Source organism: Streptomyces sp. NPDC005151, from assembly GCF_053599875.1.
On record NZ_JBSFYR010000010.1, the window covers coordinates 1 to 57400 of the forward strand.

Below are 57400 nucleotides of genomic sequence, written 5' to 3' on the forward strand. Positions count from 1 at the left end.
GCCCACGTCAGAGCGGACAGAAGCACCCCCGGCGCACTCCACGGGATTTACCACGCCCCCGGCGCGCACCGAAGGTGCGCTGGATCGCTGACCTGTCATGATGGGTGTGTCATCACTTCCCTCAGGGTATTGGTAACCCCGGCTAACACAACGTGCTGAATGGCCCTCCATCTGGTGCAGATTCGCGGTGGTCACCGATCCCGGTAGAGGTCCTCATCCGGTTCCCAGTTCGCGTAGAAGTCGTCTGGTGACTCATCCAGCTTGACCTCGTCGCCGAGGCCCTCTAGCTCTTCAAGCTCCTCGTGCTCGACGCGCGGGTCGCAGGCCTGGCAGGTGAAGACGAACGGGGTGAACATGACCGCCCACGCTTCTTCGTCGACGTGGGTGTCACCGCTGACCCAGCCCTGTGACTCGCATGCCGGACAGGTGGCGGGCTCGTCGTGTTCGATGTAGCCGGGAGGAGAGACCCGTGCAATCGTGGCGAGGACGAGTTCGCGCTCCTTCCGGGGCAAGTGGCCGTAGCGTTCTGAGAAGACGTCTTTGGCTCGTGCGAGTTTGCCCTCCAGCCGGACACGGACTGCTTGCACGCTGTCTTCAAGAAGCTTGTCGTGCAGGGATTCGTAGCGGCCCCAGTAGGAACTGTTGATCTTGAGCTCAACGAGCAAGGGGTCGATCAGCCTGAGACACGTGGTGAAGACGGCATCGACTTCCGAGCGGTCGTATATGCCGCTGTGAGCGACGCCGTTGAACGGCGGCGCCTCCCGATGACTGCCGACCTCGTAGCGCACCGGGCTGGAGCGGTTCCCCGCCGGCGGTCGGCGCGGCTCATGACCCGCTGAACCAGACCACCAACCACGGCCCCATCGGGCCCCGCCCCATGCCTGCGGGGCGGCCGTCGACACCCCTCCGTCTTGCATGTGCGCCACGGACGCTCTCTTCCAACGCGGCCACGAGCGGGGTCGATTTCTTGCGCTCCCGTCGTCTCACTGAACACGAGGTGAGGTCAGCCGTGGCCCGGGCACGCCGCGGAGCTGCCACGCCGTGACCGTCCAGCACACGCCCCAGAGCATGAAGAACGGCGACCACAGCAGCAGATCCCAGCGCGCCAACTCGCGTGCGAGCGCGGCGTGCTCGACCGGCACCGTATGCATACCGGTCAACACCAGCGTGTCACCCACAAATCCGAAGCCCACGACACCGACCGACCTGAGGATCATGGCTATCCCGAGAACCACGCTGATCCCCAACAGCAGCCATCGCGGTGCTTTGGCACCCCACGAGCGAACGGTGGCGAGGGCGACGACTGTGCCGAGCACCGCCGCCGTGGCCAGCACCCAGTGGCTGACCACGAACAGCGGGTCACGGGCGAGCAGCCGCTCACGCATCTGCGGGGGCAGCGGATCCTTATCGGCCAGCACAGTGCCGCCCAGCGCCTGCGCGAGCTTCATCGCGCCGTACGCAGCGGAGCACATGGCCGCCCCGTAGGCGGCCAATCCGGCCCGCTCAGGCCGCGACATGCTTTGTCGCCCGGGCGTAAGACCGGATCGTCGCCATCAGCAGCCCCAGCACAACGATCCCGAGGGCGCCGTGATACCACTGCCAGCCCACGCCGAGGCCGACGAACCCGTCCGCGGCCATGACCACCATGCCCGCGCCGACGCCGACCGACGCGACGGCGAGGGCCGGCAGCATCAGCACGCGGGGCACCCGGCGTCCCACGCCGGTCACCGTCGCCATGACGAGCATGGCGCCCAGCAGGCCGTTCGAAGCCGCGAGCCATTGCGCCGTGGCCACGTCCATCATGTCGCGGACGTAGCGTTCGTACTCTTCAGGGGGTACCACCGGACCACCGGGAAAGCCCAGCTTGCCCTGCGCGGCGAAGACGGCCTTGCCGGCGGCGTAACCGAGGAACAGCACCGCCATCGCATACGCGGGCCAACGCACTTGGCGTTCGGATTCGACTCTCATGCCTAGAACCGTAGGTACCGTGGACGCGGCAACCATCCTCCGGCGGAGCGAGCCCACTCCCCCGTCAGGGGGAGACGTTCCTCAGCGGCGAAGGCCCAAAACGCCTCCTCTTCCTCAGAGGTGAGGTTCCTCCGTCGCCCGCTATTCGTCTCCTCGGCCCAGGTGAGGTGCCCCGCGGCCTTGGGCGCGATGGCGCTGCGCAACGAACCGCCCCTGGGTCGGCGAGGCTGAGGACCCGGACGCCATCAGCGACGTGATCGGTGCCTTCGAGCGCGGCACGGCCGCTGGCGACACGTGACGGAGGCGACGGAGTACGCCCAGACGCCCGGTGCCCGGGAAGCGGCATCAGGCCCCCGCCCCACCCGGGTCCACACCGGGAGGAAAGCGTCCGGCGGGGCGGCACCCCACGCACCCGACCCACCGCACCCAGCGGCGACGAAGGCAGCAGGAACCGACCACGATCGGCACCCCCACCCGGCACCAGCCGGACGGGGCACGACTCGGGGCAGGCTTCCACCGCCACGCCCACACCACCCCCACCCGGGCACAACCGAGTCATCTCCCGGGCGATCCCGCAACACCAGGATCACCCAGGAGACCCAAGCCAATCTGAGACGCTTCAGTGCACGTGCGGCCCGCCCGTCGTCTCCGGCTTGCCCCGCGGCACCAGTCCCACCGCGACGACCGCACCGGCCCCGGCCGCCGCCGCGCAGACCGTGAACGCGTCGGCGAACCCGCCCACCGCACCGCCTTCGATCCCGGCTGCCGCGACCGTGGAGACGACCGCCACCCCGATCGCCCCGCCCACCTCGTGGAACGTGTTGACCACCCCGGACGCGAGCCCCGCCTCGTGGTGCCCGACCATGCCCAGCGCCGTCGTGGTCGCGGTGACGAAGACCGCGCCGAGCCCGAGCGCGGCGACGGAGAGACCGGGCAGCAGCGCCCCGTACACGCTGCTGTCCGCTCCCAGCCGGGTCAGCGGTACGGAACCGGCGGCGGCGATCACCATCCCGGCGACCGCTGTCCCGCGGCTGCCGGCCGTCCCGACCAGCCGCGACCCCAGGTGCGCGCCGAGCCCGACCGCGACGGCCACCGGCAGGAACACCAGCCCGGTCCGCATCGGGGTGAACCCTCGCGCATGCTGCAGATAGACCGACCCGAGGAAGAAGAAGGCGATCAGCAGCGCCGTCGCGACCAGCATCAGGAACGCGCCCGCGAGCACCGGCCGCCGGGTGAACATCCGCAGGTCCATCAGCGGCTGCTCGGCCGCCCGTTCGACGCCCGCGAACGCCCCGTACAGGAGCACGGCCCCCGCGACCGGCACGAGGACGGCGGCCGATCCCCACCCGGCGTCCCCCGCCTTGACCAGTCCGTAGATGAGCGCTCCGGTCCCGGCCGTGACCAGCAGCGCGCCGGGCAGATCGAGCCGGGCGGAGGGCTGGGGGGCGCGCGCCGGGACGAGGGCGGGTACGGCGGCGAGCAGGGCGATCCCGACGGGCACATTGATGTAGAAGACCCATTGCCACCCGGGGCCGCCGGTCAGCGCACCACCGAGCAGCACCCCGATCGCCGACCCGGTTCCGCCGATCGCCGCCCACACCCCGAGCGCCTTGTTGCGCTCCGCGCCGTGGAACGAGGTGGTGACGAGGGACAGGGCGGCGGGCGACAGCAGCGCCGCCCCCACCCCTTGGGCGATCCGGCCCCCGATCAGCACCGGGGCGCTGTCGGCGAGCCCGGTGCCCAGCGAGGCGACGGTGAAGAGGGCCAGCCCCGCAAGGAGGGTGCGGCGCGCGCCGAGGGCGTCGGCGAGCCGGCCGCCGAGCAGCATCAGCCCGCCGAAGCAGAGGGTGTAGGCGGTGACGACCCAGGTCAGGGCGGTGCGCCCGAGGTGCAGGTCGGCGGCCATGTCGGGCAGTGCGACGTTCACGACGGTGATGTCGAGGACGAGCATGAACTGCGCGACGCAGACGAGGGCGAGTGTCGCCCAGCGACGCGGGTGGGCGGGCGGATGCCCGGCCTGATGCTCGGCCGGATGCTGTACGTGCGTCTGATGCGGACTCATGAACTGAACTGTACGGATCAGTTCATATGAACTCAACTGTTCAGTTCAACTGACTGTTAGCCTTGCCCCATGACCATGCAGAGCAGCCGCCGGGGGAACGCCAAGCAGCCCCCCGGCGGACCGCGCGCCGAGGCCAAGCGGCGGGCCATCGTCAAGGCCGCCCGTGAGGCGTTCCTGCGGGAGGGGTTCGGCGTCGGGATGGACGCCATCGCCGCCGAGGCGGGCGTGTCGAAGGTGACCGTCTACAACCACTTCGGCAGCAAGGAAGCGCTGTTCACGGCCGTCATCGCGGGCGCACTGGACGAGCCCCTGGGCGGCCCTTCGGCCACCGCGCTGGCCGGACTCGCCGACGCCGACGACCTGCGCACCGCCTTCGTCGAGGCGGCCCGCACCTGGGTGGCCGCCGTCCGCGACAACGCCGACGTCATCGCCCTGCGCAACCTCGTCGCCGGCGAACTGCACCGCTTCCCGGAGCTGGCGAACGCCTGGCAGGGCCACGGCCCCGAGGGCCACCACCCCGCCGTCGCCGACGCCCTGCGCACCCTCGCCGACCGGGGCCGCCTGACCATCCCGGACCTGGAGACGGCGATCATCCAGCTGTACGCGCTGCTGGTCTTCCCGCACCTGGTCTTCAGCTCGTACGGCACGGCCATCGACGACCCGGTCACGGACCGCCTGATCACCAGCGGCGTCGACATGTTCCTGGGCCACTACGCCCCGGCGGGGCCCACCGGCTGAACGCCCCCGCCGTCTCGGTTTCGCCGAACGCCGCACATCCGTCGCACATCCGTCGCACACAAGGGACCTGCCATGGGATCGTCACCACAAGTCGGCCAGCCCGTCCAGGACTTCACACTGCCGGGCGGAACGCTCGCCGGAGGCACGTTCGAACGCCGCGACTACACGCTGTCGGACGCCCGCGGCCGTACCGTCGTCCTCGCCTTCTACCCCGGCGACAACACGGCCGTCTGCACCAAGCAGCTCTGCTCGTACTCCTCCGGCATGGAGACCTTCACCGGTCTCGACGCGGAGGTCTGGGGAATCAGTCCACAGGGTGTGGACAGTCACGAGTCGTTCGCCCGCACGTACGGTCTGCGGATGCCGCTGCTCGCGGACACCGGGCGGGAGGTCGCCCGGGCGTACGGGATCACGGCGCCCGGGATCGGGGTGCGCCGCGCCGTGTTCCTGATCGGGCCGGACGGCGTGCTGCGGTGGAAGCATGTCGCGGTCCTCGGCGCCACCTTCCAGTCGCTGGACACGCTCGCCGACCACATCTCCGGCACCAAGAACGAGTAAAAGATTGCCGGACCCCGGCAATGTCACAGCCCGAGTGTGTATGGCATCATCCAGCCAGCTCGACGGAAACATTCGGGGGATTTCGCAGATCGGGAAAGGTGACCACATGACCTTGTTTCTCGGTCTGGGCATTGCGGGGGTCGTGCTCCTCGCCCTCTCCCTGATCTTCGACGGAATCCTCGAAGGGCTCTTCGGGGGCGTACTCGACGGGCTTTTCGACGGCCTCCTGTCCCTCCCCGTCATTGCCGGATTCCTCTCGATGCTCGGCTTCGGCGGCGCGATCGTGCTCGGCACCACCGGTGCCGGTACGGTCGCCGCGACCGCAGCCGGACTGGTCGCCGGACTGGTCGCGGCCTGGCTGACCTGGAAGTTCAGCCGCGCCCTGATGCGCGATCAGACCGCCGCCACACCGCGGGGCGGCGATCTCGTCGGCACGACCGGGTCCGTCGTCACGGCCATCCCGGCCGACGGCTACGGCGAGGTCCTGCTGCGGCTCGCGGGCCAGCCCGTGAAACTCGCGGCGAAGAGCCCGGTGCCGGTCAAGCGCGGCACCGAGATCTGGGTGGAGGCCACGCTTTCGACCACCTCGGTCGCGGTCCGCCCCGTCGAGCGCTGACCACCCACTGAACCGAGCTGCCGTCCCCGATCGGGAGGCAGGGGGGACCCCTTATGAGCCCAGTTGTGACCGCCGTCGTCGGAGTCGTCGTACTCCTCGTACTCCTCGGCCTCGTGGTGATCACCCGCTACAAGGTCGCCGGGCCCAGCGAGGCCTTCATCATCACCGGCCGGCGTGGCAAGAAGTCGACCGACCCGGTGACCGGACGCACCAGCATCGACAACAGCGGGCAGAAGGTCGTCGTCGGTGGCGGCGTCTTCGTCGTCCCGTTCGTGCAGCAGAAGTTCACCCTGGACCTCTCCAGCCGGCACATCCCGGTCGCCGTGCGCGGAGCCGTCACCCTGCGCGGTGTGAAGTCCCACCTCGAAGGCGTCGCGATCGTCAAGGTCGGGGGCAACGAGGACGCGATCCGGGCCGCCGCCCAGCGGTTCCTGCAGCAGCAGGACGGCATCGTCGGCTTCACCCAGGAGGTACTCTCCGGCGCGCTGCGCGCCATCGTCGGCCGGATGTCGGTCGAGGACATCATCCGCGACCGCGCCGCGTTCGCCGGCCAGGTCGCCGAGGAGGCCGAGGCCAGCCTCTCCGGCCAGGGCCTGATCCTGGACGCCTTCCAGATCCAGGACATCACCACCGAGGGCTCCTACCTCGAAGACCTCGGCCGCCCCGAGGCCGCCCGCGCCAAGCAGGAGGCGGACATCGCCGAGGCGATCGCCAAGCGCGCGTCCGAGCAGGCCCGCCTGAAGGCCGCCGAGGAAATCGCCATCGCCGAGCGGACGTTCTACCTCAAGCAGGCCGAGATCAAGGCCGAGACGGAAGCGGCGGCGGCCAAGGCCAACGCCGCCGGCCCGCTCGCCGAGGCCGCCCGCCAGCAGGAAGTCCTGGAGGAGCAGGAGAAGGTCGCCCAGCGCCAGGCGGCCCTGACCGACCGCGAGCTCGACACCAAGGTCCGCAAGCCCGCCGACGCCGCCCGCTACCAGGCCGAGCAGGAGGCCGAGGCCCGCCGCATCGCCCAGGTCAAGGAAGCCGAGGCGGACGCGGAACGCTCCCGCCTCACCGGTCAGGGCGAGAAGCTCCACCGCTCGGCGCTCGCCGACGCCGTGCGCATCGAGGGCGAGGCGGAAGCCGCCGCCATCGCCGCGAAGGGCGCGGCCGAGGCCGAGGCCATGCGGAAGAAGGCGGACGCGTTCGCCCAGTACGGTGACGCGGCGGTGCTCCAGATGCTGGTCGAGGTACTCCCGCACGTCGTCGCCAAGGCCGCCGAACCGCTCAGCGCCATCGACAAGATGACGGTCATCTCGACGGACGGCGCGAGCCAGCTGTCGCGCACGGTCGCGGACAACGTCGCGCAGGGCATGGAACTGCTCACCGCCACGACGGGCGTCGACCTGGCGGCACTGCTGAAGAACCTGAAGGGCGGGTCGGCTTCGGACACCGCAGCGGAGATCCCGGCGCAGGCCCCGGCCACGGCATCGGCATCGGCCAACGGCAAGATCGAGATCACCGACTGACGCCGTTCCCGATCCCCACGTGCCCGGCGGTGAGCAGCGGACCGCCGGGCACGGCTGCGTCCGGACCTCGGCCGCCTCCCGGGGGCCGCGCACCGATCACGCCGTATCCGCAGGTGAGCAGGGTCTCCGTGCGCGCGGACACCAGGCGGCGGAAGCCTCCGGTTAAGGTAATGGAAGGTTAAAGAAATCACCAAGTGCGTCGCCCTGTCGCCGCGCGCCTCGGGAGGAAGCCATGGGAACCCACCGGACCACGCTGCCCGGAGTCGGTGTGCAGTACGACTACATCACCGAGTCGGGCCAGCACATCTCCGTCGTCGTCCACCACGACGGGCGCCGGTTCATCGGGTTCTACGAGCGCGACGATCCCGACTCGTGTCAGCTCTCCGTGGCCCTGACTCCACAGGAGGCGACCGGACTCGCCCACCTCATCGACGCCGCGCCCATCGACGCCGCACGGACCGAGGGCATCGATCTCGTCACCGAGCACATACCGCTCGGGTCGCGCTCCCCGTACGGGGGCCGGCTGCTCGGGGACACCCGGGCCCGGACACGGACCGGGGCGTCGATCGTGGCCGTGCTGCGGACGCACAGTGCGCATCCGTCGCCCGGGCCGGACTTCCGGCTGGCCATCGGGGACACGCTGGTCGTCGTCGGTACGCGTGAGGGCGTCGACGCGCTCTCCGAGATCATTGCGGAGGGCTGACCGTGCACGACACGACCGCACTGCTGGTGGAGCTCGGCTCCGTCATATTGGGGCTCGGGATCATCGGACGGCTCGCCGGGCGGATAGGGCTTTCGCCGATTCCGCTCTATCTGCTGGCCGGGCTGGCGTTCGGGGACGGGGGGCTGCTGCCGCTCGGGGCCAGTGAGGAGTTCACCGCCGTCGGCGCCGAGATCGGCGTCATTCTGCTGCTGCTCCTGCTGGGGCTGGAGTACAGCGCATCCGAGCTGGTGACCAGCCTGAAGACGCAATACCCGTCCGGGGCCGTCGACTTCGCGCTCAATGCGACGCCCGGCGCGGTGGCTGCGCTGCTGCTCGGATGGGGGCCCGTGGGGGCCGTCGCGCTGGCCGGGGTCACCTGGATCTCCTCGTCCGGCGTCATCGCGAAGGTGCTCACCGATCTGGGGCGGCTCGGAAACCGGGAGACGCCCGTCATTCTCGGGGTTCTCGTCATCGAGGACCTGTCGATGGCCGTCTATCTGCCGCTGCTCACCGCGATGGTCGCCGGCGCCGGCCTGGCCGGGGGCAGCATCGCCCTGCTGGTCGCCCTCGGTACCGTCGGTCTGGTTCTCTACGTGGCGCTGCGGCACGGCCGGCTCATCAGCCGGGCAGTGTCCTCCGACAATCCGGAGATGCTGCTCCTCGTCGTGCTCGGGCTGACCGTCCTGGTGGCCGGTGTGGCACAGCAGTTGCAGGTGTCCGCGGCGGTGGGGGCGTTTCTCGTCGGGATCGCGCTCTCGGGAGAGGTCGCGGAAGGGGCCCGTAAGCTGCTGACGCCGTTGCGCGATCTGTTCGCCGCCGTCTTCTTCGTGTTCTTCGGTCTCTCCACCGATCCGTCCGACATTCCGCCCGTGCTGCTGCCCGCGCTGCTGCTGGCCGTCGTCACCGTCTTCACCAAGATCGGCACCGGGTGGTACGCCGCCCGGCGCGCCGGGATCGGCTCGCGCGGACGGTGGCGGGCGGGTGGGACGCTGGTCGCGCGTGGCGAGTTCTCCATCGTCATCGCCGGTCTGGCCGTGGCGACCGAGCCCCGCATCGGGCCGATCGCCACGGCGTACGTCCTGATTCTCGTCATCGTCGGTCCGCTCACCGCCCGTTGGACGCAGCCCGTCGTGGCCAGAATCCAGACGTGGCGGGACGGCGGGGGCGGCGCCTCCGGAGGCAGTGTGCCTGTCGCCCGCGAGGAGATGCCCGTCGTCGAGCGCGCCTCGGCCGCCGACTGAGACCGACCGGCAATGGGGGGTGGGTGAAGGAGCGGGGCTGGGGTGCGTGCATCGCAAGGCGGAGGATTGAGCCATGACGGAGCCATGGTGATGGACGACAACGCCGCGAGGTGCGTGCCCCGGCCCCGTGACGCCGCCCCCCATTGCCGGCCGGTCTGAACCGCTCTCAGAGCGGGGTCGCCTCGTGCAGGATCCGCACCAGCGCCACCGCCGCGTTCAGCGACGACAGCGCCGACACCGTGGTTCCGACGGTGGCCACCAGTCCCGCCAAGGCGACATGCGCGGACGACGGGGGCCACAGCCGGGTCGGCGGGACCGGCTCCAGGAGCGCTGCGACCCGGCGCGGGATCGGGCCCACCGCCGCGAACGCGGCGAACGCGGGCGGGCCGGTCGGCGAACGGTGCGCGAAGAGCGCCGCCTTGCCGACCGCGCCCGCCACCGCCCGCCGGTCACCGATCACCTGCGCCGCCTCCTCGTCCGCCCACCGTTCCGTGCTGTACGCCACCGCGGTACGCAGCGGCAGCAGGAACGGGTTGGCACGCGCGGCAAGTTGGGTGGCCAGGAGGTAGCGGTGGTGACGGGCGGCCAGATGGGCCTGCTCGTGGGCGACGAGCGCCCGGCGTTCGCGGGCGGTCAGGCACTCCATCATCGCCGTCGACACGACCACCCGGCCGGGGGCGCCGGGAAGTGCGTACGCGTACGGCTCCGGGTCCGGCAGCACGGCGACCGCGGACGGCTGCTCCGGGAGGGACTGCAGGGCCCGTGTGGCGCGGATGCGTTGGCGTACGTGGCGGTGGACTGCCGACCCGCAGGCCACAACCACCGCCGCCAGCACCCCGATCGCGACGATGCCCGCCTTCTCCTCGTACGGCACCGCCGCACGCACTTCGGGGTCCGACCAGCCGTCCGGCAGCGGGTTGCCCGGGAGTTGGGCCGTGCCCACCACCATCAGCAGCGCCAGGCACACCGTGCTGCACAGGGCGAGCGTCGTGCCGACGGCCGCCAGCAGGCGGGTGGCGCTGCGCGGGTGCAGATGCTGTTCGGCGAGGCGCGCGATCGGCAGCGCGGTCAGCGGCAGTACGAGGGGCAGGTAGACAAAGACGCCCATGGGTCAGTCCTCGTCCTTCTCCGTCGTCTGCGCCAGCAGCGCGCGCAGGCGTTCCTCGTCGCCCGGGGACAGCGCCGAGACGAACCGGGCGAGTACGGCCTCGCGGTCCCGTTCGCCGTCCAGGACCCGCCGCATCCGCAGCGCGGCGAGACCGGCCTCGTCGGAGGCGGACGTCCAGGTGTAGGAGCGGCCCTGGCGGGCACGGGTCACGCACTTCTTCGCGTACAGACGGGACAGGATCGTGATGACGGTGGTGTACGCGAGGTCGCCGTCGAGGTGTTCCTGCACCCAGCCCGCCGTCGCGGAGCCGTTCGCCGAGCGCAGAACGGCGAGGACCTGGGCCTCCAGCTCGCCCTGTCCGCGCTTGCGGGGGCGCCGGCCGTCGGAGGCGGGGCCCGCCGGGGGCACGTTGTCGTCGGGCAGTTCGTTGTGCGGGTGGTGGCTGGCCCCGGCCGTGTCCATCGTGGTGACTGCCCTTCGTGCGATGCCGCGTCGGCCACGGCGTCGCAGCATCGTACTGAAGGCCGGTTCCCGGACACAGCGGGCGACCATCCTGCTAACTTCTACACGCCTGTAGAGTTGGATCTCGTTCCGGCAACGCAACGCAAGCAACGTATGGAGACGTCATGGCACTGTGGGATCGGATCAAGGAATCCGCGACGACGATGCAGTCACAGCTCGAGGCGAAGAAGAACGACCTGAAGAGCGGTGCGTTCCGCGACGCGAGCATGGCCATGTGCGCCCTGGTCGCCGCCGCCGACGGTTCCATCGACCCGTCCGAGCGCCAGCGCGTCGCCTCGCTCATCGCCTCCAACGAGGTGCTCCAGAACTTCCCTGCGGACGACCTGCAGCGGCGTTTCAACGAGTACGTGAACAAGCTCACCGCTGACTTCGCCTTCGGCAAGGTCAGCGTGCTCCAGGAGATCGGCAAGGCGAAGAAGAAGCCGGCCGAGGCGCGTGCCGTCATCCAGATCGGCATCGTCATCGGCGGCGCCGACGGCGACTTCGACAAGTCGGAGCAGGCCGTCGTCCGGGAGGCGTGCTTCGCGCTCGACCTTCCGCCGCACGAGTTCGACCTCTAGTGCCCCTCCCGGCAGGCTTTGCCCCGTCGCGCCGCCCAGCACGCCCGCTGTGGGGCAGACATTGCCGGTCGCGGCACTAGAACCTCCAGGGCCTCAACGGCCCCACCGACCGCCGGGAGCACCCCGCGGCCCGACTGACCATCGGACCGCACCCGGCCAGGCCGGGGAACGCAACTCCCCCGTGCGATTCCCCGGCCGCCCACCCCCAGGACCCCGCCTCCGTGTTTCGTATGCATCGCGTCACGGAGGCGGGGTCTTGCGTCAAGTCGGCGTCAGACGGGACCGCGCGGATCCTCGTACGGCGTGAGAGCCTGTCGGGTGACCTTCGATCGGAAAGCGGACGCGGTCTGGTGCGTACGATTCCAAGGCGCCGGAAGGCCCTCGGATGGGGTCTCCCCTGCTCGAACGAAGCTGAGAGCTTGGGGAAGGAGCTACTAGGGCGTTTCGGCAACGCGGGAAGCGTGCGTGCCAGGGCGTGGCCGCCCGATCAGAGGTCACCCGACAGGCTCTGAGTCGCTGGGGGCATGAGGCGGCGGGACGTCGGCGTGCAGGGCGAGGTCCGGGGCAGCCGGCCCGGTCGTCAGGCGCGGACCGGGGCCGACTCCTCCACCACCTGGGTCCGGGGTGCGCCCCTGGGGTACAGGACCGCCGTCACCACCAGCCCGATGAGGAAGAAGCCCGCCGACCACCAGTACGCGGTGGAGTAGCTCTGCAGCTGGGCCCGGGCGACATTGTCAGGAGTCACCGGGCGGTCGGACAGGTAGTCCATGGCAGCGCTGGTGGCGAGGGTGTTCAGCAGCGCCGTGCCGATCGAACCGCCCACCTGCTGGCTGGTGCTGACCATCGCCGAGGCCACACCGGCGTCGCGGGCGGCCACCCCGTACGTGGCCAGGTTCATCACCGTGGCGAAGATCGCGCCGAGGCCCAGGCCGAGGACGAGCAGGGCGGGCAGCACATAGGTGGGGTAGCTGCTCGTCAGGTCCAGGCCGGTCATCCACACCATGGCGGCCGCGGCGATGCCCATGCCGAGCGGCACGATCGGTTTCGCGCCGAAGCGCGGCACCAGCACATTGGTCGTCGTCATCGATGTCGCGATCATCAAGCAGACCATCGGGATGAAGGCGAGACCGGTGGTCACCGGCGAGTAGTACAGAGTCCTCTGCAGGTAGTACGTGAGGAACAGGAAGACGCCGAACATGCCGCCGCCGGCGATGAACATCGCCAGGTACGACGCCCCGCGGTTCCTGTCCAGCACCACCCGCAGCGGCAGCAGTGGATGCGCGGCCCGCGTCAGCCACCAGGCGAACGCCGCCAGGAGCACACCGCCCGCCAGCAGGAAGCCCCAGGTGTCCGGTGAACCCCAGGGGTGCGACTCGGCGTTGGAGAAGCCGTACACGATGCAGAAGAGCCCCGCCGAGACCAGGACGGTGCCCCGGACGTCGAGCTTGGGGCGGTCGGCCGGGGCACCGGCGGCGAGCAGCCGGATGCCGCCGAGGAAGGCGACCAGGGCGAACAGCAGATTCACATACAGGCACCAGCGCCAGTTCAGGTACTGGGTGAGGACCCCGCCGAGCAGCAGCCCCACCGCGCCGCCCGTCCCCGCGATCGCGCCGTAGATCCCGAACGCCTTGGCGCGCTCCTTCGGGACGGTGAACGTCGTGGTGAGGAGGGAGAGCGCGGCCGGGGCGAGGAGCGCGCCGAACATGCCCTGGAGTGCGCGGGCGAAGACCAGGACCTCGAAGCTCGGGGCGGCGCCGCCGATCGCCGACGCGACCGCGAAGCCGACCAGACCGGTCAGGAAGGCGATCCTGCGGCCCACCAGGTCGGCCATCCGGCCGCCGAGCAGCAGCAGCGAGCCGAAGGCCAGGGCATACGCGGTCACGATCCACTGGCGATTGCCGTCGGAGAAGCCGAGGTCCTGCTGGGCCGAGGGCAGGGCGATGTTCACGATGGTGGCGTCCAGCACCACCATCAACTGGGCCAGACCGATCACTGCCAGCACCCACCACCGGCGCGACGGGCCGCGCTCACGGTCGGATGCGGGGCGGGACGGCGGGGAGGTGGCGGTCCCTCTCTCGCCGCTCGCGGAGGGCTCCCCCTCGACAGGCTCCCGCGCATGACGTGAGTGACGAGCCATGGTCCGGGTTCTCCCTCGGTGCGCACCCCCGAAATCCCCCGGACCCACGCTAAAGGCAGGTCCGCATCCCCGCATGCGGGGAGGGGCGCCGGGGCCAAGGGCTGTCCCGTCATCCCCGGTGGCGGATCAGCGCGCGGCGTCGGATGCGGTGCATCGCAAGGCGCAGCGGCGTCCTCGTACGGGGCTGTCCGGGCGCTCCGACAACGCGGCGAGGTGCCGCAACTGTCGTCGTGCGCACGCCAGGGATGGCAGGAACAGCCCTGAGGAGCCGCCTGGTCCCGGCTGGGCCGTCAGAGTTCCTTGGCGGGCCAGTCCAGCAGCCGGGCGCCGATCACCGCGGTCTGCAGCGTGTAGCGGTGCATCGGATCGGACGGGTCGGAGCCGGTCAGCTGATGGATGCGCTCCAGCCGGTAGGTGAGCGCCCGCACGCTCAACGCCAGCCGGCGGGCCGTCTCGGCGGCGACACAGCCCGCGTCGAAGTAGGCGGCGAGCGTCTTCAGCAGGGGCTCCGCGCCGCCTCGCGCCTTCTGGAGCGGGCCGAGCTCACTGCGCACCAGATCGGCCATCGCCTGCCGGTCCCGGGTCAGCACCGGATAGACCAGCAGGTCGGCGGCGTACAGCACCGGATCCTCCAGGTCCATCCGGTCCGCCAGATCGAGCGCGTCGAGCGCCTCGTCGTACGACTGGACGACGCCGCCCGGGCCCCGGTGCGGGCGGCCGACCGCGACCATGCCGCCGTCCGTCGCCGCATGCGCCTGCTCGGTGAAATAGCGCAGGACGTCCAGCTGGGCGCCCGGGGCGATGCAGACCAGGCGCCCGTCCTTGGTCGTGAGAAGGATCTTCCGGCCGTCGAAGCGGGCGAGCAGCGCCGCCTCCACCATGCGGGGCACCGCATCCGACTCGGTGTACGCCTCCGGGCCCGTCGCCACCGCGACCGCGTGGGCGCGCGACAGCCGCAGCCCGAAGCGGGTGGCCCGCTCGGCGAGCCGGCCCAGGTCGCTGCGCCCGTACAGCAGGTCGTCGATGAACTCGCGGCGCGCCGCCTCCTCCCGCCGCACGGTGAGCCGCTGGGCGCGCTCGAACCCCTCGGCGAACGCGTCGACGGCCTGCTCGACCGCGGCCAGCACGCAGTCGGTGGACGCGGGGTGCGCGGCTGTGGCGCGCGGCCAGGCGGTGCGGGTCGCCGCCAGATGGAGACCGACCAGGGCGCGCAGCTGGAATCCCGCCTCGGCCGCCTCCCGGCCCAGGGTGCGGCGGGCGTCCAGCTCGTCGCGGGTCAGCCGGCGGCCGGTCGCCGCGACCTTCTCCAGGATGTGGGCGTACTCCCCCAGATACTCGTCGGGAATCTCCGGCTCCGGCACGCCCATGCCTCCAGTTTTGATGCGTCACTGACACCCACTCAACGCATATGAGCACCTGTCGGTGCCCGGCATCAAAGACGTACAAAGATTGCCGGATTCCGGCAGTGCGATACGACGGCGTCGGCTGTCATGATCAGGCCCAGCACCAACCGGGGGAACACGGGGGAATACGGGGGATACGGGGACGGGGGGACGACCCGGTAGCCGCGGCGCCGCATGTCGGCGGCGCCGCGGCACCGGAGTCACCACCGGACGCCCCATCCACCGCACCCCCACCGACAGGCAGGGGAAGTGGACCGATGCAGGAATTCCTGAGAGCCGCATCCTCCTTCCCCGCCGTCCTCTTCGGCGCCGCTCTGATCGTCGTCATCTGCTTCTGGCTGCTGGTCCTGGCGGGTGCGGCCGACCCTCACTCCTTCGACGCCGACCTCGACACCGGCCTGGCCGGGATCGGCGGTGTGCCGGTCGCCGTCTCGGTGTCCGTGATGGTCGTCGTCGCCTGGTTCACCAGCCTGACCGGTTCCGTCCTGCTGCTCCGCAGCGCGGTCACCGGCACCACCCGGGCCACGCTCGCCTGTGCCGTGCTCGCCGGGGCGCTGCTGATCTCCTGGGCCGTGGTCCGGGTCCTCGTCAGCCGTTACCGGCGCCACTTCCCGGCCGAACTCCCGCCGTCCCGGCAGGACTTCCTCGGCCGGGTCTGCACCGTCCGTACCGGCTCGGTCAGCTCCGACTTCGGCCAGGCCGAGGTCGCGGCGGCCGACGGTTCGACCGCGATGGTGCAGGTCAGGCTGTTGCGGCAGACCGATGAAGCGGCATTCACGGCGGGCAGTGCGGGGCTCCTGTACGCGTACGACGACGAGGGTGAGTTCTTCTGGGTCTCGCCGTACGACGTGACGCTCGACCCGGGACCGCCGAAGCCCCCACGGCAGCTGCCGCGCACCCGACGCCGTACCCGCTGAGCCGCCCGCACCGCCGGGCACCCCGCACTTCTCACCTTCCTCACCAGCCGCCAAGGACTGTCATGGATGCCATCTCCCTGGGCTTCGGTGTGCTCGTCGCCGTGGTCCTGCTCATCACGATCGCCCTGCTCCTCGTCATCAGCCGGCTCTTCCGCAAGGTCGAACAGGGCAAGGCCCTGATCATCTCCAAGACCAAGAAGGTCGACGTGACCTTCACCGGAGCCGTCGTCCTGCCGGTGCTCCACAAGGCCGAGTACATGGACATCTCGGTGAAGACGATCGAGCTGCGCCGCACCGGGCGCGAGGGCCTGATCTGCCAGGACAACATCCGCGCCGACATCCACATCAACTTCTTCGTACGGGTGAACAAGACCGTCGAGGACGTCATCAAGGTCGCCCAGTCCATCGGCACCGAGCGGGCCAGCGACAAGGCCGCCATCCAGGAGTTCTTCGCCGTGAAGTTCGCCGAGGCGCTCAAGACGGTCGGCAAGCAGCTGGACTTCGTCGATCTCTACACCAAGCGCGAGGAGTTCCGGGACCGCATCATCCGGGTCATCGGCACCGACCTGAACGGCTACCACCTCGACGACGCGGCGATCGACCACCTGGAGCAGACGCCGATGGCGCAGCTCGACGGCGCCAACATCCTCGACGCGCAAGGCATTCGTAAGATCACCGAGCTGACGGCGATCGAGCACGTGCGCACCAACGAGTACCAGCGCACCGAGCAGAAGGAGATGACCCGGCAGAACGTCGACGCCCGCGAGACCATCCTGGAGCTGGAGCGCCGGCAGGCCGAGGCCGAGATCAAGCAGCGGCGCGAGGTCGAGACGCTGCGGGCCCGCGAGGAGGCGGCCACCGCCCGGGTCCAGGAGGAGGAACGGCTCGGCGCGCAGACCGCGTTCATCCGTACCGAGGAGCAGCTCGGCATCCAGCGCGAGAACCAGGCGCGGGAGATCGCCGTTGCGCAGAAGAACCGTGAGCGGGTCATCGCGGTGGAGAACGAGCGCATCGAGAAGGACCGGCTGATCGAGGTCATCGGACGCGAACGGCAGACCGAGCTGAACCGGATCGCCGCGACGAAGGAGGTCGAGGCCGAGCGCCGCGAGGTCGCCGATGTGATCCGGGAGCGGATCGCGGTGGACCGTACGGTCGCCGAGCAGGAGGAGTCCATCAAGACGCTGCGGGCGGTCGAGGAGTCGGAGCGCACCCGCAAGTCGGTGATCATCGCAGCCGAGGCGGAGGCCCAGGAGAAGCTGGTCAAGGACATCAAGGCGGCGGAGGCGGCCGAGGCGGCGGCCACGCACCGGGCGGCGGAGCAGTTGACACTCGCCGAGGCCCGGCTGAAGAGCGCGGACCTCGACGCCCGGGCCAAACTGCGGCTCGCCGAAGGCGTCCAGGCGGAGTCCGCGGCGCCCGGACTTGCCGAGGTGCAGGTACGGGAGGCGGCGGCCGATGTCATCGAGAAGACCGGTCTCGCCGAGGCCGGGGCCACGTCCGCCCGGCTCAAGGCCGAGGCCGAGGGTGCGCGGCTGAAGGCTCTCGCCACGGCCGAGGGCACGCAGGCGCAGGCCACGGCGGACGCGGCGATGATCGGCGAGAAGCTGAAGGCGGAGGCGGCCGGGCTCACGGAGAAGGCGGCCGCGATGGCGGCGCTGGACGACGCGTCGCGCGGGCACGAGGAGTACCGGCTGCGGCTCGCCGCCGAGAAGGAGATCCGGCTGGCCGGACTCGATGTGCAGCGGCAGGTCGCCGAGGCGCAGGCGACGGTCCTGGCCACCGGTCTGGAGAACGCGGACATCGACATCGTCGGCGGGGATTCGGTCTTCTTCGACCGGCTCGTCTCGTCGATCTCGCTCGGCAAGAGCGTGGACGGGTTCGTGGAGAACTCGGACACCGCGAAGGCACTCGCAGGCCCGTGGCTGAACGGGTCGTCGTCGTTCACGGACGACCTGACGCGGGTGCTCGGGTCGGTCTCGACGGGCGATGTGCAGAACCTGACGGTGTCGGCGCTGCTGATGCGGATGCTGGCGGCGCCGGGAGTGGGTGCGGATGCCGGACAGGTCCGCCAGCTCCTGGAATCGGCGCGGAATCTCGGTCTGGCGGACCTGCCGGTCGGGGCACTGGCGGATGCCCCTGACGTACCCGCGTCGCGCAATGGGACGCCGGTGGCGTAGGGGCGTCAGGTCGAGCCCCGGCGCCGGGGTGGCCGCTCTGTCCTCGGAGGCCGGACGGGCTTGATGGGACGGCCACCTCCTGACCGCCCATCAGCGCCTCGGGACCGACCGGCCCGGTTCCGCCCCAGTCGCCGGACGGGCTCGAGTGGGCGGCCACTTCAAGCCCGTCCGGCGTTCGAGGACACAGCGCGGCCGGCGGCCGCGCCACCCGACACACATCTCGCAGGGAGCCGTACGCATGGACACCGACCCCACCTCCACCGTGGACGGCGGCACCTACGACGTACTGCGGCGCCGCCTCACCGCACAGGCCACCGAGCTCACCCACCGCGCCGAAGCACTCAACACCCGCCGCACCGAGGAGTTCGGTTCGACGCGGCTGAGTCTCCTGGCCACCGAGCGGGTCCGTACGGAGCGCCCTTCCGTGCCCCGCGATCTCGTCGCCGTGGGCGGGCAGTTGCTGTTCGGCTTCGAACGAGGACCGGGCGCACGCGGCGACGCCGAGGCCGGGGACGTACTCACCCTCTACGGGCCCGATCTGTCACCTGGCCGGGACGCTCTCCTCGCCGACGAGGCCTTCGTACGCGAATTCACCACCCTGCACCGCTACTACCGCGACGCCCGCCTGCTCCGTCTCCGCCGCGTCGACGGGCGGCTCCTCGCCGTGTTCCGTACCGGCGAGACCGCCGACGACATCCGCGTACTGCGCTGGGCGCTCGCCCCGGACGGTTCCCCCGGCGCGTTCCTCGACGCGCGAGGCGACCGCGACCACGTCTTCCCACCGTCGCACGACTTCACCTGGACCGCGGCGGGCCGCGAGTCGCACATCCCCGGCCGCCACCCGCACGTCGCGATCGGCGGCAGCGGCGCGCTCTTCGTCGACACGCTCGGCGGCACCCTGACCGTCAAGACGGCCGACGACACCGACACACCGCACGGGATCTACGAGGAGCCGGTCACCGAACCCCTCCAGTCCCTCGCCGACGCCGACGTCGAGTACGCCGAGGCCGGCCCCCTGATCCTGCTGCGGATCCGCCCGTACAACGAGGACGCCTGGCGCCACCTGGTCTTCAACACGCTGCTCTCCACCGTGCAGCGTCTCGACGCCATCGGGCCCGCCTGCCACCGGCTGCCGGAGGACCAGGGGATCATCTTCCCCGGCGGCACGTACCTCACCACCGGCGCCGCCAAGACCTTCGACCTCGCCGAGCCGCTCGCCGACCCGGTCTTCGAGGGGGCCGTCCGCTCCCCCAACGGCGAGGACGTCCTCTACCTCTTCCGCTCCCGGGACGGCGGCCGCGGCCTGCTCCTCCCCTACAACCTGATCCGCCAGGAGGTCGCCACCCCGCTGCTCTGCCGCGGCCACGCGCTGCTCGACGACGGCACCCTCGTCCTCCTCAAGGACGCCGCGTCGGCCGAGCCGGCCCGTGTGCACGCGGTGCAGCGCTGGCAGACCCCGTACGTCTCCGACACCCATGCCGCCTCCCGCCCGGCCGGGACGGGTCCGCTCGCCCGGGTCGGCAACGCCGATCTGGTACGCGGCGTCTCCGACTGTCTCGCGCTGGCGAACAGCGCGGCGCGGACCACGCCGACCACGGCCGTGTACGCCCTGCTGGTCGCCGACTGCATCCGCATCACCGACCGCTACCACTGGCTCACCGACCCCGAACTCGGCTCACTCAGCGGCCCGTTGACTGCCCTCCACGACACCGCGCAGCAGGTCCTCGCCGAGTTCGAGACGGTGCAGAAGCTGACCCGGCAGGCCGCCGAGGCACTCACCGGCGCGGCGGACCACCTCACCGCGCTCGTCCGCCGCATCCGCGGCGAAGCCCCGCGCTCGGCCGCCGCCTGGGTCTCCCAGCTCACCGAACTGCGCCGCGCGCACGGCCGCTTGGCGACGCTCGGCGAGATGCGGTACGCGGACACCGACCGGATCACCGAGCTGACGGCGGCCACCGCCGCCGATCTCACCTCCGCCGCCCAGCGCGCGGTCGCGTTCCTGAGCCGGGACGACGCGTTCACGGGCTACCACCACGACATCGAGCAGCTCACCGCCGACGCGTCCGCGCTCGCCACCGTCGCGGACGCGACCGCGCTCGGCGACCGGCTGACCGAGATGACGGACGGCCTGGCGACGGTCACCGATGTCGTCGCCGGGCTCGACATCGGGGACGCGACCGTCCGCACATCGATCCTGGAACGGATCGCCGAGGTCCTCGGCGGTGTGAACCGGGCCCGTGCCACGCTCGACGCGCGCCGTCGCGAGCTCCTCGATCATGAGGGGCGGGCAGAGTTCGCCGCCGAGTTCGCCCTGCTCGGGCAGGCGGTCACAGGAGCGCTGGCCGCCGCGGACTCCCCCGACGCGTGCGACGAACAGCTGGCCCGGCTCTTGCTTCAGCTGGAGAACCTGGAGTCCCGGTTCGCCGAGTACGACGACTTCCTCGCCGAGCTGGCCGCGCGGCGGACCGAGGTGTACGAGGCGTTCTCGGCCCGTAAGCAGACGCTGCAGGATGACCGCGCCCGCCGCGCCGAACGGCTGGCGGACTCGGCGGCCCGGGTCCTGGAGACCGTCTCCCGGCGGCTGTCCGCCCTCCCGGACCTGGACGCCGTCCACACGTACTTCGCCTCCGACCCGATGGTCGCCAAGGTCCGGCGCACGGCGGACGAACTGCGCGGGCTCGGCGACCCGGTGCGGGCCGAGGAGCTCGACGGACGGCTGAAGGCGGCCCGCCAGGAGGCGGGGCGGGCTCTGCGCGACCGCAGCGAGCTGTACGCGGACGGCGGGGCGACGATCCGGCTCGGCCGGCACCGGTTCGCCGTGAACACCCAGCCGTTCGACCTGACGCTCGTGCCCTCCGGGGACCGGCTCGCGTTCGCCGTCACCGGAACCGACTACCGGGCTCCGGTCACCGACCCGGCGTTCGAGGCGACCCGCCCGTACTGGGACCGGCTGCTGCCCTCGGAGTCCCCGTCCGTCTACCGCGCCGAACACCTCGCGGCCCGCCTCCTGGACGAGCACGGCGCGGATGCGCTGGCCGCCCGCGAACCGGCCGAACTCGCCCTGCTCGTCAGGGAGTCGGCTGCGTCCGCGTACGACGAGGGATATCAGCGCGGCGTCCACGACGAGGACGCCACCGCCATCCTGACCACACTGCTGCGACTGCACGCCGGCGCCGGCCTGCTGCGCGTCCCGCCCTCCGTACGGGCGGCGGCGCAGCTCTTCTGGACGCACGAAACGGACGACGCCCTCCGCGCCTCCTGGACGCGCCGGGCCGCCTCCCTGGCCCGGGCCCGCGAGACGTTCGGCCTGGCGCCCGCGATCACCGCGCTCCAGGAGGAGTGGGCAACCAGGATCGGTACCGATGACGGGCACGCCACCGCCGCGTACCTCTTCGAGGAGCTGACCTCGGGCCCCGCCGGGTTCGTCACGAGCGCGACCGCCCGCACCTTCCTGGACAAGTTCCGCCGCACGACCGGCACTTCGGCGTACGACGAGGATCTGGAGGCCCTCCGCGACGACCTCCCCGCGCGCCGCCAGCTCGTCGAGGGCTGGCTGACCTCGTACGCCTCCGCGAGCGGAACGGACCTCGCGAGCGGTGATCTCGCCGAGGCGGTCGCCGTCGAACTCTGCCCGGAGCCGGAGCTCACCCGCTACGACTGCGAGGCATCGCTCTCCGCGACCGTGGACGGCCTGCTGGGCACCCATCCGCGCATCGACCGTGGCCGCCTGACCGTCCGCCTCGATGAACTCCTTGCCCGCACCGATCAGTTCCGTGCGAGCGCCGTCCCCGGCTTCCGCGCCTACCAGCGCACCCGCACCGCCCTCGTCACCGCCGAACGCGCCCGGCTGCGGCTCGACGGCCACCGGCCGCGCGTGATGTCCGCGTTCGTCCGCAATCAGCTCCTCGACGAGGTGTACCTGCCGCTGATCGGCGACAGCCTCGCCAAGCAGCTCGGCACGGCCGACGCCGACCGGCGCACCGACTCTCAGGGCCTCCTGCTGCTCGTCTCGCCGCCCGGCTACGGCAAGACGACACTCATGGAGTACGTCGCCGACCGGCTCGGCCTGGTCCTCGTCAAGATCAGCGGCCCGTCGCTCGGCCGCGACGTGACCTCCCTCGACCCCGCGCAGGCACGCAGCGCGACCGCCCGCCGGGAAATCGAAAAGATCAACTTCGCACTGGAGGCGGGCAACAACACACTCCTCTACCTGGACGACATCCAGCACACGTCCCCCGAACTGCTCCAGAAGTTCATCCCCCTCTGTGACGCCACCCGCCGTATCGAGGGCGTCCGGGACGGCGAGCCGCGCAGCTACGACCTGCGGGGCAAGCGATTCGCGGTGTGCATGGCAGGCAACCCGTACACCGAGTCCGGCGAACAGTTCCGGATCCCGGACATGCTCGCGAACCGGGCCGACGTGTGGAACCTGGGCGAGGTGCTGAGCGGCCGCGACGACGTCTTCGCGCTGAGCTTCATCGAGAACGCGTTGACCGCCAACCCGGTGCTGGCTCCCCTCGCCGGCCGCTCCCGCGAGGACCTCGCGCTGCTCGTCCGCCTGGCCTCCGGCACGGACCCTTCCCCAAGCTCTCAACTCCGTTCGAGCAGGGGAGACCCCATCGCGCGCGCGGACCGCCTCGACCACCCGTACACCCCCGCCGAGCTGGACAGGATCACCTCGGTCCTGCGTCACCTCGTGACCGCCCGCGACACCGTTCTCGCCGTGAACGCCGCGTACATCGCCTCGGCCGCGCGGACCGACGCGACGCGCACCGAGCCGCCCTTCCGGCTGCAGGGCTCGTACCGCAACATGAACAAGATCGCCGAGCGGATCGTGCCCGTGATGAACGACGCCGAACTGGCCGCCGTCATCGACGACCACTACGCGGGCGAGGCCCAGACCCTCACCACGGGCGCCGAGTCCAACCTGCTGAAACTGGCGGCTCTGCGCGGCACCCTCACCGCCGAACAGGCGGACCGATGGGCGGCGATCACCGCCTCGTACGTGCGCACCCAGGCGCTCGGCGGCCCGGACGGCGCTTCCCCGACCTCTCGGCCCCATCCGAGCAGCGCAGACAACGTCTCGCGGGCGGTCGCGGCGCTGGGCCTGCTCTCCGACCGGATCGCGGCGGTCGAGGCGGCGATCGTCCGGGCGTCGGACCCACGTCATCTGCTCGCGGGCCCGGAGCAGTCCGCCCGGCACGCGGCTCCACGCACCCGAACGACACACGAAGATCACTGACCGGCCGGAATGAGTCGAACACCCGGAGGTGCGCAAGGCATGCTGGGATTCGTGTCCACACTTCCCCAGCAACCCCAACGCTCCCCCCTCAGCGGCCACATGGTCATCTGCGGCGACGACGCACTCGCCCGGCGGCTGGCGGTGGAGCTGCGGTACGTCTACGGAGAGCGGGTAACACTCCTTCTCCCGCCGGGGCGCGATCCGCGCCGACCTGAGCTGCCGCTGACCCAGCGCGGCCGTGCGGCAACGCTGTTCGGCCGGATGTCGGCGGCGATGAACCGCAACCTGGGCAACGGTGGCAACGGGACCACCGGCAGCCCCGGAGGCTCCGACAACGACACCAACGCCGGCGTCGAGGCGGTCCGTATCCTGGAGGCTGCGGAGCCGTCCGACGAGGCCTTCGAGGAAGCGGGCGTGGACACCGCCGCCGCGCTCGCACTCGTCTACGACGACGACGAGCGCAACATCCGCGCCGCGCTGACCGCCCGTCGCCTCAACCCCCGCGTCCGGCTGGTCATCCGGCTCTACAACCGCAAGCTCGGGCAGTACCTGGAGACCCTTCTCGACCAGGCCGCCGCGGTCGCCGTCCCCGGACTCGACCCGACGGCGCTGGACGCGTCCACCACCGTCCTCTCCGACGCGGACACCGCCGCCCCGGCACTCGCCGCGACCGCGCTCACCGGTTCCAGCAAGGTCGTTCAGGCGGAGGGCCTGCTCCTGCGGGCCGTCGAACGCACCCCGCCCCGGCAGGGCGAGGTCGCCGACCCCGGACTCTGCACACTCGCCCTGCTCTCCTCCACCACCCACGACCCGGCGGGCGCCGAAGGATCCGACAGCAGCGGCGCCGAAGGACCCCAACTCCTGCCCGATCACGAGCAGGTGGCCGCGGCGACCGGGCGCGGCACGGTGGTCCTGGAAGCCATCCGCGAGGCCGCACCGGACGGTCCGAAGCTGCGCATGGGGGGCCGCAGCGCCCCGCTGAGCCAGATCTTCTCCCGCCGTCTGCGCTGGTCGGCGCTGGGGGTCGGCTCAGCCGTCCTGGCCCTCGCCGTCGCCTCCACCCTCACCACGGGCGACCACCCCCTGCACGCCGCGTACCTGACCCTGCTCGACCTCTTCGGGATGGGTGACCCGGCGATCGGCGACCCCACCGCGCGGCAGATCATCCAACTGCTCTCCGGAATCGCCGGCCTGATGCTGCTGCCGCTGCTGGTGGCGGGCGTCCTCGAAGCGTTCGGCTCCCTGCGTACGGCGTCGTCCCTGCGACGGCCACCGCGCGGACTCTCCGGCCATGTGGTGCTGCTGGGGCTCGGCAAGATCGGTACGAGGGTGCTGGTCCGGCTCCGCGAGCTCGACATCCCCGTGGTGTGCGTGGAGGACGACCCGGACGCGCGCGGCATCCCGGTGGCCCGGAGGCTGCACGTACCCGTCGTCCTCGGGGATGTCACCCAGGAGGGCGTCCTGGAAGCCGCGAAGATCCAGCGGTCCCGCGCCCTTCTCGCCCTGACCAGCATCGACACCACCAATCTGGAGGCGGCGCTCTACGCCCGCTCGGTCAAGCCCGATCTGCGGGTGGCACTGCGCCTCTTCGACGACGAGTTCGCCACCGCCGTCTACCGCACCCTGCGCGCCGCCCACCCGCAGGCCCTGACCCGCTCCCGGTCCGTCTCCCATCTGGCCGCCCCGTCCTTCGCCGTCGCGATGATGGGACGGCAGATCCTGGGCGCGATCCCGGTCGAGCGGAAGGTGATGCTGTTCGCCGCGATCGAGGTGGCGGGCCACCCGCAGCTGGAGGGCCGGACGGTCGAGCAGGCGTTCCGGGCGGGGGCATGGAGGGTGCTGGCCCTGGACGCGGCCCCACGTGAGGACCGACACCCCGGCCTGACGACCGTCGCACCCGCCTCCCCGGACCGCCCGTCGGGCCTGATCTGGAACCTGCACCCGGGGTACGTGCTGCGCGCCGAGGACCGTGTGGTGATCGCGGCGACCCGGCGCGGACTTGCGGAACTGCTCCGCAGACGACGGGCCGTGACGCCGCGTTAGTCCCGCACTTTCACGAGGTGCGTTGTCCGAGGCGTGACCGGAAGAGAGAGGAGTGCACCTGACCTGCTTCGCCACCAAGAGAGGGCAACGGGTGAACGTGCCGGACGCGGGCCGGGGGGACGTTGGCCCAGACGGTGCGTTACCGCCCTGCCACGCTGCCGGTACCCGCGAGCACGGTCTCGACGGCTCGGTGACGGGCCGCTTCGCCCGCAGAGGCGACGAGTCTGCGGGCCGGGGCGGTACCCACGTACGCGAAGTACGTCAACGACCCGCCAGGGCAGAGCAGTTCGATGTATCTGTCCATCAGTGAAGTCACCATGTCCGGGACGAAATTGGTGAAGGGCAGGCCGGAGACGATGACGTCGTAGGACTGCCGTGTGTTCAGGTACTCGATCCGCGTTTCATGGATCCTGACCCGGACACCGCCCTCGCTCGGCACTGGCGCGAACGCCTCGCCGTGGTGGTTTTCCCGCACCTTCGTATGCGTCGTGTGGCAGTCCCGCGTCCCCGCGTGCGCCGCGTGTTCGTCCCGGCCCGGTCGGTATTCACGGACGACGTTCCGCAGGACGGTGGCGAAGCGCGGGTTCGCCTCGACCACGTCCAGAGTGCTTCCCGGGGCGAGCAGCGACAGCAGACGGCGGGTGACGGGGCCGGTTCCTGCGCCCACCTCCAGTACATCCAGGGGTTGTCCGGCCCGCTCGGTGACCGGTGCGGCGAGGGCGGCGGCGAGTCGGCGGCTGCTGGGCGCGATCGCACCGGTGATACGGAAGCCACGCGCGGCCTCGGTGACGAAGAGCCGGGTGTCGGCGAAACGGGGCCATGAAGTCATGCCAGTGACGCTAGGTAGCGGGCGCTCTTCGGGAATCGGCCGTTGTGTTCGGGTGAACCGGTACGGACGTCATCACCGAGGCGTACGCGACCCCGACGAAAGTAGGGGGTGGCAGCGACCCAAGTCCGATGGGCCCCGGCCCCCACAACTGCCTACGATCGGTCGGTGGAACACAAATACCGTTCCTAACCAGTGTGCGTAAGTGAGTCTTGGACCCACTGCTGCGTACTGGGCGCATCCCGAACGGTTTTGGATGCGCTGGGTTCCCGCTTTCGCTTCCCGCTCGGCGCCGGCCCTCCAGGGGGCCGGTCCGTTGTGGGTGGGCGGGTTCCCTCACGCCCCCGGTCACCTGATTCGGCCTGGACGGTCCGATGCCCCGCACGATCTCTAGCGGCGCGGGCTCCTCGCGCTGGACCTCGGCGCCGCGCACCGCAAGCCGCCCGGCTACCTGGGAGTGGACCAGCACCCGAGGGACGGCGTCGACATCGTCGCGACGATGCCCGGGCCGCTGGACCTCCCTGACGACTCGGTCGGCCTGGTCCGGGCGGTGGACTTCCTGGAGCACGTGCCTGCGAAGATTCCACTGATCAACGAGCTGTACCGGCTGCTGGCACCGGGCGGCATGCTCCTCAGCCAGACCCCCAGCTCCGACGGCCGGGGCGCCTACCAGGACCCGACACATGTCGCCTATTACAACGAGAACTCGTTCTGGTACTACACCGACGACCAGTACCGCGCCTTCGTACCGGAAATCCGGGCCCGGTTCCAGCGTTCACGGTTGGTCACCTACTTCCCGACCGACTGGCACTCCAGGAACAACATCTCCTACGTGCAGGCCAATCTGATCGCGATGAAGGACGGCGCCGAACGGTGCGGCGGTCTCCTGCTGGTGTGATGTCTTCCACCGGAGGCGTGGACGCCCTCCATGCGGCGGAAGCCGGCGCAGCCGGCCTCCGCCGCATGGGTGTGGAAGCGAGGCGCGGCCGTCGGACGCCTCAAGGCGGCCTTCGGGGAGTTCTTCGCGGCGGTCGGGCCGCCGGCCACCGCCCGGGGCGACGATCCGGAGACCTTCACCGAGGTGATGTGGGGCGCCCTGCACGGGCCGGCCGCCCTCGCCGGGGGACACAGGCTGCGTCCCGCGGCGCACCGCGCGCGGCCCGGTGGCGGGCGTCCCCTGGAGGGCCGCCACCACAGCGGCGCCGACGACGCCTGGAACATCGCGGCACTGATCCTGGACGTGTCGGCACGGAACGCCCGGCCCGAAGCCGACCCGGTCCGGCCCGACCCGACCTGGCTGCCCCGACCTGGCCGGATTCCGCTACAGCACGCCCCCCATCACCCCCCGCACCTCCGCCAGCGTGGCCTCGGCGACGGCATTGGCTCGCTCGTTGCCGGTCCGCAGGACCGACCGTACGTACGCCATGTCCTGCGCGTACTCCGCCCGCCGCGCACGCACCGGCGCCAGCTGCTCGTTGACGGCGTCCGTCACGGTCCGCTTGAGCACGGCGCCACCGCCGTCTCCGATCTCCTCGGCAACCTCGTACGGGTCGCGGTCGAGGCAGAGCGCGGCGAGGAGTACGAGCCCCGACACTTCGGGCCGGGTCTCCGGTTCGTACGTGATGTGCCGGTCGGTGTCCGTCTTCGCCCCGCGGATCAGCCGGGCGGTCTCGTCGGCGGTGGCGCCGAGCGCGATCGAGTTGCCCCGGCTCTTGCTCATCTTGCCGCCGTCGGTGCCGAGCAGGAGGGGAGCGGCGGAGAGCAGGGCGTCCGGCTCCGGGAAGACCGTCCCGTACCGCTCGTTGAAGCGGCGGGCGACGCTCCGGGTCACTTCGAGGTGCGGCAGCTGGTCCAGGCCGACGGGGACGAGGTTGCCCTTGCAGAACAGGATGTCGGCGGCCTGATGCACGGGATACGTGAACATCAGCCCGCTGACGGCGGACTGCCGGGAGTGCGCGATCTCGTCCTTGACCGTGGGATTACGGCTCAGCTCGGCAACGGAGACGAGGCTGAGGAACGGCAGCATCAGCTGGTTCAGCGCGGGCACGGCGCTGTGGTTGAAGATCGTGGTGCGGGCCGGGTCGATACCGATGGCCAGGTAGTCCAGCAGCATCCCCTCCATGTGCTCGCTGAGCCGGTCGGCGACGTCCCGGTCGGTGAGCACCTGGTAGTCGGCGATGATCACGAAGACGTCCACGCCGAGGTCCTGGAGCCGGACACGGTTGTGGAGGGTCCCGAAGTAGTGCCCGAGGTGCAGCGCCCCGGTGGGCCGGTCCCCGGTCATCACCCGGAACCGCCCGGGATCCTGCTGGATCTGCTGCTCCAGCTCGGCACTGCGGCGCTGGGCGGGGGTGATGACGGGTGCCGTGACGGGTGTGGCAGCGGTGGTCATGGTCTCTCCTCGCGGGTGCTGGTTGCGTGGAGGACGGCCCGCCGGGAGTGGCATCCGTACCCGTGCGAGGGCAGAGAAGAGGGCCGTCCATATCGAACGGCCCTGGTTCCGTGCAGATGAGGCGGCCGCTCCTAAGTGGAGCGCCACCAGTTTCGGCACGGTACGGAGGTCATGGGCCGAGTGTAACGCGGTCAAGCTCCGCACACCCGGCCTTGACTGTCCCGTACCGCTTCCCGTACGGGACTGAACCGTTCTGGACGCGGTGCGGCAGTCGCAGCGCGACCCGTCCCTGTGGGCGCAGGTCAATACACCCGGGCGGCATACGGGTTGGTGATCGTGTGGTGTCGCCGGGCGGTGGCCGGTACCCGCTCCGGGAACCGGGGCCCCGCCGGGCATGCCGGGCGACCCGGCTGCCTTTTCCCGGGCTCACCGCCCCGCGTGTCGCGAGGGGAACCGTCACATCCCGAGCCCACGGCGGCGGGGGTTCCTGCCTCAATCACGGCGAGGACCCTCGCGGCCGTCGGCGTTCCGCCCTGCGGGCAGCTCACTTGTGGGCGTGCCCGCCCACGTAGAACAGCAGGTAGACGAAGCCCGCGAAGAGATGCGTGGCGAAGACGTAGACGAAGACGCGCAGCGCGACGCCGCGCTCCTTCCAGCTCTCGCTCTCGCTCACGGGCCCTGCCTCCTTCGTGCCGGCGCGTTCCCCGCCCGTCTCGCCGTCCAGAGTACGCACCGCCGGGATCCCCGCTCCGGCGGCGGAATAGGCAGAAGGGGTGCCCCGTTGTAGGGTGTGACCAAGTAGTTCAAGGTTCAACCATTACCCAACGGAGGCGGCGCCATGGAGTTCGGGATCTTCACCGTCGGAGACGTCACCACCGACCCCACCACCGGCAGGACGCCGACCGAGCACGAGCGGATCAAGGCGACCCTCGCGATCGCCCTGAAGGCCGAGGAAGTGGGCCTGGACGTCTTCGCGACCGGCGAGCACCACAACCCGCCGTTCGTCCCGTCCTCGCCGACGACCACGCTCGGCTACATCGCCGCCCGCACCGAGAACCTGATCCTGTCGACGTCCACGACGCTGATCACCACCAATGACCCGGTGAAGATCGCCGAGGACTACGCGACGCTGCAGCACCTCGCGGACGGCCGCGTCGACCTGATGATGGGGCGCGGCAACACGGGGCCGGTCTACCCGTGGTTCGGCAAGGACATCCGCCAGGGCATCCCGCTCGCCATCGAGAACTACGCCCTGCTGCACAAGCTGTGGCGTGAGGACGTCGTCGACTGGGAGGGCAAGTTCCGTACGCCGCTGCAGTCCTTCACCGCGACCCCGCGCCCGCTGGACGGCGTCCCGCCGTTCGTCTGGCACGGTTCCATCCGCTCCCCGGAGATCGCGGAGCAGGCCGCGTACTACGGCGACGGGTTCTTCCACAACAACATCTTCTGGCCCATCGAGCACACCAAGAAGATGGTGGACCTCTACCGGCAGCGGTACGCGCACTACGGGCACGGCACCGCCGAGCAGGCCATCGTCGGCCTCGGCGGCCAGGTGTTCATGCGGAAGAACTCGCAGGACGCGGTACGGGAGTTCCGCCCGTACTTCGACAACGCGCCGGTCTACGGGCACGGGCCCTCCCTGGAGGACTTCTCGCAGCAGACGCCGCTGACCGTCGGCTCCCCGCAGGAGGTCATCGAACGGACCCTGTCGTTCCGTGACGCCGTCGGCGACTACCAGCGCCAGCTTTTCCTGATGGACCACGCGGGACTCCCGCTGAAGACGGTCCTGGAGCAGCTCGACATCCTCGGCGAGGAGGTCGTCCCGGTGCTGCGCAAGGAGTTCGCCAACATGCGGCCGGCCGGAGTGCCGGAATCCGCCCCCGTCCACCCGGCCGTCGCCGCCCGCACGAAGGAGATCTGACCCACCATGCAGAACGAGGCTCTGAAGATCGTCGCCGTGTCCGCAGGGCTGAGCCAGCCGTCGTCGACCCGGCTGCTGGCCGACCGGCTGGCGGCCGCCGCCCGGGAGCGGCTGGCCGCCGAGCAGGACCGGCCGGTGGAGGTCCGGGTGATCGAGCTGCGCGATCTGGCCGTCGGCATCGCGAACCACCTGGTGACGGGGTTCCCGCCGCGGGCGCTGAGCGAGGCGATCGACGCGGTGACGGCGGCGGACGGCCTGATAGCCGTGTCGCCGGTCTTCACCGCCTCGTACAGCGGACTGTTCAAGTCGTTCTTCGACCTGATCGACCACACGGCGCTGACCGGCAAGCCCGTCCTCATCGCGGCGACCGGCGGCACCGGCCGGCACTCGCTCGTCCTGGAGCACGCGATGCGGCCCCTCTTCGCCTACCTGCGAGCCACCGTCGTACCGACGTCCGTGTACGCCGCGTCGGAGGACTGGGGCTCGTCCGGTGACGAGTACACCGAGGGGCTGCCGTCCCGGATCCGGCGCGCGGGCGGCGAACTCGCGGGGATGATCGCGGGCGGCCGGGCGGTCTCCGGGGCGTCCAGGGCACCGGGGCTCGACGACGAGGTGGTGCCGTTCGAGCAGCAACTCGCCGACCTGCGGCTGGACTGACCTGCCGCTGCCCGAGCGAGGTGGACCCACCCGGAGAGCTTCCGTCCGGTTTGATTACAGTTACCCGTAAAGATGCACCGTGAGGTGTATCACGCAGATGTGAGCTGAACCGAGCTGGAGGCAGAGATGGGCAGGATCGTGGTGGGCGTGGACGGCTCCGAGTCGTCGATCAAGGCGCTGCACTGGGCCGTACGCCAGGCCGAGCTGACCGGTGACTCGGTGGAGGCCGTCAACAGCTGGGAGTACCCCGCGACCAGCTGGGCGTCCATGATGCCGGGCATGCCGGAGGACTTCGATCCGCAGGCCCTGGCGATCGTCTCGCTCACCGAGGCGCTGGAGGAGGCCCTCGGCGCCGAGGGCGCGGCCGCGGTCAGCAAGATCGTGGTGATCGGCAACCCGGCGCAGGCCCTGCTGGACCGCGCGAAAGGCGCGAACCTGCTGGTCGTCGGGGCACGCGGATACAGCGGCTTCAAGGCGACCCTGCTCGGCTCGGTCAGCCTGACCGTCACCCAGCACGCGCCGTGCCCGGTGACGGTCGTCCGCGACTGACCGAGTGAACTCGACGAACGAAAAGGAGGGGCGGTCCCGTTCGGGGCCGCCCCTCCTTGAATCCGCGGCGTCATTCGTGCGCGCCTCGCGTTCCACCGCTGACCTCCTCGTACCGGACGGTCCCGCCGATGCCGGGGCTTCCCCCGCGGAGACGGTCAAGGATGAAGGAGGAGACGGGGCGCGGAGTCAGTCCTCCGTCACGTGGAACGCGTAGAAGGCGCACACCCACATTGCGGCTCCGGTCACCAGGGCCAGGACGGTGGACGCGAGCACGCTCTTGTCGGACAGGCTGTACAGGAACCCGACCGAACCGCCGAACAGCACGCCGTACGCGGTGGCCTTGGTTCCCGTCGGCAGTCGCTTCTGTACCCGGCCGAGGCCGTAGCAGAGCGCCGCCAGCACGGCGCCGGTGATCAGACCGAGCGCGAGCTGCGTGCCGGTGAGCACACCGCCGCCGCGCACGATCGACGTCGCCCACCAGCCCCCGATCACGCCCAGGGCGACGGGCATGGCCCAGCTGAGTGTGCTGGGGCGGTGGGTGCGCGCCCGCGCGCGCCGGCGCGTCGGCATCGAAGCGTGTGTCGTCATGGCCGAAAGCTCCTTCCGTCACCCCGTTCCCTCCAGAGCACACCCGGCCGTGGGGCCCGGCAACTCGAATGGGGTACCGCCCGGAGCGCACCGCTGCCGTCCGCGATTCCCTTGAGGGGTGCGGACCTCTCTCTCGGTGGCGTTGTCGACGGTACTGGTTGTGCTGCTCGCCGTCCTCGTCCCGCTGAGTGCGCTGGCCGCCTGGGTCGATCTGGAGATCGACAACACGGACCGGTACGTCGCCGCGGTGGAGCCGCTCGCCTCCGACCCCGATGTGCAGGCCATCGTGGCCGGTCTGATCACCGACGAGGCGATGAAGCAGATCGACGCCGGGCCGCTCCAGGACACCGTGCGGGGCTTCCTGTACGAAGCGGTGCAGTCGTTCACCACCACCGATGCCTTCCGTACCGCTTGGGACGCCGCCAACCGCACCGCCCACAAGGCGGTCACCGCCGCGCTGAACGGGGACACCGGCGAGGCAGTGACCATCGATCTGGCGGCGGTGTCGGAGCAGGTCAAACAGAATCTGCTGGACAACGGGGTGCCGCTCGCCGACCGGATCCCGGTCCAGCACACCGAGATCACTCTGATCTCCGCCGACCGCGCCGACCAGCTGCGCCACACCTTCCGCCTGCTCCGGACCGGCAGCATCTGGCCCGCCGTCGGGACCGTGCTGTTCGCTCTCGCGGCCGTGGCCGTCGCGGCGGTGCGCGGCCGGCCGGGACGCCGGGGCGCCGCCCTCGCCGCACTGACGGCCACGGCGCTCGTCGGGCTCGGATTCGCCCTCGGTGCGCTGGTGCTGCGCGCACTGATCGCGATTGCCCGGAACCGGGTGCTGGCCGGGGTGCCGGGCAGCGACCACGACGCGGCGGCAGCGGTGTACGACGCGCTGACGGCTTCGCTCCGTACGGCGGTGTGGATCGTCCTCGGTACGGGGCTGGCGGTGGCGCTGTGTGCGGTGGTCGCGCGGGTGTGGGTGGGGCGGGGATCCGCCGTACGGGTGTGATCCGGCCCGCCCCGACCGGGCCCGGCTCGCCAACGCCTCCTACGTACTCCTGGCCCGTGGACCGCTCCACTCCACTGCGCACTCAGATCGACCATGTGCTGGTCAGCGATGACTTCTCGGTACGGTCCGCCCGCTTCCTGCACCTCGACGGCACCGACCACCGGGCGCTCCTCGTCGGGCTCGACCTGCACGCCGGCTGAGAGCCTGTCGGGTGACCTTCGATCGGAAAGCGGACGCGGTCTGGTGCGTGCGATTCCAAGGCGCCGGAAGGCCTTCGGATGGAGTCTCCCCTGCTCGAACGAAGCTGAGAGCTCGGGGAAGGAGCTACTAGGGCATTTCGGCAACGCGGGAAGCGTGCGTGCCAGGGCGTGGCCGCCCGATCAGAGGTCACCCGACAGGCTCTGAGACGCCGGGCGCCGCACCCGGTTCGACGTGCGGCGGCGCGCGGGCCGGGCAAGAGTGGAGTCCAGGACTGCGTGACCGTCAGGGTCGACTGAGAGGTCTTCCGTATGCGAGCCATAGCCGTCAGCGCGTTCCGGGCCGATCCTTCACTGATCGAGCTTCCCAAGCCGGATCCCCGGGCCGGCGAGGTGCGGGTGAAGATCGCGTACGCCGCGCTCAACCCGTGCGACTGGCAGATCGCGGACAACGCCCCGGAAGGGGCTGCGGAGCCGGTTTTCCCGCTGGTCGTCGGCGTGGACTACGCGGGCCGGGTGGACATGATCGGCAGCGGCAAGAACCGCTTCCGGGTCGGCGACGAGGTCTTCGGCCGGGTGAGCGGATCGCCGGCCGGCCCGGGCACGTACTGCGACTACGTGTCCGTCCCGCAGGACTCCGCGATCGCCCTGGTCCCGGACGGTCTCCCGCTCCGGACCGCTGCGGCGCTGCCGTCCGCCGGTATGGCCGCGGCGCAACTCCTGGAGACCGCGGTGCTCCGCGGCCACGAGAGTCTGCTCATCATCGGGGCGGCGGGCGGCGTCGGCAGCTACCTGACCCAGCTCGCGTCCGCCCGGGACCTGCGCGTCATCGCCGCCGTGCGCGGCGACGAGCGCGGGCGGATGAGGGCGCTCGGCGCCGCGGTCACGATCGACACGACGGCCCGTCCGCTCGAAGCGGCGGTACGGGAGGCGTGCCCGGAAGGCATCGATGCGCTCGTCGACCTGGTGTCCACCACCCCGGACGGCTTCGTGGCGCATGCGGCGCTGGTGCGGGCCGGGGGTGTGGCCGTCTCCACGCGGGGCGTCGCCGGGCGGGCCGCCCTTCCCACCGGTGTCAGCGGTATCGACTTCCGCCTGGAGCCGACACCCGTGCTGCTCGACGTCCTGGCGACGGGCGCCCTGGAGGGCGTGCTCAAGGTGCCCATCGACATCGAACTCCCGCTGGAGAAGGCCCCGCAGGCGCTCGACCGGAACCGCACGGGCGGCGCCCGCGGCAAGACCCTGTTCGTGCTCTGACCCGCGTTCGGAAATTCCGGAGGAGACGACATGGACGAGCAGGAGATCATCGACGACATCGGCGGGCTGATCTCCGTGGAGCGGACCCTTCGCGACCGCTCCACCCGGGAAATGGGCCTCTCCACCGACGAGAAGTCCCGCCTGCGTACGGTGGAGGTCCAACTCGATCAGTGCTGGGACCTGCTGCGGCAGCGTCGCGCCCTCAGTGAGTTGTCCTCCGTACGGTCGGAGTTCCAGCGCGCCCTGACGGAACCGCCCCCGGTCGGCACCCGGGCCGCCGCCTGGTGGCCCCTGGTCGTCGCGGTCGAGGAGGGAGTCGACGCGGAGCGTCGGTGACCGACGACAACGCCGCAAGCAAAGTCGCATGACGCCGGGAGCCCACTCCCTGTCGTGGGGGGCCGTCAGGCCGGCCGGTCCCCGTGGCCGCGGCTCTGCAGGCGTTCCATCTCGCGGCGGTCGCGCTTGGTCGGGCGGCCCGTGCCGCGGTCGCGGACCGGCACCTGGATGACCGCTTCGCGCGGCGGCGGGGGCGGGCTGTTGTCGACGAAGCACTCCGCCGCCACCGGCGGGCCGACCCGTTTCTTCACGATCCTGGACACGACGACGATCCGGTCGCGGCCGGCGTGCCGGAGCCGCACCTCGTCCCCCACATGCAGGGTCTGCGCCGGCTTGGCACGGTCCCCGTTGACCTTGACGTGCCCCGCGCGGCAGGCGGCAGCGGCCTGCGAGCGGGTCTTGGTCAGCCGTACCGACCAGATCCAGCTGTCGACGCGGACGCTTCCCTCCGCCTGCGGTGCCTCACCCGAAACCATGTCTCCGACTGTAGGCCTTCCGCCCGAGCTGTGAACCTCGTACGGGACTCACGTAACGCTCTTACCGCCCAAGCCGACACAGCTGTAACCACGGGACTACGATGCGGACGATCTTCCCGAACGGACTGACCGCATCCGTTCGGAGTTTCGAAGATCTGTTTCTGACATGCCGCCACATGTCGTGCCTCTGAAGGATGTACGGGGACTCCGCCGGGGCACGCCGTACTTCCGGAAGCAGTTGAGAACAGCGATGCGCAACACGCCCGCCCGGCCCGGCCGTGGGCTCCAGCCCAATGCCCTCGGTACGTTCAACACGATCGTGATGGCGGTCGCGGGCAGCGCCCCCGCCTATTCGCTGGCCGCCACCAGTGCCGTGCTCGTCGGTACGGTCGGTCTCGCCGGGCCAGCCGCCCTGCTGTACTGCGCGATACCGATGCTCGGCATCGCCCTCGCCTACCGGCAGCTCGGCCGGATCGACGTCAACGCGGGCGCCGGCTACTCCTGGGTCGGCAGGACCCTGCACCCCTTCCTCGGTTTCCTCAGCGGCTGGGCGCTGGTCGTCGCGGCGACCCTGTTCATGGTCGCCGGATCGCTGCCCGCAGGGACGATGACGCTGACCGTCATCGACTCGCGCTCCGCCGACAACACGACACTCGCCACCCTCATCGGGGCGGGCTGGTTCCTGCTGATGCTGCTCGTCGTGCTCGGCGGGGCCCGGCTCAGTGCCCGAACCCAGCTGCTCATCTCCGGGGTCGAGCTGGCGATCCTGCTGCTCTTCGCGGTCGTCGCGCTGGTCCGCGGCTCCACGGACACCGGGGCCGGTGCCGCACAGGCCTTCGAATGGTCCTGGCTCGGCTTCGGGCACTTCGACGGGGTCTCCGGCTTCGCCTCCGGCGCGCTGATCGCCGCGTTCTACTACTGGGGCTGGGACGTCACCGGCAACCTCAGCGAGGAGACCCGCGACAGCCGCCGCACCGCGGGGCTGGCCGGGATCGTCGGCGTGCTCACCGTCTTCGCGCTCGTCGAAGTGTTCGCGATCGCGGTGAACGTGATCCTCTCCGTCGACGACATCCAGCAGCACAGCGCCAACGTACTGACCGTGCTCGGGGAGAAGGTGTGGCCCGGCGTCGGCGGAAAACTTCTGGTGGTGGCGGTGATGCTGTCCACCGTCGCGACCCTGCAGACCACGCTCATCCAGGTCACGCGCTCCCTGTTCGCGATGGGCCGCGACCGCACGATGCCCGCCGCGTTCGGCCGGGTGCACCGCAGCTGGAACACGCCGTGGGTGGCTGTCGCGGCCGTGGGCGGGGTCGCCCTCGTCCTGATCCTCGCCTCGCTCGCCCTCGGCCGCGTGCAACGGATCCTGGGTGTGGCCGTGCAGGCCATCGGGCTGCAGATCGCCGTGTACTACGGGCTCGCGGGGCTGGCCGCCGTCGTCGCGTACCGCAAACTGCTCCTCCGCTCGGTCCCGGACTTCGTCCTCGGCGGGCTCTGGCCGCTGGCCGGCTCGCTCTTCATGTTCTGGATCTTCTTCGAGGCGCTCGGCGACTTCAGCAGAACGGCGCTCGCGCTCGGCCTCGGCGGTCTTGCCGTGGGTATCGTCCCGATGTTCTGGTACCGGCGGCGCGGCAGCTCGTACTACCGTCCGGCAAAGCTCGATGCTTCGCGGACCGTGCAGACCGAGGATTCGTCCGGTTGCACCGATTCCGCCACGATCGTCACCGACTTCTGATCCCCGGCCCCTCCGCCCCCACCAGCCCCGAGAGGAGACGACCCTCCGAGCATGGCTGTACGCCGACGCCGCACCCCCCCACCCGTGCACTTCGACCCGGATTTCGGCGACCGGTCGCTCACCGCGGCCCGCCAGGACATCGTCATCGGCCGCTGGCAGGGCGTACGCGATCTGCTGCACGCCACTGGCAACGCGTGGGCGCTGCGCACCCACCGGACCCGGCTGCTCGCCCACGCCGCCGCGGGCAGCTCCACCGTGGAGACCTGGCTCGCCGCCGAACCGAAGAACGCCGACGCACACGTACTGAAGGCGGCGACCGACGTCGTACGGCTCTTCGGGCGGGCCGTCATGGCGGGCCGCGGCATCGCCGTCGACCAGGACCGGGTGGACCGGGCCGTCCGCTGCTGCCTGCGGGCCGCCGAGGCCTGCCCGTCCGACCCGATGCCGTGGGCGTCGCTGCTGACCGTGGCGCGGCTGTACGAGGACGGAACCCGGTGCCGGATCACGAAGTGGTGGGACGAACTGCTGCGCCGCGACCCCCACCACATGGAGGGGCACACGCAGCTGCTGCGCTACTACTCGGCGCGCTGGCACGGCACCCACGGCACCATGTACGACTTCGCGCGCGACGCGGCGGGCGCGGCACCGCCCGGTTCGTCGCTTCCGGTGCTGGTGCAGATCGCCAGGGTCGAGGAGTACCGGTACGTCTCCGATGCCACGCACGGGCGGCCCGTCGTGGCGCCGCGCACCGGGCAGCAGCACTGGAACCACGAGCTGGCGGTGACCGAGGTGTGCCGCACCTGGGAGCGGTGGCTCGGGATGCGCACGGCGGGGCCGGTGCCCCCGGAGGAGGTCGGCGAACTGAACTACCTCGTGCACGCGGCCTGTTACGCGGGGCGGCCCGCGGAGGCCGCGGACGCGTTCCGGCTGCTGGACGGGCGGGCGGTGCGGGTGCCGTGGTCCTACACCGGGGACGCGGAGGCGCAGTTCACGCGGTGGCGCCGCCAGGTCGCCACCGCGTGAACCCTTGCGCGGGCGGGGCTCAGACGCCGATGTCGCTGCCGTCCTCGCGCCAGACGGCGACGACCGACGGGCGCACGATCCTGCCCGGACCGTCCGGCCAGCTGCTCGCCGGCTTCTCGACGGACGCGCCGTCGATCTCGCCCGGGTGCTGCACCGCGACAAGCACCCGGCGGTCCTGGACCAGCGGACCGCAGGTCTCGGCGCCGCTCGGCACGGTCAGGAACTGCTTGAGCTCACCGCGCCGCTCGCCCTGGGTGGCGACCCCGAAAAGGCCGTCGTGCGAGCCGAGCTGGTTGCCGTCCGTGGCGATCCACAGGTTGCCGTGCGGGTCGAACGCCACGTTGTCCGGGCAGGAGATGGGGCTGACCTTCTCCTTGGGGAAGCCGGAGAAGTACGTCGCCGGGTCGTTCGGGTCGCCCGCGACGAGGAACAGCCGCCAGGCGAACGTGTCGCCGGCCGGGTCGTCCCTCTGCTCGGCGAGCTCCAGGATCTGGCCGTGCTTGTTCAGGTTGCGCGGGTTCGCCTCGTCGGCGCCCGCCTTGCCCGGCTTGCCGCGATCGGTGTTGTTCGTCAGCACGACATAGACCCGGCCGGTGCGCGGCGACGGCTCGACGTCCTCGGGGCGGTCCATCTTCGTGGCGCCGACCTTGTCACCGGCCAGCCGTGTGAAGACGTACACCTCCTCGGCGGTCATCCCGGGCACGTGGGACGTGTTGCCCGTCGCCAGCGGGATCCAGACGCCGCTGCCGTCGAACTCACCGTCGGAGGGCAGCTTCCCGGTGCCGTCGATCTCGGCGGCCGGGGAGTCGCCGGTCAACTTGGCGACGTACAACGTCCCCTCGTCCAGGAGGGTGAGGTTGTGCTCGCGGGCGGCCCGCGAGTTCCCCTTCTTCATCTTCTTCGACGATACGAACTTGTAGAAGTAGTCGAAGCGTTCGTCGTCACCCATGTAGACGACCGGCCGGCCGTCGGCGGTCAGGCGGGGCTGCGCGGCCTCGTGCTTGAAGCGGCCGAGCGCGGTGCGCTTGCGCGGCGTCGCTTCCGGGTCGTACGGGTCGAGCTCGACGACCCAGCCGAAGCGGTGCGCCTCGTTCGGCTCCTGCGCCAGGTCGAACCGCTTGTCGAAACGCTCCCACTTGCGCTCGGTGGCGCCGGTCGCGATGCCGTACCGCTTGTCGGTGGCGCTGGAGCCGTTGGCGAAGTACTGGTTGAAGTTCTCCTCGCCGTGCAGCGTGGTGCCCCACGGGGTCGTGCCGCCCGCGCAGTTGTTGAGCGTGCCGAGCACCTTGCGGCCGGTGCGGTCGGCGGACGTACGGAGCAGGGGGCTGCCCGCGGCCGGGCCGGTGACCTCGAACTCGCTGGTCGCGGTGAGGCGGCGGTTCAGCGGGTGGCGGCCGACCGGCGACAGCTTGCCGGTGCGGCTCTCGTCCTGGACGACGACTACGGAAAGTCCGTGCGCGGCCCAGGCGATCTCGACCTGCTCGCGGGTCGGGTTGGCCGGATCGTAGCCACGGAACATGAGGTTCTCGTCCGTGTACTCATGGTTGGCGACCAGGACCTGGCGGCCGTGCTCACCGCGGAGCGGGAGCAGGGAGAGGAAGTCGTTGTTGTAACCGAACTGGCCCGCCTGCGCCTTCGCGGACTGCTTGTCCGGGTCGAAGGCGGGAGCGCCGCGCAGAATCGGCTCGCCCCAGCGGATCACGACATTCTGGTCGTAGCCGTCCGGGACGGTGACCTTGTCGTCCTTGTTCGGCGCGACGGGCTCGAAGCGCAGACCACGGGCGCCGGAGGCGGCGGGAGCCGTCGGCCCGTCCGGCGTGTGCCCGTGGCCCGCGAGCGCGGCGGCCTCGGCCTGCGGCGCGGCCGGGCCGGCCAGGACGGTCGTCCCGGCGGCAGCGGCGACGGTCACCACGGCTGCGGCACGCATCATCGAACGGCGCGAGAGGGCACCGGCGATGACATCACCGACGTATTCGTTGTCGCTGGTGTTCGGAATTTCCTGGAAGCAGGCGTCGCCACAGCGGTAGCGGCAGGTCAGCGCAGAGCGCCCGCCCGGGTGCGAGCTGATGAGCGGCAGCAGGTTGCGCACGGTTTTTCCCTCCATATGTGTGTCACGCGTGACGGTAGGTGCGCAGTCACGCGGTACGAGGGACTCCGCATGAACGGGGAGTGAAGTCAGGGCCACCGCTGTCCGTTTGACACGGGCGCGGGCCGCACCAACGAACGGCCGGATCCGGCCGCTAACCTTACGTATCCGCCCTGGCCAGGGATAAATTCCCGCAGTACGGACATTCATCGCACCCAACTCATGCGAAAGGCCTCGCCCATGGGCATTCGGAGCTTGCTGCGCAAGGTGTTCGGCCGCGACCGCGCGGAGCAGGACGAACCGACGACGGCCACGGTCCCGCCCCAGACGGAGCGCACCGGGCCGACGGAGTCGGAGCCCGTCGCGGTGACGGTGACGGCGGACGAGACGGTGGCGGCATCCACCCCGCCCGCCAAGGCCTCGGTGCCCGCTCCCGCCTCGCGCCGGTCCACCTCGCCCGAGAGCGGACTGGCGGCGGACCTGGTGGCGGAGGCCTTCGACAGGGCATCGGCCCCCACCCCGAAGTACACCCCCACGGTTCCGGCCCAGGGCTCGGCCCCGGAGCCGGCCGCGGCCGAGGTCTCGGTGGAGCCGGTCGCGGAGGCGATCGCTGCGGAGCCGGAAGCGGAGGCGGTCACTGCGGTGCCCGAGGCGGAGGTTGAGGCCGAGCCGGTCGCCGCCGAGGCCCAGGTTGAAGCCGCACCGGCCGCCGCCGAGGGCGAGGCCGAGGCCGCACCGGCCACCGCCGAGGTCGAGCCGGTCGCCGCCGAAGTCGAGCCGGAGGCTGCTCCCGAGGCCGCGGTGGAGCCGGAAGCGGAGGCGGTCACTGCGGTGCCCGAGGCTGAGCCGGTCGCCGCCGAGGTCGAGGTTGAGACCGATCCGGTCGCCGCCGAGGCCCACCGGGAGGTAACCGCCGAGGCCGAGCCCGAGGCTGAGCCGGTCGCCGCCAAGGGCGAGGACGAGGCAGCACCGGACGCCGCCGAAGCCCAGCGGGAGGCCGCCGCCGAGGCCCAGCCGGTCGCCGCCGAAGTCGAGTCGGAGGCTGCTCCCGAGGCCGCGGTGGAGCCGGAAGCGGAGGCGGTCACTGCGGTGCCCGAGGCGGAGGTTGAGGCCGAGCCGGTCGCCGCCGAGGCCCAGGTTGAAGCCGAACCGGTCGCCGCCGAGGTTGAGTCCGAGGCCGAGCCGGTCGCCGTGGCCGCCGCGCCGGAGACCCCGGCCGAGCCCGAGCCGACCGCTCCGGAGGCCCCGGCCGAGCCGGAGACGGTCGTCGTCGTGGCCGAGGCCGAGCCGGAGACCCCGGCCGAGCCCGAGCCGACCGCTCCGGCCTCCGCACCCGAGCCCGCACCGGTCGCCGCCGCGGTCGACCCCGCTCCCGCACCGGTCGCCGAGCCCGCACCGGAACCCGCCGCAGAGGCGCCCGTCACCGACGTACCCTCCGAGGCCCCCGCACCCGCCGCCGACGAGCCCACCCCCGCCCTCCCCCTCGCCCGGGTCACGTCCAGTGCACCTGCGCTCGCCGAGCCGTACAAGGCTGCCCAGGCCGCACTGGAGGCACACGGGCTGACCGGGCTCCGCGCCACCGTCTACCTGGTGCTCGACCGTTCCGGCTCCATGCGGCCGTTCTACAAGGACGGCAGCGCCCAGCACCTGGGCGACCGCACGCTCGCCCTCGCCGCGCACCTGGACGAGAACGCGACCGTGCCCGTCGTCTTCTTCTCGACCGACATCGACGGCACCGGCACGGTCGACCTCACCGCTCACGAGGGCCGGATCGACGAGCTGCACGCGGGGCTCGGCCGTCTGGGCCGTACGAGCTACCACCGTGCCGTCGAGGAGGTCGTCGCGCACTACGAGAAGTCGGAGGCCACCGGTCCCGCCCTGGTGATCTTCCAGACGGACGGCCCGCCGGACACCAAGCAGCCCGCCAAGCAGGCGCTCGTCGAGGCGGCGCGGCTGCCGTTGTTCTTCCAGTTCGTCGCGTTCGGCGAGGAGGACGCGAAGGGCTTCGACTTCCTGCGGAAGCTGGACGCCCCGAACGCCGCGTTCTTCCACGCGGGCCCCGCCCCGCGCGAGGTGCCGGACGCCACGCTCTACCAGGAGCTTCTCGCCGCGCTCCCCGCCTGGCTCGCCACCCGCGAGACTGCCGCCGACAAGGGCTGACCGGGCAGGTCGACCGGCAGACGTACGGTCACGGCGAGCCCGCCCCCGGGGCGCGGCACCGCCGTGACCGTACCGCCATGCGCCACCGCTATGGAACGCACGATCGAAAGACCGAGTCCGGAGCCGGGGCCCATCCGGTCCCGGCCCTCGCCCCGCCGGAACGGCTCGAAGAACCCCGGGATGTCCGCCTCCGCCACCACCGGCCCGGTGTTGCGCACCTCCAGGACCGGCTCATCGGCCCCGTCCCCTGCGACGGACACCTCCACCGTCCCGTCGGGCACGTTGTAGGTCACCGCGTTGGCCAGCAGGTTCGCCACCAGCTGGGCCAGCAGCAGCCGGTTCCCCCGTATCCCGCACGGCTGCGCCGAGACCCGCACACCCGGATACCGGGCCGCCTCCTCCGCCACCACCTGTGCGAGATCGACCGCGTCCCGCTCGCCCGCCGCGAGCCCCCGCTCGCTGCGCGCCAGCACCAGCAGCCCCTCGATGAGCCGCTCGCTGCGCCGGTTGTTGTCGAGGAGCGTCTCCCTGGTCCGTACGAGATCCTCAGGGGTCGGGTCGTCCAGTCCGATCTGGATCGCGGCCCGCTGGGTGGCCAGCGGCGTCCGCAGCTCGTGCGAGGCGTTGGCGATGAACCGCCGCTGGCTGTCGAACGCCTTCTGCAGCCGGGCCAGCAGCGCGTCCAGCGTGTCACCGAGCTCCTTCAGCTCGTCATCGGGTCCGCTCGACGCGATCCGTTCGTGCAACGTGTGCTCGGAGAGGCGGCGCGCCTTCGCGGTCATCGCGTGGACGGGCCGCAGTACCCGCCCCGCCGTCCACCAGCCCACCCCGACGGCGCACGCCGTCATCACGAGCAGCGCGGCCGCGGACCAGATCAGCAGCTGGTGGCCGGCCGCGTCGCTGACATGGTCGGTGAGGTCGTAGACGGTGGGCGGGCCGAGGCTCCGCCGGGTGATGAGCGGACCGTTCACCGCGTAGCCCGGCTGGATGACGGCGGCGGTGGCGGCGATCGCGCGGGCCTGCGAGTCCGTACCGGCGCGGGAGGCAAGGTTGACGGTGGTGAGCAGCGCGGTCCCGAGGACCAGGAACACCCCGCCGTACACGAGCGCGATCCGCGTCCGGATCGTGGCGTGCCGGACGGCCGACGGTCGCTTCACAGGGCGTACCCCACACCTTGCACCGTACGGATCAGGGCGGGCTCCCCGAGCTTCCCGCGCAGCTTGCTCATGCAGACGCGGACGGCGCCGGTGAACGGGTCGGCGTTGGCGTCCCAGGCGCGCTCCAGCAGCTCCTCCGCGCTGACCGTCCCGCCGTCCGCCTCCAGCAGCAGCTGCAGCACCGTGAACTCCTTCGGCGAGAGGTCCAGCTCCCGGCCGTCGCGGGACGCGGTGCGCCGTACGGAGTCGAGCCGGACGCCGTGCCGCTGCAGCTGCGGCGGCACGGGCCGGGCGCTGCGCCGCCGCAGCGCCCGCACCCGCGACACCAGCTCCGGGAACTCGAACGGCTTGCCCAGATAGTCGTCGGCGCCGAGGTCGAGACCCGAGACACGGTCCTCCATGGAACCGGCAGCCGTGAGCATCAGGATCCGGGTGCGCGAGCCGGAGGCGACGAGTCCGCGCGCCACGTCGTCGCCGTGCACCCGCGGCAGATCGCGGTCGAGGACGACGACGTCGTAGTCGTGGAGCCCCAGGTAGGCGACGGCCGCGTCCCCGCTGTAGACGGTGTCGACGGCGAACCCCGCCCGACGCAGACCGGTGGCGACGAGCTCCGCCAGGATCTCCTCGTCCTCGGCGACCAGTACCCGCATCGTGATGTCCCCTGCCTCGTGCATGCCTGTCCGATCGCTCCCAGGATGGGCCATTGCTACCGGAAGGCATGTTTCGCAAAGGTCTCCATGGCCGGGCAACGTTTATCGGTGTGAGTGGATCACCCACGGGCCGTTAGGATTTCGACCATGGCGGCCACTGGATCCGAGAAGCAGGGGGCGACGGCGTACTACGTCTCGACCCCCATTTACTACGTCAACGACGCTCCTCACCTGGGCCACGCCTACACGACCGTCGCAGGCGACGTGCTCACCCGCTGGCACCGCCAGCGCGGCGAGAAGGTGTGGTACCTCACCGGCACGGACGAGCACGGTCAGAAGATCATGCGCACTGCCGAGGCGAACAACGTCACCCCGCAGGAATGGTGCGACAAGCTCGTCGAGGAGGCCTGGAAGCCCCTCTGGGAGCACCTGAACATCGCGAACGACGACTTCATCCGCACGACGGAGAAGCGGCACACGGACCGTGTGCAGGAGTTCGTGCAGGACCTGTACGACAAGGACGAGATCTACAAGGGTGGGTACGAAGGCCCGTACTGCGTGGGCTGCGAGGAGTACAAGCTCCCCGGCGACCTCATCGAGGCGGAGGACGGCACGAAGCTGTGCGCGGTCCACAAGAAGCCGGTGGAGATCCTCAAGGAGGAGAACTACTTCTTCAAGCTGAGCGAGTACGGCCCGAAGCTGCTGGAGTTCTACGCGAACAACCCCGGCTTCATCCAGCCCGAGTCGGCCCGCAACGAGGTCGTGAACTTCGTCCGGCAGGGCCTGCAGGACCTGTCGATCTCGCGCTCGACCTTCGACTGGGGCGTCCCGGTGCCGTGGGACGAGAAGCACGTCATCTACGTGTGGGTCGACGCGCTGCTCAACTACGCGACGGCGGTCGGCTACGGCGCCAACCAGGAGAAGTTCGACGGGACGTTCCCGGCCGATGTGCACCTGATCGGCAAGGACATCCTCCGCTTCCACTCGGTCATCTGGCCCGCGATGCTGATGGCGCAGGGTCTGCCGCTGCCGGGCAGGGTCGTGGCCAACGGCTGGCTGATGGTCGGCGGCGAGAAGATGTCGAAGTCGAACCTGACCGGCATCAAGCCGCAGGACCTGACCTCGCACTTCGGTGTGGACGCGTACCGCTGGTACTTCCTGCGGGCGATCGCGTACGGCAACGACGGCTCGTTCTCCTGGGAGGACTTCACCGCCCGCTACACCTCCGAGCTCGCCAACGACTACGGCAACCTCGTTTCGCGCGTCGCCGCCATGGTCGGCAAGTACTTCGGCGGGGCGCTCCCGGAGGCCACGGCCGCCGGTGAGGCCGAGAAGGCCGTCCAGGACGGTCTTGCGAAGGCCGTCGCCACGGCCGACCGGAAGATCGGCGAGGAGGTGGATTTCCAGGCCGGCATCCTGGCGATCTTCGACTTCGTGAAGCAGGTCAACGGCTACATCACGGAGCAGGAGCCCTGGAAGGTCGCCAAGGACGAGTCCCCCGAGGGCCGGGCCCGCCTCGCGACGATCCTGTACACGGCCGCCGAGGCGCTGCGCGGTGTCGCGGTCCTGCTGAACGCGGTGATGCCGGAGACCTCGCAGAAGCTGTGGGAGTCCCTCGGCGCCGAAGCGTCCCTGGGCGCTCTGCCCGACCAGCTCGTGCAGGACGCGGGCAACTGGGGTCAGCTGCCGGCGGGCGCGACGGTGACGAAGGGTGCGGTGCTGTTCCCGCGCCTGGAGGAGAAGCCCGCGTAGGTCTCGCCACGCAGAAGAGGGGCCCGGACCGGTGACGGACGCTGTTGGTTACCAACAGCGTCCGGTGACGGTGCGGGCCACTCACGTATGCGGGCTCCTCGGGTGCCTGAGGTCATCAGCGGGCCAGGGCCGCAGCGTCGCCCATGACAACCACCGGCACCTTTGCCGGGTCGAGGGCGCGCAGCAGTTCCCTCATCCGGTCTTCGGGGATCGAGATGCAGCCCTGGGTCGGTCCGCCGTGGTCGACATGGAGCCAGATGCCGCCGCCCTGCTCCTCGCCGAGCGGACGGGTCGGGTCCAGCGGGGAGGCGCCGGGGATGCGGTTGTAGTCGATGGCGATGACGTAGTCGAAGGACCCCTCCAGGGAGTCCCCGTGGAACCCTTCGCCGCTGACGTTGAAGAGCGGGTTCTGCTCGTACGGGAACGCGGTGCCCGGGGCGGCGCGCAGACCGCCCGCGGCCGTCAGCCCGTAGACCCCGATGGGGGTCCGGAGGTCACCCGCCCGGTGCTCGTCGGTCCAGCCCTTCAGGGCGTTGTGGGCGGGCCACGGGCCCAGGGCCGGCTGCCAGCCCGCCATGGAGCCCTCACGGGTGTAGAGGACGGCGGTGGCCAGACTGGAGTCGGGTGAGTCCCCGGTGACGACCAGCGCCTGCCGGGAATCGGCCGGGATCGCCGCCCTGATCCCCCGCCCCAGCAACCGGATCTCGCGAGGACGCGTGGGGGCGGCCGGTCCACGGGCGGCGGCAACCGGGCCCGCCGCACCGGACGTACCGGCGGGTGCGGGGGCGTGGGAGCCGTCGCCGGGGACAGCGGCGGGTGCGGTGCCTGAGGCACCGCACCCGGTCAGCACGAGGAACAGTGCGGCACAGACGGCGTACGGCGGACGTCTGGACCTGCGTGGACGTGACACGCGTTCGGGCACGAGGGCTCTCCTAGGGGTCGGTGTCGAAGGCGGCGGAGGCGAGTCCCCGCGCCAAGTCCCCGAGCCAGTCTTTGCCGACTCCACTCCCGACTAATCAGACAAAGCGGCCATCCGGCCGCATCCGATCAGGTTCTCTTTGTCGCTGCGGGCGTGTCCCGCTGTTCAGCTGCCGACGCGCAGGCACGGAAAGGGCCCGGAACCGTGCCCGGTCGAGCCGGTTCCGGGCCCTTCCACTCCGCGGAGGACCGGAGGGTCAGAGGTCCGTTCCGTCGTGCGTCTCGTCCGGGTCCACACCCATCGTGATCGAGCCGACGACGCCACGCGCCATGTGGTACCGCCCGGCGACGCGTCATGTCCTTCTTGTGTGCGGGTCCCTGAGTCTCTGTCGTGGAGAGTGAGGCTAGGCAGGGGAGCTGGCAGGGGCGTGTGTGTGAGCTGTGCGTTGCTGTGCAGGACGGTCAACCAGGGGCAGAACGTGAAACAGCCCCCGACCGCCGGCCGGGGGCTGTTTCACGTGGAACGGAAGCGGACCTCGGTGGTCCGGGACCGGTCTACTTCTCGGTCTTGTCCTTCGCCGCCGCGACCGGCTTGCGCAGCTGGATGTTCAGCTCACGCAGGCGACCCTCGTCCAGCTCGGTGGGCGCGCCCATCATCAGGTCCTGTGCGTTGCCGTTGAGCGGGAAGGCGATCGTCTCGCGGATGTTCGGCTCGTCGGCCAGCAGCATCACGATGCGGTCGACGCCGGGGGCGATGCCACCGTGCGGCGGGGCGCCGAGACGGAACGCGCGGAGCATGCCCGCGAACTCGTGCTCGACGGTCTCGCGGTCGTAACCGGCGATCTCGAACGCCTTGAGCATCAGCTCGGGCTCGTGGTTACGGATGGCGCCGGAGGACAGCTCGATGCCGTTGCAGACGATGTCGTACTGCCAGGCGAGGATGTCCAGCGGGTCCTTCGTCTCCAGGTCCTCCAGGCCGCCCTGGGGCATCGAGAACGGGTTGTGCGAGAAGTCGATCCTGCCGGTCTCCTCGTCCTTCTCGTACATCGGGAAGTCGACGATCCAGCAGAACCGGAAGACGCCCTCCTCGAAGTGGCCGGCGCGCTTGGCGGCCTCGACCCGGACGGCCGACATGATCTTGGAGACCTCGTCGAACTCACCGGCGCCGAAGAAGACGGCGTGGCCCGGGACGAGCGACAGACGCTCGGTGAGGGTCTTGATGTCCGCCTCGGTGAGGAACTTGGCGATCGGACCGGCGAGGGTGCCGTCCTCGCCGACGCGGACCCAGGCGAGACCCTTGGCGCCGTGCTCGACGGCGTACTCACCCAGACCGTCGAAGAACTTACGGGACTGGCCCGCGGTGTCCGGCACCGGAAGGGCGCGGACGTGCTTGCCGGCGAACGCCTTGAACTCCGAGTCCGCGAAGACATCGGAGATGTCGACGAGCTCCAGCTTGGCGCGCAGGTCCGGCTTGTCGTTGCCGTACTTCAGCATCGACTCGCGGAACGGGATCCGCGGGAACGGCGACGTGACGTGGCGGCCGTTGCCGAACTCCTCGAAGAGCTCGGTCATCAGCTTCTCGATCGGCCGGAAGACGTCCTCCTGCTCGACGAACGACATCTCGACGTCGAGCTGGTAGAACTCGCCGGGGGAGCGGTCGGCGCGGGCGTCCTCGTCGCGGAAGCACGGCGCGATCTGGAAGTAGCGGTCGAAGCCGGAGATCATCAGCAGCTGCTTGAACTGCTGCGGAGCCTGCGGCAGCGCGTAGAACTTGCCGGGGTTCAGCCGGGACGGGACGACGAAGTCACGGGCGCCCTCGGGGGAGGTCGCGGTGAGGATCGGGGTCGCCATCTCGTTGAAGCCGAGGGCCACCATCTTCGAGCGGATCGAGGCGATGACGGCGGAGCGCAGCATGATGTTGCGGTGCATGCGCTCGCGGCGCAGGTCGAGGAAGCGGTACTCCAGGCGCCGCTCCTCGTTGACCCCGTCCTCGATGTTGATCGTGAAGGGCAGCGGGGCGGCCTCGCCGAGCACCTCGACCTCGGCGACCTCGATCTCGATCTCGCCGGTCGGGAGCTCCGGGTTGACGTTGTCGGCGCCGCGGGCGGAGACCTTGCCGTCGATCCGGACGACGGTCTCCTTGGTGAGCTTCGACAGGGCTTCGTTGCCGGGCGTGCCGGGGCGGGCGACGAGCTGCACCAGACCGTAGTGGTCGCGCAGATCGATGAAGAGGATGCCGCCCAGGTCTCGACGATTGTGCAGCCAGCCGCTCAGCCGGACGTCGGTGCCGACGTCAGAGGCGCGGAGCTCGCCGCAGGTGTGGGACCTGTACCGATGCATCGTCGTTCATCCAGTCTTCGCGGTTTGGTGGATTCAGCCTCCCCAGGCTACCGCCCACGGCCGCACCACTTCATTGCCATAACCCCAGGCAAGATCATCCGGCGTGGCCGGGGCGCTCCGCGGGAGCCTGCCGGCGGCCGTCCTCGGTGGCGTCAGCCGAGCACATATTCCTAAAGTGGGGCAATGCGCACCGAGGACGTCCTGGCCGCGACGGCGACCGGCCTGTGGCGCTGGGACAACGGAGCCGGGACCGTCACGCTCGACGCGGAGGCGGCCCGGCTGCTGTAGCTGCCCGCCGAAGCCGGTGTCTTCCGGGAGGCCGCGGTGCGCGCGCGTTTCCATCCGGTCGACTGGAACGAAATCTACGGAGTGGTGAACCTCGCGGTCGTCGAGGGCACCCTGGCCGAGGCGCGGCTGCGGATCGTGGACGACCGCGGGCGGGTGCTCCGTACCGTACGCACCCGTTCCAAACCACTGCCGACGGGCAGCGAGGACTACGTGCTGGTCGGCACGCTCCAGGAGGTCGCCGAGCCGCAGCCGGGAACCACCGGCGCGCACACCCCCATCACCGGGGACTGGCGCCGCTCCCGGGAGGCGTTCCTCCTGGACGAGGGGCGGGCGCTGGCCGAGGCCCGGTCGACCGCCGAGGTGCTGCGGGTCGCCGCGTCGCTCTCCATGCCCGGGTTCTCGCCGGACGGGCTCGCCGTCTTCGGTGTCGCGGGCGACCGCCTGACGATCATCGGGCACCACGGGCACACCATGGGCGACGAGGACAGGCTCTCAGCCGCCGGAGGGGCCCGGCGGGGTGGACGGGCCCGGTGGGGCGGACGGCGGCTCGTCCGTGGCGTCGCGCGTGCGGAGTTCGCCGATGATGCCGAATGCCGCCGCGCACACCGGTACCGCCAGCAGCATGCCCAGCAGACCCGCGACACTCGCGCCCGCAGTCAGCGCGATCATGATGGTGGCCGGGTGCATCTGGACCGTACGGCTCTGGATCATCGGCTGCAGGACATGGCCCTCCAGCACCTGTACCGCGAGGACGATCCCCAGCGCCCAGAGCGCGATCACGAACCCCCGGTCGGCGAGAGCCACCAGAACGGCGACGGCGCCCGAGATGAACGCCCCGAGGTACGGGATGTACGCGCCGACGAAGACCAGCGCCCCCAGCCCCACTGCCCCGGGAACCCGCAGGATCAACAGACCTACGGTGATGCAGGTGGCATCGATCAGCGCGATGAACGTCGTGCCGCGCATGAAGCCCTCGACCGCTTCGAACGCCCGCCGCCCCATCGCCTCGACCAGGTCACCGGTGCCGCGCGGGGCGACGGAGTGCGCGAGGTCCACGGCGCGGTCGGAGTCGCGCAGGAAGAAGAAGGTCAGCAGCAGGGCGAGGACGCTGGTCGCGATCAGCGAGCCGATCAGGCTGATCCCGGTGAGCAGTCCGCCCGCGGCGCTCGCGCCGAATTTTTCGACGAGTTTCCGCGCGTTGGTGACGAGGGCGTCCACATTGGTGTTCCGGGCGATCCCGAAGTGGTCGATGACCCACTGCCCGGCGTCCTTCAGTGAATGGACGATCTGATCGCCGGTGTCGATGAATGCGGTGACGACGATGTACCCGGCGCCGCCGCCGATCGCGACGAGCAGCGCGCAGGTGAGCCCGGCGGCCAACGACCGGTTCACCCCTCGGGCGGCCAGCCAGCGGTGGACGGGACCGAGCAGCGCCGTACCGAGCAGTGCGAGCAGCACCGGGGTGACGGCCGTCTTGAAGATGATGCACAGCCAGATGGCGACCGCGGCAACGCCGGTGACCAGCAGAAGCACGGCGCACCAGGCGGCTGTTCGCCGGGCGATGTCGGGCAGGAGGGGTTTCCGGTTATCCACCCTCCCACCCGATCACGGTGCGGGAGCTGTGTCCCGCCTGTACGACCGAATGGGTGACGGGCCGTCAGAACGACCCGTCACCCAGATCACTCACCCATGCCGTGGACTGCGGGCACGGTGCCGAGGCGGCCGGCCTGGAAGTCCTCGAAGGCCTGCTTCAGTTCGGCCTGGCTGTTCATGACGAACGGCCCGTAGTGCGCCATCGGCTCCCGGATCGGGCGGCCGCCGAGCAGGACGACCTCCAGGTCCGGGGTGTGGCCGTCCTGCTTCTCGTCCGCGCGGACGGTCAGCGAGGAGCCGGTGCCGAAGACGGCGGTCTGCCCCATGTGGACGGGGCGGCGCTCCTGACCGACCGTGCCGCGCCCGGCCATCACGTACGCAAGTCCGTTGAAGTCCTCGCGCCACGGCAGGGTCACCTCGGCGCCGGGGCGCACGGTGGCGTGGATCATCGCGATCGGGGTGTGGGTGACCCCCGGACCCTCGTGCCCGTCGAGCTCGCCGGCGATGACGCGGAGCAGCGCGCCGCCGTCCGGGGAGGCGAGGAGCTGGACCTGGCCGCCGCGGATGTCCTGGTAGCGGGGGGCCATCATCTTGTCGGCCTTGGGCAGGTTCACCCAGAGCTGCAGCCCGTGGAAGAGGCCGCCCGACATCACGAGGGACTCCGGCGGCGCCTCGATGTGCAGGAGGCCGGATCCGGCCGTCATCCACTGGGTGTCACCGTTGCGGATGGTGCCGCCGCCACCGTTGCTGTCCTGGTGGACGAAGGTTCCGTCGATCAGGTACGTCACGGTCTCGAAGCCGCGGTGCGGGTGCCACGGGGTGCCCTTCGGCTCTCCGGGCTGGTACTCCACCTCACCCATCTGATCCATCATGATGAACGGGTCGAGGTACTTGTAGTTGATCCCGGCGAACGCGCGGCGAACCGGGAAGCCTTCGCCCTCGAATCCGCTCGGCGCCGTCGTGACGGCGAGCACGGGACGGGCCGTGGCGTCGCCCGAGGCGGCGACCTTGGGCAGGGTCAGTGGGTTTTCGACGGTCACTGCGGGCATGGGAGCCACCTCCGGGATTGTTCTGACTTCAATTTAGTTGAACAGTGAACATCTTGCAAGGGCCGCGGCATTCCCGCACCGCCGCAGGACCTCCCCGGACAACGAGAAGGGGCCCGCACCCGACAGGTACGGACCCCTTCTCGAAGGTCAGGAATCAGACGTCTGCGAAGCACCTAGCCATACATGCGACGCATCGCGAAGTCGACCATCTGCTCCACGGCCTTGGCGTCGAAGACCATGCGGTGCTCGCCCTCCATGTCGAGGACGAAGCCGTAGCCGGTCGGCAGCAGATCGATCACCTCGGCGCCGGTGATCACGAAGTACTTGGACTCCTTGCCCGCGTACAGCCGCAGCTCCTTGAGCGTGGTGAACATGGGGATCACCGGCTGCTGGGTGTTGTGCAGGGCGAGGAAGCCGGGGTTGTCGCCGCGCGGGCAGTAGACCTTCGACGACGCGAAGATCTGCTGGAAGTCCTCGGCGGACAGAGAACCCGTGGTGAAGGCCCGTACCGCATCACCGAGGGAGGGCGGTGAGGGCTCGGGATACAGCGGCTGCTCGCCGTAGCCGCCACCCATCTGCTGCTGTGCGCCCTGGTTCTGGTCGTAGCCGTACATACCGCAAAGAGTAATCGGACACATCAGGCCCTTGAGGGGTTGCGTCTTATTACTGACGGGTAGCATCATCGGTGAGGTCAGCTGATATACGCACCGCCAGCTCGTCGCCCGCCCGGCCCTCACCCCTCCCCGGGGCGCTGTGCGCCACTGCTATTGATTACGGAGCCTTCCCATGGGGCACTACAAGTCGAATCTCCGCGACATCGAGTTCAACCTCTTCGAGGTCCTCGGGCGCGACAAGCTGTACGGCACCGGACCGTTCGCGGAGATGGACGTCGAGACCGCGAAGAGCATCCTCGACGAGGTCAACCGCCTCGCCGAGAACGAGCTCGCCGACTCGTTCGCCGACGCCGACCGCAACCCGCCGGTCTTCGACCCGGAGACCAACACCGCACCGGTCCCGGCCTCCTTCAAGAAGTCCTACCAGGCCTTCATGGACTCCGAGTACTGGCGCCTGGGTCTGCCCGAGGAGATCGGCGGCACCACCTCGCCGCGCTCCCTGATCTGGTCCTACGCGGAGCTGCTCCTCGGCTCGAACCCGGCCGTGTGGATGTACTCCTCCGGCCCGGCGTTCGCCGGAATCCTCTTCGACGAGGGCAACGAGGCGCAGAAGAAGATCGCCGAGATCGCCGTCGAGAAGCAGTGGGGCTCGACGATGGTGCTGACCGAGCCGGACGCCGGTTCGGACGTCGGCGCCGGCCGCACGAAGGCCGTCGAGCAGGAGGACGGCTCCTGGCACATCGAGGGTGTGAAGCGCTTCATCACCTCGGGCGAGCACGACATGTCCGAGAACATCATTCACTACGTGCTGGCCCGCCCCGCGGGCGCAGGCCCCGGCACGAAGGGCCTGTCGCTCTTCATGGTCCCGAAGTTCCACTTCGACTGGACCACCGGCGAGTTGGGCGAGCGCAACGGCGTGTACGCGACGAACGTCGAGCACAAGATGGGCCTCAAGGCGTCCAACACGTGCGAGATGACGTTCGGCGACCAGCACCCCGCCAAGGGCTGGCTGATCGGTGACAGGCACGACGGCATCCGCCAGATGTTCCGCATCATCGAGTTCGCCCGGATGATGGTCGGCACGAAGGCCATCGCCACCCTCTCGACGGGTTACCTGAACGCGCTGGAGTACGCCAAGGAGCGCGTCCAGGGCACCGACCTGGCGAACTTCATGGACAAGAGCGCGCCCAAGGTCACCATCACGCACCACCCCGACGTGCGCCGTTCGCTGATGACGCAGAAGGCGTACGCGGAGGGCATGCGCTCCCTCGTGCTGTACACCGCTTCCGTCCAGGACGCGATCCAGGAGAAGGAGGCCGCGGGCGAGGACGCGAAGGCGCTGCACGGCCTCAACGACCTGCTGCTCCCGATCGTGAAGGGCTACGGCTCCGAGAAGTCGTACGAGCAGCTGGCGCAGTCGCTCCAGACGTTCGGCGGCTCCGGGTACCTCCAGGAGTACCCGATCGAGCAGTACATCCGGGACGCCAAGATCGACACCCTCTACGAGGGCACGACGGCCATCCAGGGCCAGGACTTCTTCTTCCGGAAGATCGTCCGTGACCAGGGTGCCTCGCTCAACGCGCTGTCGGAGGAGATCAAGAAGTTCCTCGCGGGCGCCCAGGGCAACGAGGAGCTGTCCGGCGCGCTGGACTCGCTCGCCAAGGCGGCCGTGGACCTGGAGGCGATCGTCGGCACGATGGTCGCCGACCTCACCGCGACCGGCGAGGACGTCAAGAACATCTACAAGGTGGGCCTCAACACCACCCGCCTGCTGCTGGCCTCCGGCGATGTCGTCGTCGGCTACCTGCTGCTGAAGGGCGCGGCCGTGGCGGCCGAGAAGCTGCCGACCGCCTCCGCGAAGGACGTCGCCTTCTACCAGGGCAAGATCGCCGCCGCGAAGTTCTTCGCCGCGAACGTCCTGCCGGGCGTCTCGGCCGAGCGCGCGCTCGCCGAGGCGGTCGACGGTTCGCTGATGGAGCTGGACGAGGCCGCGTTCTAGGCCCCGCCCGAGATCGTCAACACGCACCGTCACCCGGAACTTTCGGGTGGCGGTGCTGTCGTATCAGCTGGGTACGCTGAGTGCACGGCCGAGAATCCCGTCCATGGGAGGAACCATGACCGCCGAGGCACTGCCCGAAGCGTCGCAGCCGCGGCGCGACGATTCCCCGTGGCCGGTCCCGCCGCCGGACGGCTACACCGTGGATGATCTCTTCACGCTTCACCACCTCCCGCCGCACACAGAGCTGATCGACGGGAGCCTGGTTTTCGTGAGTCCGCAGCGGAAGTTCCACACGCTGGCGACGTATCTGCTGGAACAGGGGCTGCGCAGCCACGTTCCTGATGATCTGCGCGTTCGCCGTGAAATGGCCGTCGTGCTCGGCAAGCGCAACGTCCCGGAGCCCGACCTCGTCGTGGTGACGGCCGAAGCGGACGGGGATCAGCGCCAGACCCGCTACCAGGCCACCGATGTCCTGCTCGCCGTCGAGGTCGTTTCGCCCGACTCCGAGGCGAGGGACCGCGACACCAAGCCGCACAAGTACGCGGGGGCGGGCATCCCGAATTTCTGGCTCGTCGAGATGGCCGAGAACGACCGGCCCGTGGTCTGGACCTACGCACTCGACCCGGTCAACAAGAAATACGTTTCCACCGGCGTCCACCACGACCGGCTGAAGCTCTCCGCTCCGTACGACATCGACATCGACTTGACCGCCATCGACCGGCTGTAGACCTGGTCTCCCGGACGGACCGGGCCCAGTACCGGCACCACGGGCACAGCGGTCGTCCCCGACAAGCAGGTCAAGGAGTTCGCCGCCATGTTCGCCGAGCGGGCGCAGCAGGCCCAGAACGGCGAGACGCCCTCCGCTGCGCTCCCCGGCCGCTGAGCGGGCGACCACGTACGGCGCCCGCCGCAGCCGGCCGCGGGGCGACGGTGAATCCGGCCGGTCCGGCCTCGTTACAGTGAAGAACATGAGTTCTCCCCTCCGCTTCGACCGCGGTCACACCGACGACCTGATGGCCTTCCTGATGGCCAGCCCCTCCCCGTACCACGCCGTGGCCACCGCCGCGGCGCGGCTGGAGAAGGCCGGCTTCCGACAGGTCGAGGAGACCGCGGCCTGGGACGCTTCCACCGGCGGGAAGTACGTGCTGCGCGGCGGGGCGATCGTCGCCTGGTACGTGCCGGAAGGTGCCGGGGCGCACACCCCCTTCCGGATCGCCGGGGCGCACACCGACTCGCCGAATCTGCGGGTGAAGCCGCTGCCCGACACGGGGTCGTACGGCTGGCGGCAGATCGCCGTCGAGGTGTACGGCGGCACGCTGCTCAACACCTGGCTGGACCGGGACCTCGGTCTCGCGGGCCGGATCAGCCTGCGCGACGGCACGCACCGGCTGGTCAACATCGACCGGCCGCTGCTGCGCGTGCCTCAGCTGGCCGTGCATCTGGACCGGTCGGCCAACACCGACGGCCTCAAGCTCGACCGGCAGAAGCACATGCAGCCGATCTGGGGGCTCGGGGACGTCGAGGAGGGCGACCTGATCCGGTTCGTCGCCGAGGAGGCGGGTGTCGCCGACGACGACGTGACCGGCTGGGACCTGATGCCGCACGCCGTGGAGCCGCCGGCCTACCTGGGCCGGGACCGCGAGCTGCTGGCCGGGCCGCGGATGGACAACCTGCTCTCCGTGCACGCGGCGACGGCAGCGCTCGCCGCCGTCGCCGGACAGCCGGACGACGAGATTCCGTACATCCCGGTGCTGGCCGCGTTCGACCATGAGGAGAACGGTTCGCAGTCCGACACCGGCGCGGACGGCCCGCTGCTCGGCACGGTGCTGGAGCGCTCCGTCTTCGCCCGCGGCGGTACGTACGAGGACCGTGCCCGGGCGTTCGCGGGGACCGTCTGCCTCTCCTCCGACACCGGTCACGCGATCCACCCCAACTACGGGGAGCGCCACGACCCGACGCACCACCCGGTCGCGAACGGCGGGCCGATCCTCAAGGTCAACGTCAATATGCGGTACGCGACGGACGGCAGCGGCCGGGCCGTGTTCGCGGCGGCGTGCGAGAAGGCGGGCGTGCCCTGGCAGACGTTCGTCTCCAACAACTCGATGCCGTGCGGCACGACGATCGGCCCGATCACCGCGGCCCGGCACGGCATCCAGACCGTGGACATCGGCGTCGCGATCCTGTCGATGCACAGTGCGCGTGAGCTGTGCGGCGCGGACGACCCGTATCTGCTGGCGAACGCGCTGGCGTCGTTCCTGGCCGGCTGATCGGCCTTCCGCACATGGTTGTTGCCGGGCCGGGTACGCGATCCGTACACCGGCCCGGAGCCTC

Annotated in this window: 46 protein-coding genes and 2 pseudogenes; 27 read left to right on the forward strand and 21 right to left on the reverse strand. The window is 70.6% G+C overall.

What is annotated here, in order from left to right; genetic code table 11:
- Positions 1–191 precede the first annotated feature (191 nt).
- The 4 genes from ACWD6R_RS08235 to ACWD6R_RS08250 all read right to left on the reverse strand — a co-directional run bounded on the left by ACWD6R_RS08235 (position 192) and on the right by ACWD6R_RS08250 (position 4030).
- On the reverse strand, positions 192–788 hold the full coding sequence (locus ACWD6R_RS08235; protein ID WP_451817956.1) for a hypothetical protein: 597 nt from the start codon (positions 786–788) through the stop codon (positions 192–194).
- 195 nt (positions 789–983) lie between these two features.
- Positions 984–1517 (reverse strand): DUF3995 domain-containing protein, encoded by a 534-nt coding sequence (locus ACWD6R_RS08240; RefSeq protein ID WP_451817957.1) that lies wholly within the window; start codon positions 1515–1517, stop codon positions 984–986.
- Entirely contained in the window at positions 1504–1968 is a 465-nt protein-coding gene (locus ACWD6R_RS08245) for a hypothetical protein (RefSeq protein ID WP_451817958.1), read from the reverse strand. The genes ACWD6R_RS08240 and ACWD6R_RS08245 overlap by 14 nt, the downstream gene beginning before the upstream one ends.
- Positions 1969–2587: 619 nt before the next feature.
- Entirely contained in the window at positions 2588–4030 is a 1443-nt protein-coding gene (locus tag ACWD6R_RS08250) for a DHA2 family efflux MFS transporter permease subunit (protein ID WP_451817959.1), read from the reverse strand.
- A gap of 69 nt (positions 4031–4099) precedes the next feature.
- Between ACWD6R_RS08250 and ACWD6R_RS08255 the strand changes: the two genes are divergently transcribed.
- The 6 genes from ACWD6R_RS08255 (at position 4100) to ACWD6R_RS08280 (ending at position 9394) form a co-directional block, all read left to right on the forward strand.
- Positions 4100–4768 carry a TetR/AcrR family transcriptional regulator gene (locus ACWD6R_RS08255; protein ID WP_451817960.1) on the forward strand — a complete coding sequence of 223 codons (669 nt, stop codon included), beginning with the start codon at positions 4100–4102 and terminating at the stop codon, positions 4766–4768.
- A gap of 72 nt (positions 4769–4840) precedes the next feature.
- The gene (locus ACWD6R_RS08260; protein WP_398950898.1) at positions 4841–5326 is read left to right on the forward strand and encodes a peroxiredoxin; all 486 of its coding nucleotides are present in this window, start codon (positions 4841–4843) and stop codon (positions 5324–5326) included.
- A 106-nt stretch (positions 5327–5432) separates the two neighbouring features.
- Positions 5433–5942: a hypothetical protein gene (locus ACWD6R_RS08265; RefSeq protein ID WP_451817961.1), complete on the forward strand. Its 510-nt coding sequence runs from the start codon at positions 5433–5435 to the stop codon at positions 5940–5942.
- Between the two features lie 53 nt (positions 5943–5995).
- On the forward strand, positions 5996–7450 hold the full coding sequence (locus ACWD6R_RS08270; protein ID WP_451817962.1) for a flotillin family protein: 1455 nt from the start codon (positions 5996–5998) through the stop codon (positions 7448–7450).
- Positions 7451–7682: 232 nt separating this feature from the next.
- Complete coding sequence (locus ACWD6R_RS08275; RefSeq protein WP_451817963.1) at positions 7683–8153, forward strand: cation:proton antiporter regulatory subunit; 471 nt, start codon at positions 7683–7685, stop codon at positions 8151–8153.
- A 2-nt stretch (positions 8154–8155) separates the two neighbouring features.
- Entirely contained in the window at positions 8156–9394 is a 1239-nt protein-coding gene (locus tag ACWD6R_RS08280) for a cation:proton antiporter (protein WP_451817964.1), read from the forward strand.
- A 166-nt stretch (positions 9395–9560) separates the two neighbouring features.
- On the opposite strand, the gene ACWD6R_RS08285 is transcribed toward ACWD6R_RS08280, so the two are convergent.
- Together ACWD6R_RS08285 and ACWD6R_RS08290 are read right to left on the reverse strand one after the other, a co-directional pair.
- Positions 9561–10502, reverse strand: a complete 942-nt coding sequence (locus ACWD6R_RS08285; RefSeq protein WP_451817965.1) for a M56 family metallopeptidase — start codon at positions 10500–10502, stop codon at positions 9561–9563.
- 3 nt (positions 10503–10505) lie between these two features.
- A complete protein-coding gene (locus ACWD6R_RS08290) occupies positions 10506–10964 on the reverse strand; it encodes a BlaI/MecI/CopY family transcriptional regulator (RefSeq protein ID WP_451817966.1) in 459 nt (152 codons plus the stop codon).
- A gap of 164 nt (positions 10965–11128) precedes the next feature.
- On the opposite strand from ACWD6R_RS08290, the gene ACWD6R_RS08295 reads away from it, so the two are divergent.
- Positions 11129–11584 carry a tellurite resistance TerB family protein gene (locus ACWD6R_RS08295; RefSeq protein WP_030931413.1) on the forward strand — a complete coding sequence of 152 codons (456 nt, stop codon included), beginning with the start codon at positions 11129–11131 and terminating at the stop codon, positions 11582–11584.
- Between the two features lie 580 nt (positions 11585–12164).
- On the opposite strand, the gene ACWD6R_RS08300 is transcribed toward ACWD6R_RS08295, so the two are convergent.
- Together ACWD6R_RS08300 and ACWD6R_RS08305 are read right to left on the reverse strand one after the other, a co-directional pair.
- On the reverse strand, positions 12165–13721 hold the full coding sequence (locus ACWD6R_RS08300; protein WP_451817967.1) for an MFS transporter: 1557 nt from the start codon (positions 13719–13721) through the stop codon (positions 12165–12167).
- A gap of 290 nt (positions 13722–14011) precedes the next feature.
- The gene (locus ACWD6R_RS08305) at positions 14012–15082 is read right to left on the reverse strand and encodes a PucR family transcriptional regulator (RefSeq protein ID WP_451818053.1); all 1071 of its coding nucleotides are present in this window, start codon (positions 15080–15082) and stop codon (positions 14012–14014) included.
- 299 nt (positions 15083–15381) lie between these two features.
- On the opposite strand from ACWD6R_RS08305, the gene ACWD6R_RS08310 reads away from it, so the two are divergent.
- The 4 genes from ACWD6R_RS08310 to ACWD6R_RS08325 all read left to right on the forward strand — a co-directional run bounded on the left by ACWD6R_RS08310 (position 15382) and on the right by ACWD6R_RS08325 (position 25503).
- Positions 15382–16041, forward strand: coding sequence for a hypothetical protein (locus ACWD6R_RS08310; protein WP_451817968.1), 660 nt, complete (start codon positions 15382–15384; stop codon positions 16039–16041).
- A 62-nt stretch (positions 16042–16103) separates the two neighbouring features.
- On the forward strand, positions 16104–18218 hold the full coding sequence (locus ACWD6R_RS08315; RefSeq protein ID WP_451817969.1) for a flotillin family protein: 2115 nt from the start codon (positions 16104–16106) through the stop codon (positions 18216–18218).
- 238 nt (positions 18219–18456) lie between these two features.
- On the forward strand, positions 18457–23460 hold the full coding sequence (locus ACWD6R_RS08320; RefSeq protein ID WP_451817970.1) for a DNA repair ATPase: 5004 nt from the start codon (positions 18457–18459) through the stop codon (positions 23458–23460).
- A 39-nt stretch (positions 23461–23499) separates the two neighbouring features.
- Positions 23500–25503: an NAD-binding protein gene (locus ACWD6R_RS08325; RefSeq protein ID WP_451817971.1), complete on the forward strand. Its 2004-nt coding sequence runs from the start codon at positions 23500–23502 to the stop codon at positions 25501–25503.
- A 139-nt stretch (positions 25504–25642) separates the two neighbouring features.
- Here the strand turns inward: ACWD6R_RS08325 and ACWD6R_RS08330 are convergent, their stop codons facing one another.
- Positions 25643–26332, reverse strand: a complete 690-nt coding sequence (locus ACWD6R_RS08330) for a hypothetical protein (RefSeq protein WP_451817972.1) — start codon at positions 26330–26332, stop codon at positions 25643–25645.
- Between the two features lie 454 nt (positions 26333–26786).
- Here ACWD6R_RS08330 and ACWD6R_RS08335 point away from each other — a divergent pair, with 454 nt between their 5' ends.
- Positions 26787–27227, forward strand: coding sequence for a methyltransferase domain-containing protein (locus ACWD6R_RS08335; RefSeq protein WP_451817973.1), 441 nt, complete (start codon positions 26787–26789; stop codon positions 27225–27227).
- Between the two features lie 423 nt (positions 27228–27650).
- On the opposite strand, the gene trpS is transcribed toward ACWD6R_RS08335, so the two are convergent.
- A complete protein-coding gene (gene trpS / locus ACWD6R_RS08340; protein WP_451817974.1) occupies positions 27651–28721 on the reverse strand; it encodes a tryptophan--tRNA ligase in 1071 nt (356 codons plus the stop codon).
- A gap of 544 nt (positions 28722–29265) precedes the next feature.
- A complete protein-coding gene (locus ACWD6R_RS08345) occupies positions 29266–29394 on the reverse strand; it encodes a DUF6126 family protein (RefSeq protein WP_451817975.1) in 129 nt (42 codons plus the stop codon).
- Between the two features lie 165 nt (positions 29395–29559).
- Here ACWD6R_RS08345 and ACWD6R_RS08350 point away from each other — a divergent pair, with 165 nt between their 5' ends.
- From ACWD6R_RS08350 to ACWD6R_RS08360, 3 genes are all read left to right on the forward strand, one after another.
- Positions 29560–30642, forward strand: coding sequence for an LLM class flavin-dependent oxidoreductase (locus ACWD6R_RS08350; protein ID WP_266983917.1), 1083 nt, complete (start codon positions 29560–29562; stop codon positions 30640–30642).
- Positions 30643–30648: 6 nt separating this feature from the next.
- Entirely contained in the window at positions 30649–31299 is a 651-nt protein-coding gene (locus ACWD6R_RS08355) for an FMN reductase (RefSeq protein ID WP_451817976.1), read from the forward strand.
- A gap of 126 nt (positions 31300–31425) precedes the next feature.
- Positions 31426–31848, forward strand: coding sequence for a universal stress protein (locus tag ACWD6R_RS08360; protein WP_451817977.1), 423 nt, complete (start codon positions 31426–31428; stop codon positions 31846–31848).
- A gap of 186 nt (positions 31849–32034) precedes the next feature.
- Here ACWD6R_RS08360 and ACWD6R_RS08365 read toward each other — a convergent pair whose 3' ends face one another.
- A complete protein-coding gene (locus tag ACWD6R_RS08365) occupies positions 32035–32436 on the reverse strand; it encodes a hypothetical protein (protein WP_451817978.1) in 402 nt (133 codons plus the stop codon).
- Between the two features lie 118 nt (positions 32437–32554).
- Between ACWD6R_RS08365 and ACWD6R_RS08370 the strand changes: the two genes are divergently transcribed.
- The 4 genes and pseudogenes from ACWD6R_RS08370 to ACWD6R_RS08385 all read left to right on the forward strand — a co-directional run.
- Positions 32555–33442 carry a hypothetical protein gene (locus ACWD6R_RS08370; protein ID WP_451817979.1) on the forward strand — a complete coding sequence of 296 codons (888 nt, stop codon included), beginning with the start codon at positions 32555–32557 and terminating at the stop codon, positions 33440–33442.
- Positions 33443–33498: 56 nt separating this feature from the next.
- On the forward strand, positions 33499–33642 hold the full coding sequence (locus ACWD6R_RS08375; protein WP_451817980.1) for a hypothetical protein: 144 nt from the start codon (positions 33499–33501) through the stop codon (positions 33640–33642).
- 309 nt (positions 33643–33951) lie between these two features.
- Positions 33952–34896 carry an NADP-dependent oxidoreductase gene (locus tag ACWD6R_RS08380; protein WP_451817981.1) on the forward strand — a complete coding sequence of 315 codons (945 nt, stop codon included), beginning with the start codon at positions 33952–33954 and terminating at the stop codon, positions 34894–34896.
- Positions 34897–34926: 30 nt separating this feature from the next.
- Positions 34927–35220 (forward strand): annotated as a pseudogene (locus ACWD6R_RS08385) (DUF2630 family protein); the annotation flags it as partial.
- Positions 35221–35297: 77 nt separating this feature from the next.
- On the opposite strand, the gene ACWD6R_RS08390 reads toward ACWD6R_RS08385, so the two are convergent.
- Positions 35298–35708: an RNA-binding S4 domain-containing protein gene (locus tag ACWD6R_RS08390; protein WP_037701878.1), complete on the reverse strand. Its 411-nt coding sequence runs from the start codon at positions 35706–35708 to the stop codon at positions 35298–35300.
- 250 nt (positions 35709–35958) lie between these two features.
- On the opposite strand from ACWD6R_RS08390, the gene ACWD6R_RS08395 reads away from it, so the two are divergent.
- Entirely contained in the window at positions 35959–37440 is a 1482-nt protein-coding gene (locus ACWD6R_RS08395) for an APC family permease (protein WP_451817982.1), read from the forward strand.
- Between the two features lie 51 nt (positions 37441–37491).
- The gene (locus ACWD6R_RS08400; RefSeq protein WP_451817983.1) at positions 37492–38463 is read left to right on the forward strand and encodes a hypothetical protein; all 972 of its coding nucleotides are present in this window, start codon (positions 37492–37494) and stop codon (positions 38461–38463) included.
- A gap of 19 nt (positions 38464–38482) precedes the next feature.
- On the opposite strand, the gene ACWD6R_RS08405 is transcribed toward ACWD6R_RS08400, so the two are convergent.
- Entirely contained in the window at positions 38483–40552 is a 2070-nt protein-coding gene (locus tag ACWD6R_RS08405) for a PhoX family protein (RefSeq protein ID WP_451817984.1), read from the reverse strand.
- A 237-nt stretch (positions 40553–40789) separates the two neighbouring features.
- Between ACWD6R_RS08405 and ACWD6R_RS08410 the strand changes: the two genes are divergently transcribed.
- Entirely contained in the window at positions 40790–42709 is a 1920-nt protein-coding gene (locus ACWD6R_RS08410; protein ID WP_451817985.1) for a VWA domain-containing protein, read from the forward strand.
- On the opposite strand, the gene ACWD6R_RS08415 is transcribed toward ACWD6R_RS08410, so the two are convergent.
- Both ACWD6R_RS08415 and ACWD6R_RS08420 read right to left on the reverse strand, forming a co-directional pair.
- The gene (locus tag ACWD6R_RS08415; protein WP_451817986.1) at positions 42640–43866 is read right to left on the reverse strand and encodes a sensor histidine kinase; all 1227 of its coding nucleotides are present in this window, start codon (positions 43864–43866) and stop codon (positions 42640–42642) included. The genes ACWD6R_RS08410 and ACWD6R_RS08415 overlap by 70 nt on opposite strands.
- On the reverse strand, positions 43863–44516 hold the full coding sequence (locus ACWD6R_RS08420; protein ID WP_451818054.1) for a response regulator transcription factor: 654 nt from the start codon (positions 44514–44516) through the stop codon (positions 43863–43865). Before ACWD6R_RS08420 ends, ACWD6R_RS08415 begins: the two co-directional genes overlap by 4 nt.
- Positions 44517–44663: 147 nt before the next feature.
- On the opposite strand from ACWD6R_RS08420, the gene metG reads away from it, so the two are divergent.
- Entirely contained in the window at positions 44664–46268 is a 1605-nt protein-coding gene (metG, locus tag ACWD6R_RS08425) for a methionine--tRNA ligase (RefSeq protein ID WP_451817987.1), read from the forward strand.
- 115 nt (positions 46269–46383) lie between these two features.
- On the opposite strand, the gene ACWD6R_RS08430 is transcribed toward metG, so the two are convergent.
- Both ACWD6R_RS08430 and aspS read right to left on the reverse strand, forming a co-directional pair.
- Positions 46384–47190, reverse strand: coding sequence for a L,D-transpeptidase family protein (locus ACWD6R_RS08430; protein WP_451817988.1), 807 nt, complete (start codon positions 47188–47190; stop codon positions 46384–46386).
- Positions 47191–47741: 551 nt separating this feature from the next.
- Complete coding sequence (gene aspS, locus ACWD6R_RS08435) at positions 47742–49526, reverse strand: aspartate--tRNA ligase (RefSeq protein WP_451817989.1); 1785 nt, start codon at positions 49524–49526, stop codon at positions 47742–47744.
- 183 nt (positions 49527–49709) lie between these two features.
- Between aspS and ACWD6R_RS08440 the strand changes: the two are divergent.
- Positions 49710–50300: pseudogene (locus ACWD6R_RS08440) on the forward strand (phosphatase); the annotation flags it as partial.
- 6 nt (positions 50301–50306) lie between these two features.
- Here ACWD6R_RS08440 and ACWD6R_RS08445 read toward each other — a convergent pair.
- The 3 genes from ACWD6R_RS08445 to ACWD6R_RS08455 form a co-directional block, all read right to left on the reverse strand.
- A complete protein-coding gene (locus ACWD6R_RS08445; protein WP_451817990.1) occupies positions 50307–51407 on the reverse strand; it encodes an AI-2E family transporter in 1101 nt (366 codons plus the stop codon).
- Between the two features lie 86 nt (positions 51408–51493).
- Entirely contained in the window at positions 51494–52456 is a 963-nt protein-coding gene (locus tag ACWD6R_RS08450; protein WP_451817991.1) for a pirin family protein, read from the reverse strand.
- A gap of 173 nt (positions 52457–52629) precedes the next feature.
- On the reverse strand, positions 52630–53070 hold the full coding sequence (locus tag ACWD6R_RS08455; protein ID WP_037701899.1) for an SseB family protein: 441 nt from the start codon (positions 53068–53070) through the stop codon (positions 52630–52632).
- A gap of 172 nt (positions 53071–53242) precedes the next feature.
- Between ACWD6R_RS08455 and ACWD6R_RS08460 the strand changes: the two genes are divergently transcribed.
- From ACWD6R_RS08460 to ACWD6R_RS08470, 3 genes are all read left to right on the forward strand, one after another.
- A complete protein-coding gene (locus tag ACWD6R_RS08460) occupies positions 53243–55069 on the forward strand; it encodes an acyl-CoA dehydrogenase (protein ID WP_451817992.1) in 1827 nt (608 codons plus the stop codon).
- 103 nt (positions 55070–55172) lie between these two features.
- Positions 55173–55796 (forward strand): Uma2 family endonuclease, encoded by a 624-nt coding sequence (locus ACWD6R_RS08465; protein WP_451817993.1) that lies wholly within the window; start codon positions 55173–55175, stop codon positions 55794–55796.
- A gap of 241 nt (positions 55797–56037) precedes the next feature.
- Complete coding sequence (locus ACWD6R_RS08470) at positions 56038–57336, forward strand: M18 family aminopeptidase (RefSeq protein ID WP_451817994.1); 1299 nt, start codon at positions 56038–56040, stop codon at positions 57334–57336.
- Positions 57337–57400 lie beyond the last annotated feature (64 nt).

What these genes read in the sequence shown, in the direction of transcription:
- ACWD6R_RS08240 (WP_451817957.1), bottom strand. Translation starts at nt 1,517, where the DNA reads ATGTCGCGGCCTGAGCGGGCCGGATTGGCCGCCTACGGGGCGGCCATG.
- ACWD6R_RS08245 (WP_451817958.1), bottom strand. Translation starts at nt 1,968, where the DNA reads ATGAGAGTCGAATCCGAACGCCAAGTGCGTTGGCCCGCGTATGCGATG.
- ACWD6R_RS08250 (WP_451817959.1), bottom strand. Translation starts at nt 4,030, where the DNA reads ATGAGTCCGCATCAGACGCACGTACAGCATCCGGCCGAGCATCAGGCC.
- ACWD6R_RS08255 (WP_451817960.1), top strand. Translation starts at nt 4,100, where the DNA reads ATGACCATGCAGAGCAGCCGCCGGGGGAACGCCAAGCAGCCCCCCGGC.
- ACWD6R_RS08260 (WP_398950898.1), top strand. Translation starts at nt 4,841, where the DNA reads ATGGGATCGTCACCACAAGTCGGCCAGCCCGTCCAGGACTTCACACTG.
- ACWD6R_RS08265 (WP_451817961.1), top strand. Translation starts at nt 5,433, where the DNA reads ATGACCTTGTTTCTCGGTCTGGGCATTGCGGGGGTCGTGCTCCTCGCC.
- ACWD6R_RS08270 (WP_451817962.1), top strand. Translation starts at nt 5,996, where the DNA reads ATGAGCCCAGTTGTGACCGCCGTCGTCGGAGTCGTCGTACTCCTCGTA.
- ACWD6R_RS08275 (WP_451817963.1), top strand. Translation starts at nt 7,683, where the DNA reads ATGGGAACCCACCGGACCACGCTGCCCGGAGTCGGTGTGCAGTACGAC.
- ACWD6R_RS08285 (WP_451817965.1), bottom strand. Translation starts at nt 10,502, where the DNA reads ATGGGCGTCTTTGTCTACCTGCCCCTCGTACTGCCGCTGACCGCGCTG.
- ACWD6R_RS08290 (WP_451817966.1), bottom strand. Translation starts at nt 10,964, where the DNA reads ATGGACACGGCCGGGGCCAGCCACCACCCGCACAACGAACTGCCCGAC.
- ACWD6R_RS08295 (WP_030931413.1), top strand. Translation starts at nt 11,129, where the DNA reads ATGGCACTGTGGGATCGGATCAAGGAATCCGCGACGACGATGCAGTCA.
- ACWD6R_RS08300 (WP_451817967.1), bottom strand. Translation starts at nt 13,721, where the DNA reads ATGGCTCGTCACTCACGTCATGCGCGGGAGCCTGTCGAGGGGGAGCCC.
- ACWD6R_RS08310 (WP_451817968.1), top strand. Translation starts at nt 15,382, where the DNA reads ATGCAGGAATTCCTGAGAGCCGCATCCTCCTTCCCCGCCGTCCTCTTC.
- ACWD6R_RS08315 (WP_451817969.1), top strand. Translation starts at nt 16,104, where the DNA reads ATGGATGCCATCTCCCTGGGCTTCGGTGTGCTCGTCGCCGTGGTCCTG.
- ACWD6R_RS08320 (WP_451817970.1), top strand. Translation starts at nt 18,457, where the DNA reads ATGGACACCGACCCCACCTCCACCGTGGACGGCGGCACCTACGACGTA.
- ACWD6R_RS08325 (WP_451817971.1), top strand. Translation starts at nt 23,500, where the DNA reads ATGCTGGGATTCGTGTCCACACTTCCCCAGCAACCCCAACGCTCCCCC.
- ACWD6R_RS08330 (WP_451817972.1), bottom strand. Translation starts at nt 26,332, where the DNA reads ATGACTTCATGGCCCCGTTTCGCCGACACCCGGCTCTTCGTCACCGAG.
- trpS (WP_451817974.1), bottom strand. Translation starts at nt 28,721, where the DNA reads ATGACCACCGCTGCCACACCCGTCACGGCACCCGTCATCACCCCCGCC.
- ACWD6R_RS08350 (WP_266983917.1), top strand. Translation starts at nt 29,560, where the DNA reads ATGGAGTTCGGGATCTTCACCGTCGGAGACGTCACCACCGACCCCACC.
- ACWD6R_RS08355 (WP_451817976.1), top strand. Translation starts at nt 30,649, where the DNA reads ATGCAGAACGAGGCTCTGAAGATCGTCGCCGTGTCCGCAGGGCTGAGC.
- ACWD6R_RS08360 (WP_451817977.1), top strand. Translation starts at nt 31,426, where the DNA reads ATGGGCAGGATCGTGGTGGGCGTGGACGGCTCCGAGTCGTCGATCAAG.
- ACWD6R_RS08365 (WP_451817978.1), bottom strand. Translation starts at nt 32,436, where the DNA reads ATGACGACACACGCTTCGATGCCGACGCGCCGGCGCGCGCGGGCGCGC.
- ACWD6R_RS08380 (WP_451817981.1), top strand. Translation starts at nt 33,952, where the DNA reads ATGCGAGCCATAGCCGTCAGCGCGTTCCGGGCCGATCCTTCACTGATC.
- ACWD6R_RS08390 (WP_037701878.1), bottom strand. Translation starts at nt 35,708, where the DNA reads ATGGTTTCGGGTGAGGCACCGCAGGCGGAGGGAAGCGTCCGCGTCGAC.
- ACWD6R_RS08395 (WP_451817982.1), top strand. Translation starts at nt 35,959, where the DNA reads ATGCGCAACACGCCCGCCCGGCCCGGCCGTGGGCTCCAGCCCAATGCC.
- ACWD6R_RS08400 (WP_451817983.1), top strand. Translation starts at nt 37,492, where the DNA reads ATGGCTGTACGCCGACGCCGCACCCCCCCACCCGTGCACTTCGACCCG.
- ACWD6R_RS08410 (WP_451817985.1), top strand. Translation starts at nt 40,790, where the DNA reads ATGGGCATTCGGAGCTTGCTGCGCAAGGTGTTCGGCCGCGACCGCGCG.
- ACWD6R_RS08420 (WP_451818054.1), bottom strand. Translation starts at nt 44,516, where the DNA reads ATGCGGGTACTGGTCGCCGAGGACGAGGAGATCCTGGCGGAGCTCGTC.
- metG (WP_451817987.1), top strand. Translation starts at nt 44,664, where the DNA reads ATGGCGGCCACTGGATCCGAGAAGCAGGGGGCGACGGCGTACTACGTC.
- aspS (WP_451817989.1), bottom strand. Translation starts at nt 49,526, where the DNA reads ATGCATCGGTACAGGTCCCACACCTGCGGCGAGCTCCGCGCCTCTGAC.
- ACWD6R_RS08450 (WP_451817991.1), bottom strand. Translation starts at nt 52,456, where the DNA reads ATGCCCGCAGTGACCGTCGAAAACCCACTGACCCTGCCCAAGGTCGCC.
- ACWD6R_RS08455 (WP_037701899.1), bottom strand. Translation starts at nt 53,070, where the DNA reads ATGTACGGCTACGACCAGAACCAGGGCGCACAGCAGCAGATGGGTGGC.
- ACWD6R_RS08460 (WP_451817992.1), top strand. Translation starts at nt 53,243, where the DNA reads ATGGGGCACTACAAGTCGAATCTCCGCGACATCGAGTTCAACCTCTTC.
- ACWD6R_RS08465 (WP_451817993.1), top strand. Translation starts at nt 55,173, where the DNA reads ATGGGAGGAACCATGACCGCCGAGGCACTGCCCGAAGCGTCGCAGCCG.
- ACWD6R_RS08470 (WP_451817994.1), top strand. Translation starts at nt 56,038, where the DNA reads ATGAGTTCTCCCCTCCGCTTCGACCGCGGTCACACCGACGACCTGATG.